43 protein-coding genes and 1 pseudogene (1 of these 44 only partly in view) are annotated in these 57,182 nt (G+C 74.8%); 17 read left to right on the forward strand and 27 right to left on the reverse strand.

The features are described 5' to 3' along the window. Positions 1–137: 137 nt before the first annotated feature. The gene (locus ACIPLC_RS19090) at positions 138–497 is read right to left on the reverse strand and encodes a zinc ribbon domain-containing protein YjdM (RefSeq protein WP_400474165.1); all 360 of its coding nucleotides are present in this window, start codon (positions 495–497) and stop codon (positions 138–140) included. Positions 498–785: 288 nt separating this feature from the next. Here ACIPLC_RS19090 and ACIPLC_RS19095 point away from each other — a divergent pair, with 288 nt between their 5' ends. Further along, positions 786–2,024 carry a styrene monooxygenase/indole monooxygenase family protein gene (locus tag ACIPLC_RS19095; RefSeq protein WP_400474166.1) on the forward strand — a complete coding sequence of 413 codons (1,239 nt, stop codon included), beginning with the start codon at positions 786–788 and terminating at the stop codon, positions 2,022–2,024. Positions 2,025–2,153: 129 nt separating this feature from the next. On the opposite strand, the gene ACIPLC_RS19100 is transcribed toward ACIPLC_RS19095, so the two are convergent. Genes ACIPLC_RS19100 through fxsT form a run of 3 tightly spaced genes read right to left on the reverse strand, consistent with a single transcriptional unit; the run spans position 2,154 to position 11,120 of the window. Further along, positions 2,154–3,182, reverse strand: a complete 1,029-nt coding sequence (locus tag ACIPLC_RS19100) for a hypothetical protein (RefSeq protein WP_400474167.1) — start codon at positions 3,180–3,182, stop codon at positions 2,154–2,156. Further along, positions 3,179–4,435, reverse strand: coding sequence for a CHAT domain-containing protein (locus ACIPLC_RS19105; RefSeq protein WP_400335401.1), 1,257 nt, complete (start codon positions 4,433–4,435; stop codon positions 3,179–3,181). The genes ACIPLC_RS19100 and ACIPLC_RS19105 overlap by 4 nt, the downstream gene beginning before the upstream one ends. A gap of 4 nt (positions 4,436–4,439) precedes the next feature. Next, positions 4,440–11,120 (reverse strand): FxSxx-COOH system tetratricopeptide repeat protein, encoded by a 6,681-nt coding sequence (gene fxsT, locus ACIPLC_RS19110; protein ID WP_400474168.1) that lies wholly within the window; start codon positions 11,118–11,120, stop codon positions 4,440–4,442. A gap of 136 nt (positions 11,121–11,256) precedes the next feature. Here fxsT and ACIPLC_RS19115 point away from each other — a divergent pair, with 136 nt between their 5' ends. Next, positions 11,257–11,817 carry a putative glycolipid-binding domain-containing protein gene (locus ACIPLC_RS19115; RefSeq protein WP_363622887.1) on the forward strand — a complete coding sequence of 187 codons (561 nt, stop codon included), beginning with the start codon at positions 11,257–11,259 and terminating at the stop codon, positions 11,815–11,817. Positions 11,818–11,830: 13 nt separating this feature from the next. Here the strand turns inward: ACIPLC_RS19115 and ACIPLC_RS19120 are convergent, their stop codons facing one another. Both ACIPLC_RS19120 and ACIPLC_RS19125 read right to left on the reverse strand, forming a co-directional pair. Next, positions 11,831–12,574 carry an SOS response-associated peptidase gene (locus tag ACIPLC_RS19120; protein ID WP_400474169.1) on the reverse strand — a complete coding sequence of 248 codons (744 nt, stop codon included), beginning with the start codon at positions 12,572–12,574 and terminating at the stop codon, positions 11,831–11,833. Positions 12,575–12,611: 37 nt separating this feature from the next. Continuing rightward, positions 12,612–13,355: an AraC family transcriptional regulator gene (locus ACIPLC_RS19125; protein ID WP_400474208.1), complete on the reverse strand. Its 744-nt coding sequence runs from the start codon at positions 13,353–13,355 to the stop codon at positions 12,612–12,614. Between the two features lie 54 nt (positions 13,356–13,409). Here ACIPLC_RS19125 and ACIPLC_RS19130 point away from each other — a divergent pair, with 54 nt between their 5' ends. Then, positions 13,410–14,681 (forward strand): MFS transporter, encoded by a 1,272-nt coding sequence (locus ACIPLC_RS19130; protein WP_400474170.1) that lies wholly within the window; start codon positions 13,410–13,412, stop codon positions 14,679–14,681. Between the two features lie 127 nt (positions 14,682–14,808). Here ACIPLC_RS19130 and ACIPLC_RS19135 read toward each other — a convergent pair whose 3' ends face one another. The 3 genes from ACIPLC_RS19135 to ACIPLC_RS19145 form a co-directional block, all read right to left on the reverse strand. Beyond that, entirely contained in the window at positions 14,809–16,884 is a 2,076-nt protein-coding gene (locus ACIPLC_RS19135) for a hypothetical protein (protein ID WP_400474171.1), read from the reverse strand. A 104-nt stretch (positions 16,885–16,988) separates the two neighbouring features. Continuing rightward, on the reverse strand, positions 16,989–19,412 hold the full coding sequence (locus ACIPLC_RS19140) for an RICIN domain-containing protein (RefSeq protein ID WP_400474172.1): 2,424 nt from the start codon (positions 19,410–19,412) through the stop codon (positions 16,989–16,991). Positions 19,413–19,628: 216 nt separating this feature from the next. Beyond that, positions 19,629–20,171, reverse strand: a complete 543-nt coding sequence (locus ACIPLC_RS19145; RefSeq protein ID WP_400474173.1) for a CGNR zinc finger domain-containing protein — start codon at positions 20,169–20,171, stop codon at positions 19,629–19,631. 77 nt (positions 20,172–20,248) lie between these two features. On the opposite strand from ACIPLC_RS19145, the gene ACIPLC_RS19150 reads away from it, so the two are divergent. After that, entirely contained in the window at positions 20,249–21,847 is a 1,599-nt protein-coding gene (locus ACIPLC_RS19150; protein WP_400474174.1) for an FAD-dependent monooxygenase, read from the forward strand. A 96-nt stretch (positions 21,848–21,943) separates the two neighbouring features. Next, positions 21,944–22,111, forward strand: coding sequence for a hypothetical protein (locus ACIPLC_RS19155; RefSeq protein ID WP_400474175.1), 168 nt, complete (start codon positions 21,944–21,946; stop codon positions 22,109–22,111). 25 nt (positions 22,112–22,136) lie between these two features. On the opposite strand, the gene ACIPLC_RS19160 is transcribed toward ACIPLC_RS19155, so the two are convergent. The 5 genes from ACIPLC_RS19160 to ACIPLC_RS19180 form a co-directional block, all read right to left on the reverse strand. Then, the gene (locus tag ACIPLC_RS19160; protein WP_400474176.1) at positions 22,137–22,595 is read right to left on the reverse strand and encodes an SRPBCC family protein; all 459 of its coding nucleotides are present in this window, start codon (positions 22,593–22,595) and stop codon (positions 22,137–22,139) included. A 28-nt stretch (positions 22,596–22,623) separates the two neighbouring features. Beyond that, on the reverse strand, positions 22,624–25,002 hold the full coding sequence (locus ACIPLC_RS19165; protein ID WP_400474177.1) for a condensation domain-containing protein: 2,379 nt from the start codon (positions 25,000–25,002) through the stop codon (positions 22,624–22,626). Positions 25,003–25,064: 62 nt separating this feature from the next. Continuing rightward, entirely contained in the window at positions 25,065–25,853 is a 789-nt protein-coding gene (locus ACIPLC_RS19170) for an SDR family NAD(P)-dependent oxidoreductase (protein ID WP_400474178.1), read from the reverse strand. A gap of 84 nt (positions 25,854–25,937) precedes the next feature. Then, the gene (locus ACIPLC_RS19175) at positions 25,938–26,756 is read right to left on the reverse strand and encodes a BTAD domain-containing putative transcriptional regulator (protein ID WP_400474179.1); all 819 of its coding nucleotides are present in this window, start codon (positions 26,754–26,756) and stop codon (positions 25,938–25,940) included. A gap of 293 nt (positions 26,757–27,049) precedes the next feature. Beyond that, positions 27,050–28,714, reverse strand: a complete 1,665-nt coding sequence (locus ACIPLC_RS19180; protein WP_400474180.1) for a serine/threonine-protein kinase — start codon at positions 28,712–28,714, stop codon at positions 27,050–27,052. Between the two features lie 252 nt (positions 28,715–28,966). On the opposite strand from ACIPLC_RS19180, the gene ACIPLC_RS19185 reads away from it, so the two are divergent. Then, positions 28,967–29,494: an NUDIX hydrolase family protein gene (locus ACIPLC_RS19185; protein ID WP_400474209.1), complete on the forward strand. Its 528-nt coding sequence runs from the start codon at positions 28,967–28,969 to the stop codon at positions 29,492–29,494. A gap of 54 nt (positions 29,495–29,548) precedes the next feature. On the opposite strand, the gene ACIPLC_RS19190 is transcribed toward ACIPLC_RS19185, so the two are convergent. From ACIPLC_RS19190 to ACIPLC_RS19210, 5 genes are all read right to left on the reverse strand, one after another. Further along, positions 29,549–31,246, reverse strand: a complete 1,698-nt coding sequence (locus ACIPLC_RS19190; RefSeq protein ID WP_400474210.1) for a dipeptide ABC transporter ATP-binding protein — start codon at positions 31,244–31,246, stop codon at positions 29,549–29,551. A gap of 95 nt (positions 31,247–31,341) precedes the next feature. Then, positions 31,342–32,331, reverse strand: coding sequence for an ABC transporter permease (locus ACIPLC_RS19195; protein ID WP_400474181.1), 990 nt, complete (start codon positions 32,329–32,331; stop codon positions 31,342–31,344). After that, complete coding sequence (locus tag ACIPLC_RS19200) at positions 32,328–33,425, reverse strand: ABC transporter permease (protein WP_400474182.1); 1,098 nt, start codon at positions 33,423–33,425, stop codon at positions 32,328–32,330. Before ACIPLC_RS19200 ends, ACIPLC_RS19195 begins: the two co-directional genes overlap by 4 nt. 32 nt (positions 33,426–33,457) lie before the next feature. After that, positions 33,458–35,176, reverse strand: coding sequence for an ABC transporter substrate-binding protein (locus ACIPLC_RS19205; RefSeq protein WP_400474183.1), 1,719 nt, complete (start codon positions 35,174–35,176; stop codon positions 33,458–33,460). A gap of 144 nt (positions 35,177–35,320) precedes the next feature. Next, positions 35,321–35,413 carry an Ms4533A family Cys-rich leader peptide gene (locus ACIPLC_RS19210; RefSeq protein WP_317620150.1) on the reverse strand — a complete coding sequence of 31 codons (93 nt, stop codon included), beginning with the start codon at positions 35,411–35,413 and terminating at the stop codon, positions 35,321–35,323. Positions 35,414–35,765: 352 nt separating this feature from the next. On the opposite strand from ACIPLC_RS19210, the gene ACIPLC_RS19215 reads away from it, so the two are divergent. Both ACIPLC_RS19215 and dhaL read left to right on the forward strand, forming a co-directional pair. After that, complete coding sequence (locus tag ACIPLC_RS19215) at positions 35,766–36,803, forward strand: dihydroxyacetone kinase subunit DhaK (protein ID WP_400474184.1); 1,038 nt, start codon at positions 35,766–35,768, stop codon at positions 36,801–36,803. Beyond that, positions 36,800–37,456 (forward strand): annotated as a pseudogene (dhaL, locus tag ACIPLC_RS19220) (dihydroxyacetone kinase subunit DhaL); the annotation flags it as partial. The gene ACIPLC_RS19215 and the pseudogene dhaL, both read left to right, overlap by 4 nt. A 213-nt stretch (positions 37,457–37,669) precedes the next feature. On the opposite strand, the gene ACIPLC_RS19225 reads toward dhaL, so the two are convergent. Together ACIPLC_RS19225 and ACIPLC_RS19230 are read right to left on the reverse strand one after the other, a co-directional pair. Further along, a complete protein-coding gene (locus tag ACIPLC_RS19225; RefSeq protein ID WP_400474185.1) occupies positions 37,670–38,362 on the reverse strand; it encodes an HAD family hydrolase in 693 nt (230 codons plus the stop codon). 249 nt (positions 38,363–38,611) lie between these two features. Continuing rightward, entirely contained in the window at positions 38,612–39,571 is a 960-nt protein-coding gene (locus ACIPLC_RS19230; RefSeq protein ID WP_400474186.1) for a ScbA/BarX family gamma-butyrolactone biosynthesis protein, read from the reverse strand. Between the two features lie 114 nt (positions 39,572–39,685). Here ACIPLC_RS19230 and ACIPLC_RS19235 point away from each other — a divergent pair, with 114 nt between their 5' ends. Continuing rightward, positions 39,686–40,345 (forward strand): ScbR family autoregulator-binding transcription factor, encoded by a 660-nt coding sequence (locus ACIPLC_RS19235; RefSeq protein WP_400474187.1) that lies wholly within the window; start codon positions 39,686–39,688, stop codon positions 40,343–40,345. A 113-nt stretch (positions 40,346–40,458) separates the two neighbouring features. Beyond that, the gene (locus ACIPLC_RS19240; protein ID WP_400474188.1) at positions 40,459–41,196 is read left to right on the forward strand and encodes an MgtC/SapB family protein; all 738 of its coding nucleotides are present in this window, start codon (positions 40,459–40,461) and stop codon (positions 41,194–41,196) included. 25 nt (positions 41,197–41,221) lie between these two features. On the opposite strand, the gene ACIPLC_RS19245 is transcribed toward ACIPLC_RS19240, so the two are convergent. The 5 genes from ACIPLC_RS19245 to gcvPA are packed head-to-tail and all read right to left on the reverse strand — an operon-like array spanning position 41,222 to position 46,830. Further along, on the reverse strand, positions 41,222–41,875 hold the full coding sequence (locus ACIPLC_RS19245) for a GntR family transcriptional regulator (RefSeq protein ID WP_400474189.1): 654 nt from the start codon (positions 41,873–41,875) through the stop codon (positions 41,222–41,224). Positions 41,876–41,924: 49 nt separating this feature from the next. Beyond that, complete coding sequence (locus tag ACIPLC_RS19250) at positions 41,925–42,671, reverse strand: SDR family NAD(P)-dependent oxidoreductase (protein ID WP_400474190.1); 747 nt, start codon at positions 42,669–42,671, stop codon at positions 41,925–41,927. A 33-nt stretch (positions 42,672–42,704) separates the two neighbouring features. After that, entirely contained in the window at positions 42,705–43,880 is a 1,176-nt protein-coding gene (locus ACIPLC_RS19255) for an ATP-NAD kinase family protein (protein WP_400474191.1), read from the reverse strand. Next, positions 43,877–45,475, reverse strand: coding sequence for an aminomethyl-transferring glycine dehydrogenase subunit GcvPB (gcvPB, locus tag ACIPLC_RS19260; protein WP_400474192.1), 1,599 nt, complete (start codon positions 45,473–45,475; stop codon positions 43,877–43,879). Before gcvPB ends, ACIPLC_RS19255 begins: the two co-directional genes overlap by 4 nt. Continuing rightward, positions 45,472–46,830, reverse strand: coding sequence for an aminomethyl-transferring glycine dehydrogenase subunit GcvPA (gene gcvPA, locus ACIPLC_RS19265; RefSeq protein ID WP_400474193.1), 1,359 nt, complete (start codon positions 46,828–46,830; stop codon positions 45,472–45,474). Before gcvPA ends, gcvPB begins: the two co-directional genes overlap by 4 nt. A 96-nt stretch (positions 46,831–46,926) precedes the next feature. Between gcvPA and ACIPLC_RS19270 the strand changes: the two genes are divergently transcribed. The 7 genes from ACIPLC_RS19270 (at position 46,927) to ACIPLC_RS19300 (ending at position 56,976) form a co-directional block, all read left to right on the forward strand. Further along, the gene (locus tag ACIPLC_RS19270; protein WP_400474194.1) at positions 46,927–48,333 is read left to right on the forward strand and encodes an ABC transporter substrate-binding protein; all 1,407 of its coding nucleotides are present in this window, start codon (positions 46,927–46,929) and stop codon (positions 48,331–48,333) included. An 11-nt stretch (positions 48,334–48,344) separates the two neighbouring features. Next, positions 48,345–49,277, forward strand: a complete 933-nt coding sequence (locus ACIPLC_RS19275; RefSeq protein ID WP_400474195.1) for a carbohydrate ABC transporter permease — start codon at positions 48,345–48,347, stop codon at positions 49,275–49,277. After that, positions 49,274–50,164: a carbohydrate ABC transporter permease gene (locus tag ACIPLC_RS19280; RefSeq protein ID WP_400474196.1), complete on the forward strand. Its 891-nt coding sequence runs from the start codon at positions 49,274–49,276 to the stop codon at positions 50,162–50,164. The genes ACIPLC_RS19275 and ACIPLC_RS19280 overlap by 4 nt, the downstream gene beginning before the upstream one ends. A 20-nt stretch (positions 50,165–50,184) precedes the next feature. Further along, positions 50,185–52,299 (forward strand): beta-galactosidase, encoded by a 2,115-nt coding sequence (locus ACIPLC_RS19285; RefSeq protein ID WP_400474197.1) that lies wholly within the window; start codon positions 50,185–50,187, stop codon positions 52,297–52,299. Continuing rightward, positions 52,296–54,512, forward strand: coding sequence for an MGH1-like glycoside hydrolase domain-containing protein (locus ACIPLC_RS19290; protein ID WP_400474198.1), 2,217 nt, complete (start codon positions 52,296–52,298; stop codon positions 54,510–54,512). Before ACIPLC_RS19285 ends, ACIPLC_RS19290 begins: the two co-directional genes overlap by 4 nt. 42 nt (positions 54,513–54,554) lie before the next feature. Beyond that, complete coding sequence (locus ACIPLC_RS19295; RefSeq protein WP_400474199.1) at positions 54,555–55,277, forward strand: ribonuclease H; 723 nt, start codon at positions 54,555–54,557, stop codon at positions 55,275–55,277. Positions 55,278–55,425: 148 nt separating this feature from the next. Next, on the forward strand, positions 55,426–56,976 hold the full coding sequence (locus ACIPLC_RS19300; RefSeq protein ID WP_400474200.1) for an alpha/beta fold hydrolase: 1,551 nt from the start codon (positions 55,426–55,428) through the stop codon (positions 56,974–56,976). A 58-nt stretch (positions 56,977–57,034) separates the two neighbouring features. Here the strand turns inward: ACIPLC_RS19300 and ACIPLC_RS19305 are convergent, their stop codons facing one another. Next, positions 57,035–57,182 carry the final stretch of a Rieske 2Fe-2S domain-containing protein gene (locus tag ACIPLC_RS19305; protein ID WP_400474201.1) on the reverse strand. 962 nt of this gene lie beyond the right edge of the window, so only the last 148 of its 1,110 coding nucleotides appear in the window; its start codon lies off the right edge, out of view; it ends in the stop codon at positions 57,035–57,037.

Consider the following 57,182-nt stretch of genomic DNA (forward strand, 5'->3'; position numbering starts at 1 on the left):
CGCCCCCGCCCCCCGGGCCGCGGGGGGGGGGGGGGGGGGGGGGGGCGGCGGGGGGGGCCCCCCCCCCCGGGGGGGCCCCCCCCCCCCCCCCGGCCCCCCCCCCCCCCCCCGCCGTGGGGTGCCGGGCGCGGGCCCGGTCAGGCCTTCTTGACCACGCTCGACTTGAGCTGCATCGCGCCGAACCCCTCGATCCGGCAGTCGATGTCGTGGCCGTCGACGCCGTCGACCAGGCGGATGTTGCGGACCTTGGTGCCCGCCTTGATGCCGGAGACGCTGCCCTTGACCTTGAGGGCCTTGGCGACGGTCACGGTGTCGCCGTCGCTCAGCACGTTGCCGACCGCGTCCCGGATCACCCGCTCGCCCGGGCCGGCCGGTTCGGCGGCGCCGCCTGCCGCGGGCATCCACTCGTGGCCGCACTCCGGGCAGACCATGAGGGCGTTCATCTCATAGGTGTACTCGCTGGAGCACGACGGGCACGGGGGGAGGTGGTCGCTCATGCGCGCGGGCTGTCCTCTCGGGTCGGGGCGGGGGTCGGCGGCTCGCCAGCATGTATGAAGTTGAAGAATTTTTCAAATCGCTTGTTCGACGGCATCCGACTGCGGACGGTGACGTTCCCGGCCGGGCGTGCGCGGGCCGTGGACGCGGGTGCCCGATGACTGGTATCCAGGCCACTGGCAGCGCGACTGGCGGCCAACCGGTGCCCACCTCCCCCCGCGGGCTCACCAGCCCACGGACGGAAGGGTGTTGAGGCCGGGCCAGGACGTACAACCAGGAAAGCGGAGACGATGCGCAGAGTTCTGATCGTCGGCGCGGGGCAGGCCGGCCTCCAGCTGGCCCTGGGGCTCCAGGCCCACGGCTACGACGTGACGGTGATGACCGACCGCGACGCGGACGCGGTCAGGAGCGGCCGGGTGCTGTCCACCCAGTGCATGTTCGACGCCGCGCTGCGGACCGAACGCGACCTCGGCCTGGACCTCTGGGCGGACGCCGCGCCCCGGATCGAGGGCGTCGGGGTCTCCGTCGCCGGGCCGGAGTCCGCGCGGGTGATCGACTGGGTCGGGCGCTTGGACGCGCCCGCGCAGTCCGTCGACCAGCGCTTGAAGATGCCCGCCTGGCTGGAGGCCTTCGCCGGGCGCGGCGGCCGGGTCGTGGTCCACCCGGCGACCGTCGGCGACCTCGAACACCTCTCCGGCTCCTACGACCTGGTCCTGGTCGCCGCCGGCAAGGGCGACCTGGCCGCGATGTTCGAGCGCGACCACGAGCGCTCCCGGTACGACCGGCCGCAGCGCGCGCTGGCCGCCAGCTACGTGTACGGGCTCGGCCCGCGCCCCGAGCACGACTTCCCCGCCGTCCGCTGCAACGTGGTGCCCGGCGTCGGCGAACTGTTCGTCATGCCGGCGCTGACCGCGGCCGGTCCGTGCGACATCCTGCTCTGGGAGGCCGCCCCGGGTGGTCCGGCGGACGCCTTCGACGGGGTCCGCGACCCGGCCGAACACCTGCGGGTGGCGCTCGACCTGATGAAGACCTTCACCCCTTGGGAGTACGACCGCGCCCGGTCCGGCCTCGAACTCACCGACGCCGGCGCCACCCTCGCCGGGCGCTTCACCCCCACCGTCCGCCACCCGGTCGGCGAACTGCCCGGCGGCGGAGCGGTGCTGGGCGTCGCGGACGTGGTCGTCCTCAACGACCCGATCACCGGACAGGGCTCCAACAACGCCGCCCGGTGCGCGGCCGGCTACCTCGACGCGATCCTCGCCCACGGCGACAAGCCGTTCGACCGCGACTTCATGCGGGCCGCCTTCGACCGCTTCTGGCGGACGGTGCGCCCCGGCACCGTCTGGGCCGACGCGATGCTCGCGCCGCCGCCCGAGCACGTCCTGCACCTGCTCGGCGCCGCTGGTCAACTCCCGCCCGTCGCCGACCGGTTCGCCAACGCCTTCAACGACCCGGCCGACCTGGAGCAGTGGTTCCTCGACCCCGCGAAGGCGACCGCCTACCTGGCCTCACTCACACCGCAGGACTGACCGGAGCGGATCGGCCGGGGCACCCGGACGGACGCCGGACGCCGGACGCTGGGTCCCGGCCGATCCGCCGACCGGCTGACGGCGCCTAGGGTCTGACCTGGACGACCGGGACGACCTGGACGGGCCCGGTCAGCGTGAGTGGGAGGCGAGGCTGAGCAGCAGGTGGGCGGATTCGGGGTGGTGGAAGTCGGAGTGGGCGCCCGCGGGGTTGAGGCGGGTGGCCAGGCCGCCGCGGTAGACCCGGGCGGCGTCGATGTTGACGATCGGGTGGTCCAACTCGGCGTGCGGGTAGGGGGAGGCGGTCGGGCGCAGCCGGGTGGTGAACTGGGGGACGGGGGCGACGCCGGTGCCGGAGTGGCCGATGCCCGGGCGGCCCTCGGCGCGCAGGTGCCAGAAGCCGGTGGCGCGGTCCCACCGGGAGTGGGTGAGCACCAGCGGGCCGCGCAGCGGGGCGCCGGGGCGGCCGGGGCCGAGGAACAGCCGGGGGAAGAGGTGGGTGAAGGCGTCGCGGGGCGCGGCCATCTGGAAGACCAGGGCGCTGTCGACGGTGAACGGCCGGGTGGGGTCGCCCGGCCGGCTCCAGCCCAGCACCGGTGGCCCGGCGGGCCGGTCGGCCGCGTACTGGACGGCCTCGCAGAGGAAGCGGCCGCCGAAGGAGTGGCCGACCAGGTGCAGGTACTGGCCGTTGCGGTTGGCCAGGACGCGGGGCGCGGCCGGGTCGCCGCGGTCGGCGTCCAGGTAGCCGAGCAGATGGCCCAGGACGCGCCCGGCCTGCCCCTGGGCGCTCATGGCGTGCGCCCGGGCCCGGATCCGGCGGTAGCCGGCCGGCGACGGCAGGCTGGAGGACGGCCAGCGCACCACCACGCACCACGGGCGGAACCCCCTGGTCAGCCCGGGGTAGGAGGTCGGCGCGGACCGGTGCAGGGCGGCGGCCTCGGTGAGCAGGGCGGCGGCCGAGCGGTCGGCGGCGGCGGGGCTGGTCTGCCAACCGTGGACGTAGACGTAGACGTCGGTCGCCCGCGGGGGGATGCGCAGGTGCCGGGCGAGGTGTTGGGCGATCCGGGCCTCGGGCACCGGCGTGCGGGTGCCGGGGACGAGCAGCCGGCCCTCCTCGTCCAGGTCGACGGTGGCGGTGGCGATGGGCGTGGGCGCCGTCACGGGGTCAGCTCCAGGATGCTGTCGAGGCCGCAGTGCAGGGAGTAGGTGAGCGCCAGCGGGTTGCGGTACTCGCGGGCGAACCACCGGACCAACTGCTGGGTGATCTCGCCCGCCGTGGACTCCCCGGTCAGGTAGAGGTCGAGGAAGGCGAAGGCGTACTCGGCGGCGAAGACCTGCGGGATCTCGATCTGCGGGCCGAGCACACCGTTGGCGCCGAGGTCGACCAGTGCCCGGCCGAGGTGCTCCAGTTCGGCGGCCGTGGACTGCCCGGTGTGGCAGGCGTTCAGCAGCACGAACGGCCGGAACATGGCGTCCGGCGCCTCGGCGTGCCGGCGGCGGTGGCGGCGCACCAGGTCGGCGTCGATCTGGCGGTCGTCGGAGAGCCGGACGGCGAGCTGCTCGTACGGGGAGTCGCCGGCGACGAACTGGCCGTGGCACCAGAAGTACATGACGTCCTCGTCCAGCACGGCGGAGGACAGCGCCTTGAGCAGCGGTTCGGACTCGGTGCGCACGGTCAGCTGGGAGCGGTCCTCCAGCAGTTTGCGGACCTCGGGGGCCCGGCCGACGTCGGTGAGCTGGTCGTCGGTGTTGAGGCTGGTGACGGGCCTGGTGCGGGCCGGGTACGGCGGCTGGATCGGCGGGTAGCCGGCGCCGGTCTGCTCGACCTGGTGGCGGTGGCCGAGGAAGTCCGCCCACGGGTCGGCGTGGCCGCCGTCGACGGCGAGCATCGGCCAGGGCAGGTGGAGGTCGGAGTCGAAGCTGATCCGCAGCGAGCCGCTCTCGGTGAGCGTCCGGGTGAGGTAGTCGCGGAAGACGGTGAGTTCGCGGTCCGGCCCGTCGAGCATCACCTCCAGGAAGTACCGTCCCTCCTCGGCCAGTTCGGCGACCTGCCGCTCGGCGACGCCGGCCAGCCGGTTGAAGTCGACGGCCTGGGCGAAGGGGTAGCCGCCGATCGGCTCCGGGTCGTACTGGACCAGGCGGTCGCGCCAGATGGTCCGCAGCCGGGAGGCCCGGGCGAGCAGGGCGGGGGCGGACACCTTCAGCTCCGCGCGGTGGGGGCGGGACCAGGGCGTGCGCTCGCCGGGCCGGAAGGCGGAGACGAGCAGGTCGTCGCGGTGGCGGCGCAGCGAGACCACGAGGTCCAGCGGGGCCGGCTCCTTGGCCTGCGGGGCGTCCGGCGCCTGTTGCCGGGGGAGTCGGGTGAAGTCGGCGGAGGGGTTCTGGCGGATCTCGACGAGGAGGTCCCGGGCCACGCGATTACTCCTCGTCCTGGGCGATGTGGGTGACGGTGGGGACTTGGGTGACGGTGGGGACTTGGCCGACTTGGCCGACTTGGGGGACGTGCATGACGTGCGGGACGTCGACGACGGTGGACAGGTCCTGAAGCACGGAGCCGTGCCCCCGGTCGTAGACGGTGATCCGGACGGTGTGCGACCCCGGCACGGACGGGGTCAGCGCGAAGCAGGCGGGCTCCCCGGCCGGGCTGTAGTCGGCGACGGGTGGATCGAGCACGGCGTCCGAGGCGGCGACGGCCACCAGGCGCAGGCCAGGCAGCTCGCCGGGGTCGGCCCGCGGCACCTCGGGTTCCAACCGCAGCTCCAGCCGCATGGTGGCCCCCACCGCCGGCTCGTCGAGCAGGGTGAGCCGGGGCCGCCAGGCCGTCCTCGGTACCGCGGGCGCCGGGGAGCGGCGCCGCGACCCGCGCGAGCACCGGATCAGCGCGGCCGGCTCGGACGGTTCCGGCCCGAGCTCCGCGCGGACGGGTGCGGCCAGCAGCGACTCCGGCCCGCCGCCGTCGAGTGGGGCCGGCGACTGCGCTGCGCCGCCGTCGAGTCGGGCCAGGGCCGTCCGGCTCTCCACCGCCAGCGGATGGCCGGGGCCCATCAGGGTCCGGCGCGCGGTGTGGACGGACACCAGCAGGTCCCGGGCGGCGTCCCGGCGCCCGCTCGCGGCGAGCGCGGCGGCCAGGCCGACGGCCAGGGTGGGGAACACCGGGAGCAGCCCGGGGCGCAGGGTGCCGAGGCTGACGGCGACGTCGTCGGCGTGCCGGTGTCCGGTCACCAGTGCCCCGGTCGGGAGCCGGTCGGCGACGATGCCCTCGTACACCCGCACCGCCCCGACGGCGTCTCCGGCCCGCAGCCGCGCGTGGGCGAGGCTCTGGCGGATGCTCAGGGTGAGGGAGTTGCGCGGGCCGTGGCTCGCGGCGCACTCCTCGGCGAGTTCCTCCAGCCGGACGACGGCGCGCAGCGGCCGCGGGCCGCAGGCCAGCAGCAGCGCGTGGGCCTCGCGGGCGGCGAGGGTGGCGTCGTCGGTGCTGCCGAGGGCGTCGTCCGCGCAGGCGGCGAGGGTGGCGGCCAGGCGCACCGCCGCCTCGTGCTCCCCGTTGAGGTGGCGGGCGACGGCGAGGACGCACCCGGAGCGGACGAGGCCGGGCAGGGCGGGGCCGGCGGGTCGGGTCCAGTCCGCCGTCAGGGGTGACAGTTCGGCGATCGCGCCGGCGTGGTCCCCGGCGAGCAGCAGCGCCTGGGCGAGGCCGTACCGTACGGCGTGGGCGAGCAGGTGCTCCGGGCCGAGGGCCGATTCGGCGGCGGCCAGCGCCTCCCGGTAGCAGTCGGCGCCCTCCGCGTACCGGCCGGCCTCGACGAGGTTGAGCGCGATGCTGTCCCGGTCGTCGAGGGAGTCGAGGGCATCGACGGTGTCGAGGGCGCCGGGGTGTTCGGCACCGGGGATCCGGGTGCGGTCGGCCAGCAGGGCGCGGTAGAGCGCGTCGGCGCGGTCGTGCTCCCAGCGGCGGCGGTGGGCGTGGGCGAGGTCGGTGCACGCGGTGAGGGTGTCGGGGTGGTCCTGGCCGTGTACGCGCTCGTGGTCGGCGAGCAGCATCAGCCGTTCGACGATCTCCTGCCGCTGCCGGCCGGCGCAGGCGTGGACGGAGGCGAGGCCGGAGCGCTCGCCGAGGGTGTCCGGGTGGTCCGCGCCCTGGACCCGGGTCCGGTGGGCGATCAGCTCGGTGAACAGGGCTGTGGCGCGGTCGAGTTCGCCGGTGGCGAGGACGGCCTCGGCGAGTTGGGAGAGTTGGAGGAGGGTGTCCGGGTGGTCGGGGCCGTGGATGCGCGCACGGTCGGCGGCCAGCGCCTCCCGTTCGGCCTCGGCCTGGTGCAGGAGGCCCGCGAGCCGGCGGTCCTGGGCGAGGCTGCCGCGACAGGCGAGGGTGTCGGGGTGGTCCGGGCCCTGGAGCCGGATCCGGTCCCGCAGCAGCGCCTCGTCGAGTTCCGTCGCGGGGCGGTGATCGCCGCCCGACCGGTACGTCCAGGCCAGCAGGAACCGGGCGCCGAGGGCGTCGGGGTGGTCGGGCCCGAGCACCCGCTCGGTGTCGGCGATCAGGGGCACGGCGAGGTCGAGCGCGCGTTGGAGGTCGTAGCCCGCGCGGTACGAGGAGGCCTGCCACCAGCGGGCGTTGAGGGTGTCGGGGTGGTCGGCGCCGAGCACCCGGGCCCGGTCGGCGGCGACGGCGCCGAAGGCCTCGGCCGCGCGGCGCTGGTCGTCCGCGTCGCGGTGGGCGGCGGCCTGCCACCACCGGGTGGTGAGCGTGTCCGGGTGGTCCGGGCCCTGCGCCCGCTCCTGGTCGGCCAGCAGCGCCGTGTACAGCTCGGCGGCGGCGGGGTGGTCGCCCGCCGCCACCACCGACCGCGCGAGGCCGAGCCGCGCGTCGAGGGTGTCGGGGTGGTCCGGTCCGAGCGCCCGCTCGTAGTCGGCGACCAGGGCCCGGAACAGGTCCACCGAGCGGTCGTGCTCGGCCGCCTCGCGGCAGGCCTGGGCCAGGCCGAGCCGGGTGTCCAGGGTGGTGGGGTGGTCGGCGCCCAGGACCCGGGCCAGGTCCGCGACCAGTGCCTCGTACAGCTCCAGGGCGCGGTCGAGTTCGCCGACCTCGTGGTGGCCCGCCGCCTGCGAGCGCCGGGTGCCGAGGGTGTCGGGGTGGTCGGGGCCCTGGATCCGGGTGCGGTCGGCCACCAGCGCGGAGTGCAGCTCTGCGGCGCGGCGGTGGTCGCCCGCCTCGGCGTGCGCCCAGGCCAGGGAGCCGCGGGCGTCCAGGGCCAGCGGGTGGTCGGCGCCGTGGATCCGGGTGCGGTCGGCGGCCAGGGCCTCGTAGCGGGCGATGGCGTGGCGGTGGTCGTTCGCGGTGGAGGTGGCCCAGGCCAGTCCGGCGCGCGTGGCCAGCGTCTCGGGGTGGTCGGCACCGCGGATCCGGGTGTCGTCGGCCACCAGCGCGTCGAACAGCTCCACTGCACGGCGGTGGTGGCCGGCCCGCTGGTGACCGTTCGCCTGCCACCAGCGGGCGGTGAGGGTCTGGGGGTGGTCGGCGCCCAGGATCCGGCCGCGATCGGCCGCCAGTGCGTCGTACAGCTCCACCGCGCGGCGGTGCTCGCCGGCCCGCTGGCAGTCGTGTGCCAGCCACCAGCGGGCATTGAGGGTGTCCGGGTGGTCGGGGCCCTGGATCCGGGCCCGGTCCGCGACGAGCTCCTGGTGGAGCTCCAGCGCCCGGCGGTGCCGGCCGGCGGCGGTGAGCGCCTGCGCCAGCACCAGACGGGTGCCCAGGGTGTCGGGGTGTTCCGGTCCGTGGACGCGGGCTTGGTCGGCCACCAGGGTTTCGGACAGCGTGACGGCCCGCCGGTGGTCGCCCGCCTCCCGGCAGCTGTCGGCGTGCCACCGGCGGGTGTTGAGCGTCTCCGGGTGGTCGGGGCCCTGGAGCCGGGCGCGGTCGGCTGCCAGCGCTTCGTACAGTTCCGCCGCGTGCCGGTGCTCCCCGGCGTCCCCGTGCGCGGAGGCGAGCCACCACCGGGTGCTGAGGGTGCGGGGGTGCTCCTCGCCGTACAGCCGGACGCAGTCGGCGACCAGTTCCGCGTACAGCTCCATGGCGCGCGGGTGGTCGCCGCTCTCGTCGTGGGTCCGCGCCAGCTGGAGGCGGGCGCTGAGGGTGGTGGGATGCCCGGCGCCGAGCACCAGGGTCAGGTCGGCCAGCACCCGTTCGCGCTCGACGAGCGCCTCCCGGATCCGTCCCGCGCTCTGGAGGGCGTAGGCCAGGCCGGTGCGGGCGTTGAGGGTCTGCGGGTGGTCGGGGCCGTGGACCCGGTCGTAGTCGGCCACCAGCCGTTCGCGCAGCTCCACGGCCCGCCGGTGGTGCTCCGCCGCGCCGTGCAGCCAGGCCTGCCAGCCGCGGGTGTGGAGGACGGCGGGGTGGTCGGCGCCGAGCACCCGCAGCCGGTCGGCGACGAGTCGGTCGCACAGCTCCGCCGCGTGTCGGTGGTCGCCGGCGTCGCCGAAGGCCCGGGCCAGGCTCAGCCGAGCCTCGAAGGTCTCGTAGTGGTCGGGGCCGTGGACCCGCTCGCGGTCGGCGAGGAGCCGCTGGCATTCGGCGAGCGCCGTGCGGGGGCGCCCGGCGAGCAGCAGGGTGCGGGTGAGGTTGGACCGTTCGTCCAGGGTGTCCGGGTGGTCCGGGCCCTGGACGCGGGCGCGGTGGGCCACCAGGTCCTCGAACTCGGCCAGTTCACGGCCGGCCCGGCCCGCGACGCGCAGCGCGTAGGCGAGGTCGCTGCGCTCCTCCAGCGTGCCGGGGTGGTCCGGCCCCTGGGCGCGGGCGCGGTCGCGGACCAGCGCCCGGTGTTCGTCCACCGCCGTCCGGAGCTGGCCCGCCTCGCGGTGGGCGTGGGCGAGACCGCTGCGCGCGTCCAGCGTGTGGGGGTGGTCGGGCCCGAGGACGCGGGTGTAGTCGCCGACCAGATCGGTGAACCGGGTGACCGCCGAGGTCGGGTGCCCGGCCTCGCAGTGGGCCGTCGCCAGCCGGCCGCGCGCGAAGAGGGTCTGCGGGTGGTCCGGCCCCTGGACCCGGACGTGGTCGGCGACCAGCGCCTCGTACCCGGCGACCGCGGCCCGGTGGTCTCCCGCGACGACGTGGGCGGCCGCGAGCCAGTCGCGGCTGGTGAGGGTGTCGGGGTGGTCGGCGCCGAGCACCCGGGCCCGGTCGGCCACCGCCTGCTCGTACAGGGTGATGGCCAACCGGTGCTGACCGGCGGTGAGTTGGGCGTACGCGAGCCCGTTGCGGTGGGCCAGGATGTCCGGGTGGTCGGGGTCGTCCAGGACCCGGCCGGCGTCGGCCAGCAGCCGCTCGAACTCCGCCACCGCCGCCTGGTGCTGGCCGGCCACCTGGAGGGCGTAGGCCAGGCCCGCGCGGCTGGTGAGGGTCTCCCGGCTGTCGGCGCCGAGCACCCGGGCCCGGTCGGCCACCACCGCGCGGAACTCCTCGACGGCGCACCGGTGTTCACCCGCCTTGCGGTAGGCGTGGGCGAGGGTGCTGCGGTCGGCGAGGGTGGCCGGGTGGTCGTGGCCCTGGAGGCGGGTGCGGTCGGCCACCACCGCCCGGCAGAGCGCGACGGCCCGGGCCGGATCGCCGGCCCGGGTGTGGAGTTCGGCGAGCCGACCCCGGGTGGCCAGGGTGTCGGGGTGGTCGGCGCCCAGCAGACGGGTCTGGCCGTCGGTCATCGCGGTGACCAGCGGGATGGCGAACACCCGCTGGGCCCGGTCGGTCAGCTCGCCGGCGGCCAGCCGGTACAGCGCGACGGTCTGCGGGGTGGGGTGATCGGACGGGCCGCCGGCGGCCAGCTCGCGGATGTGCGGCAGCAGCGCCCGGCGCAGCCGGGGCCCGGCGGTCGGCCAGAGCCGGGCGGCGGCCTCGGCGAGCTGCTGTTCGGCGCGCCGACGCAGCGGGCGGGCGCCGTCGGAACGGCGCAGCACGCCCTGGAGCAGGCGGTGCACGGTGACGGTCTCGCCGAGGGTGATCAGGTTGTAGTCGGCGAGCAGCCGCAGCGCGGAGTCGACCTCGGCCGGGCGGCGCGCGCCGAAGGGCGTCAGGGTTTCGCGCGGCAGTGCCTCGGGGGCGTACCAGGCGAGCGTGCGCAGCAGCTCGACGGCGAACGGGGCGGTGGCCTGGACGGCGCGCAGGGTGGTGTGCCAGAGCCGGGAGACGGTGGCCACCGCGCCGGAGCCAGTACCGGAGTCGGAGCCGGAGCCGGCGTCAGGGCGGTCCCGGCTGCTGGTGCGCAGCAGCTCGCGGTAGGCGGCGAAGGTCGTGCCGGTCTGCTGCACGTAGGCGCCGGCCTGGGCGAGGGCGAGCGGCAGGTGGCCGAGTTCGTCGGCGAGGGCGAGCACCTCGGCCTGTTCGGCCCGCGCCCCGGGGTGGGCGGCGCCGCAGAGCAGTCGGGTGGCCTCGGGGGCGTCGAGGACGTCGATCCGCACCGGGTGGATGCCGGGGTGCCAGCCGCCGGCGCGGCGGCTGGTGACCAACTGGTGGCCGCAGCCGAGCAGACGGCCGAGGTAGGGGGTGAGGTGGACCGGGTCCTCGGCGTTGTCGTAGACGAGTAGCCAGCGGTCGTGGGCGCGCAGCCAGGCGAGCGCCCACTCGACCTGCTGGCCGGGCGGGGCGGTGAGGGCCCAGGTGGGGTGGAGGTGGACGGCGAGGTCGGCGAAGGCCTCGGCGAGCTGCTCCTCGGACTCGGCGGTGATCCACCAGATCAGCCGGTAGTGCGCGGCCTCGGCGTAGGCGTAGTGCAGTGCGACGGTGGTCTTGCCGACCCCGCCGAGGCCGTGCAGCGTGGTGGCCTGGGTGACCAGCCCGCTGCCGTCGCCGTCCGACAGCGCCTCGGCGATCGCCCGCAACGCGCCGTCGCGGCCCACGAGCCGGTCCGCGGCGCGGGGCGGCAGGTTGGGAGCGGGGGCGCTCGCCTCGACGGTCAGCGCGGCCCGCGCCGCCTCGGGCGGCAGTACGGCCGCCCGCTGCTCGGCGTGCGGGTTCCCGGCGGTGGCGGGCGAGACCGGGCGGCGCCGCTGGTCGAAGGCCTCGTGGTCGGGCAGGCCGCCCTCGGGCCGGACATGCGTCGTCCTGGACATCAACACTTCGGCGCCCTCACCCCCACGTACGGTTCCGCCCGCCCACCGTAGTCGCGGGCGGGCGCCGTGTCACCGGATCCCGCCGGTCGCCCGGAGGGGGCGCGCGCCTGTCGGTACCGGACGGTAGCGTACGCGGATGATCACGCACACCGTTCCCACCTGGCAGGTCGCCGAGACGGGCGGCCTGGAGACGTCCTGGGTCGAGCTCGGTGCCGCCGCCCTGCACGCCCGCGGCCGGGTCGCCGCCGCGCGGCCCGCGCCGTACTGGCTGACGTACGAACTGGAGACCGGCGAGGGGTTCGTCACCCGGCGGATGCGGGTCCGGGCCGAGACCGCCGACGGCGTCCGCGAGCTGGAACTGCGTCAGGACGGCGGCCGCTGGAGCGTCGACGGCGTGGAACGGCCCGACCTGGCCGGCGCGCTGGACTGCGACCTCGGGCTCTCCCCGGTGACCAACACCCCGCCGGTGCTGCGCCACGGCCTCCACCGGGGCCCGGGCGAGCGGCACTTCCTGATGGCGTGGATCCGGGTGCCCGACCTGACGGTGCACCCCTCCCGCCAGACCTACACCCACCTCGGCCTGGACGGCGGGCGGGCCACCGTCCGCTACGCCTCCGGGGACTTCCGCAGCGACCTCGTGCTGGACCGGGACGGCCTGGTCCTCGACTACCCCGGGCTGGCCGGCCGGATCGCCTGACGGCCGGGCGGCGTCAGTCCGCCAGTCCCAGCGGGTCCGGGGCGGGGTCGAGCAGTTCCGGCCCGTTGGCGCGGACGCTGTTGACGGCGGGGGAGACGGCCCGCACCCGCAGGGCGCCGTCGGCGGGGCGGCGCAGCAGGTGGTGGAGTTCGTCGGAGTCCGTGAGGTCGGGGGCGAGCCAGTTGGCCAGGTCGTCGGGGGCGATGGTGAGCGGCATCCGGTCGTGGACGCGCCCGGCGCTGTCGGTGGCGTCGGTGGTGATGACGGTGGCGGTGGCGAGCCAGGCCGCCGGGTCGTCCTCGGGCCGGGTGTGGTCGCGCCAGAACTCGTACAGGCCGGCCATCAGCATGACCGAGCCGGTGCTGAGGAAGTACGGCTGCTTGTACGTCTTCCGGTCGGCGGTGGCGGGGACCTCGCGCCACTCGAAGTAGCCGTCGGCGGGGATGACGCAGCGCCGGGTGGTGAAGGCCTTGCGGAAGGCGGGCTTGAGGTGGACGGTCTCCGAGCGGGCGTTGATCATGCGGGCGCCGCCGGAGGGATCCTTGGACCAGGACGGCACCAGGCCCCAGCGCAGCGGGCGCAGCTGCCGCAGCAGCTCGCCGCTCTCCCGGTCGACGCGTTCCAGGACGGCGGGCACCGGGTCGGTGGGCGCCACGTTCCAGCTCGGCGCGAACGACTCGGCCGGATCCCAGCGCAGTTCCCCGAGCAGGGCGACGAGGTCCTGGGGCGTGGTGGTGGAGACGAAACGACCGCACATGCTCCCCACCCTGCCACCAGCGGCGGACGATTCGGGGTCAGTACGCGGGGTGGCGGCCCGGGGTGTGGCCGAAGGTGCGGCGGAAGACGTCGATGAAGGCGCTCGCGGAGGACCAGCCGCAGCGGTGCGCGACCGTGGTGACGGGCAGGCCCTCGGCGAGCAGCACCAGTGCGTGGTGCAGCCGCAGCTGGGTGCGCCACTGCGGGAAGGTCATGCCGAGGTCGGCCCGGAAGAGCCGGGAGAGCGTGCGGTCGCTGGCGCCGACCGCCCGGCCCAGTTCGGTGAGGGTGCGCTGGTCGGCCGGATCGGCGCGGAGCCGGTCGCAGACCGCGCGCAGCAGCGGTGTGGCGGGGGCGGGCAGGTGCAGCGGCTGCTGCGGGGAGGCGCGCAGCTGGTCGAGCAGGACGGCGCGCAGCCGGGTCCGCTCGGGGCTGTCGTCCTCGGGGGTGCGGGTGTAGGCGACGATCAGCTCGCGCAGCAGCGGCCCGACGGCGAGCACGGTCGGCCGGTCCAGGCCGAGCGGGTTCTCGGTGGCGGGCAGCCCGACCAGGTGGAGGTCCAGTTCGCCGTGGGCCTGGTGGGCGTGCACGGTGCCGGCCGGCACCCAGATGGCGCGGGTGCCGGGGGCGACCCAGGAGCCGGCGTCGGTGGTGATGGCGAGCACGCCGCTGGCCGCGTAGGCGATCTGGTGGTCGTCGTGGCGGTGGGCGTCGATCCCGGCGCCGGACGCCAGCCGCTGAACGCGGGTCGGGGCGACGGGGTCGTGGCGGATGTTCGGCATCACCTGGCAGATTATCGGAAGCCCGACAGGTGCCGCCGCGCCGAGCATGTCGGCATGCCGAAGACAACGCCGGACAACCCGCCGATCACTACGCCCAGTGCGTCCAACACCTCCAGTACGCCGAGTACGCCTGACCATCCGAAGAGCACACCCGGCAAGCGGGACTCCTCGATCACCCTGCTGTCCCTCGGACACGCCTGCGTGGACGTCTACCAGGGCGCGGTGGCCGCCCTGGTCCCGTTCTTCGTGGCCGAGCGCGGCTACGGCTACGCCGCCGTCTCGGGCGTGGTGCTCGCCGCCTCCCTGCTCTCCTCGGTGGCGCAGCCGCTGTTCGGCGCGATCACCGACCGCCGCCCGCTGCCCTGGCTGCTGCCGGTCAGCACCTTGGTGGGCGGCGTGGGCATCGCGCTCAGCGGGGTGAGCGGCTCGTACCCGCTGACCCTGGCGTTCGTGGCGCTGTCCGGGGTCGGGGTGGCCGCGTACCACCCGGAGTCCGCCCGGGTGGCCCGGCTGGCCGCGCGGGACGGCCACCGGGGGATGGCCTGGTTCTCGTTGGGCGGCAACCTGGGCTTCGCGGCGGCCCCGCTGCTGGTGTCCGTGGTGGTCTCGGCCGGCGGCCTGCGGCTGACCCCGCTGCTGGTGCTGCCGGCGCTCGCGGGCGCCGTCCTGTGCCTGCCGGTGCTGCGCGAACTGGAGCGTCGGCGGGCCGCCGGGACGGCTCCGGCGCCGGTGGCCGGGGCCGACGACCGGGCCTCGTTCGTACGCCTGTCGCTGGCCGTGGTGTTCCGCTCGATCGCTTTCACCGGCCTGAGCACCTTCCTCGCGCTGTTCGCCACCCAGCGGGTCGGCGGCGGTACGGCGGCGGGCACCGCGGCGCTGGTGGTGCTGTACGCGGGCGGCGCGGTGGGCTCGGTGCTGGGCGGCGCCCTGGCGGACCGCTGGGGCCGGGTCGCCGTGGCGCGCTGGTCGTACCTGGTCGCGGCGGTGGCCGTGGCGGGCGTGCTGCTGGTGCCGGGCCCGGCGCTGTACGTCTTCGTGGCGCTGACCTCGGCGGGCCTGTACGTGCCCTTCTCGTTGCAGGTCACGCTGGGGCAGGACTACCTGCCCTCGCGGATCGGCACCGCCAGCGGGATCACGTTGGGCCTGACCGTCAGCATCGGTGGCCTGGCGAGCCCGGTCATCGGCGGCCTCGCCGACGCGACCTCGCTGCGCACGGCCCTGCTGCCGCTGGTGCTGATGCCGGTGCTGAGCTGGCTGCTGTTCCGCACCCTGCCGGAGCCCGCCGCGCCGGCTGCGCCCGGCTCCGGGCCGGCGGATGCGCGGTGACGGATGCGCGGTGACGGCCGGGACCACCTCGGCGGAGGCGTCGTGGTGGAGGAACGCCCGGCGGCGTGCGCACGCCCGGGCCCCGGCGGAGACCCGCCGGGGCCAGGGCGTTGTCGGAGCAGGACGGTCAGGACACGACGCCCCAGCCCTGCCCGGGGGCGGCGCCGTCGGACGCGTCCGTGGTCACGGTCGAACCCGCCGTGCCGGTGCGGGCGTTGAGGACCAGGCCGGTGGCGACGTTGGTGATGGTGAGCGGGCCGGTGGTGCCGTTCTGGGTGACCCGCCACTCCTGCCAGCGGTTGCCGGGCGAGTAGGCGAGCAGGTAGGCGCTGTTGCCGGGGTCGGTGCCGGCGGCGAGCACGGTGTGCGCGTGGGTGGCGGTGTCGCAGTTGTCGCTGATCCGCACGGTGCCGTCCGGGTTGCTGGTGAAGGTCCACTGCTCGGAGGTGTGCGTGGGCCACCAGGTGTTGACGTCGGCGACGGCGCCGAGCGGCGAGCTGCAGGTCCCCGCCACTTCGAGCACGAGGCCGCCGCTGCCGCCGGCGCCGATCGCGTGGTAGCGGCCGTCGTCGACCACGGCGGCCGCGCCGGTGGCGGCCTGGGCGCTGAGCCGGTACAGGGCCACGCCGTGCGGGGCCACCGAGGCGCCGAGCGCGCCGGTGACGGTCGAACTCGCGCCCGTCCACAGCTCCTTGGCGGTGTAGCCGGGCCCGGTGAGGCCGAGTTCGCTCAGACTGGTGCTCACCGTGTGGCTCGCGGCCGGGTCCTGGTTGACGAGCAGCACGGCGGTGTCGCCGTTCGCCAGCCGCCGCTGGAGGACGACCGGCGCGGTGGCGTTCGCGGGCTTGGCGCCGACCAGGGTGGCGGGCTTGGCCAGGGTGTCCTGGTCGATGGCTATGACGTCGCGGTTCTTCAGGATCGCCAGGCTCGCGGCGTTGATCCCGGTGGACCAGGTCTGGCCGTCCGCGCTGTGCTGGGACTGCGCGGCGGTGCGCAGGTCGGCGCCGGAGACCAGCGGGGCCGCGAGCATCGAGAGGACGGAGGTCTCGGTGCGGGACTCGTCGTCGGTGAACGGCTTGTGGCAGGTGCAGGTGTCGGTGGTGCCCCAGGCGCCGTAGACGTCCTGCCAGCCGGTGAACATCATGTCGAGGTCGTTCCAGCTGCCCGGGCGCACGTTGCCGGGGTACTGCAGCGCGGTCTGCAACTGCCCGTTCCAGAGCACCCCGTCGAGCTCGCTGTCGCGGTCGCCGCCGATCCGGCAGAGGTTGGCGACCTGTCCGCACCAGACGCCGGTCGGCGCGTAGCCGGGAGCCTGGAACGGCGCGGTGCCGGCGGCCTGCACCACCGGGTCGGTGCGGGCCGGGTCGTCGGCCGCGAGCAGGTACGGGACGCCGGTGTGGGCGGGCTGGGCGGAGACGCTGAGGGTGACCTTGGGCCGGCCCTGCGCGGCGGAGGCGGCGTCGAGGGCGTGCTGGAAGGTCTGGACGCGGGCGTAGACGGAGCGGGTGAGCTCTTTGCCCTCGCCCTGGGTGTAGTAGTCGTGGCCGTCCGGGCCGGTGATCTGCGGGCCGTAGGGGCAGTCGTCGTACTTGACGTAGTCGACGCCCCAGGAGACGAAGTCGCCCGCGTCGGTGCTCTCGTGGCCGAGGCTGCCGGGGTGCATCTGGCAGGTGAGGTAGGTGTCGGTGGCGTAGAGGCCGAACTTCACGCCCTTGCTGTGCGCGTACTGGGCGAGGTACTCGATGCCGTTGACGGTCCGCCCGTTGACGGTCTGTGACGGGAAGTGGTCCGGGCGGGGGGTGAGGTGGCCGGAGGTGGGGTCGGTGCCGATGCCGTCGGTGCCGGCGACGGGGTTTCCGGCGGTGTCGTAGAGCTGCATGGCGCCGTCGGCGTTGCGGACGAGGTCGGTGGTCTGGCCGTCGCGGTGCCAGAGCGACCAGCCGTCGTCGATGGTGACGGTGTTGTAGCCGGCCGCGACCAGGCCGTTGGCGGCCATGAAGTCGATGGTCTGGACGACCTGGTCCTCGGTGACCTCGGTGCCGAGGGAGTTCCAGGAGTTCCACCCCATGGGCGGGGTGAGGGCGTTGCCGTTGCCCAGGGCGGCGGCGGGGGCGGCCGTGCCGAGGGTGAGGGCGCCGAGGCCGGTGGCGGCGAGGGCCAGCGCGAGCACGGGTGCCGCGAGGCGGTGGGGGATGTGGCGCATGCGCACTCCTGCGGGTGGGGGGGGAGGTGATGGTGCGTCGGGTGGTTCGGGGTGCGCGGCCGGCCGGGTGGGGGCCGGCTGGCCGCGGTACTGCGGTGTGGGGGTCAGTCGGTGACGGCGGCGCTCGCGGTGTGCCCGGGGGCGAGGGTGACGGTGGCGTAGGTGTAGGTCACACCGTCGACGGTCTTGCTCCGGGTGGGCCGGGCCTTGCCGTCGACGGTGATCCCGCCGTGCGGGCCGGCGAAGCGGGCCTCCCAGGTGAGCGGCGCGCCGCCGGTGTTGGTGACGGTGCTGCTGCGGTGGCCGTCGTGCCGGACGGTGACCGATCCGGCGCCGACCGGGATGTCGGCGACCTCCAGCCAGCCCATCGAGGCGGGCAGTTGGGAGGCGGTCACGAGGGCGTGCGCGGCGGCGTCGGGCTCGACGCCGAGCAGGCCCTGCACGGTCTGGCCGAGCAGGGTGAACGGGACCTCGGGGTAGTCGCCGTTGAGCATCCGGCCGCTCGCGTGGAGCTGGTCGACGCCCTGGTAGATCTGCCGCATCCACTTCCAGGCGGTGTCGCCGTCGTGGTTGGCGAAGAAGGCGTCCGGCAGGTAGGTGTAGGCCTCCAGGTTGGTCGAGCGCTGCGGGCCGGAGTCGGCGGCGTCGATGGCGGCGAGGAGGGCGTCCCGGCGCGGGCCGGGGTCGAGCAGCCGCTTGACCGGCATCAGCACGCTGGACTCGTAGCCCCAGCCGGTCACCGGCTTGCCGGTGGTGTCGTAGCCGTGCACGACCTCGCCGGGCTGTTGCCGGTCCACGCTCCAGGTGGTGTTGACGTAGGTGCGCAGCGCGGTGGCGGCCTGCTGGTAGCCGGTGGCCGCGGCGGTGTCGCCCTTGGCGGTGGCCAGGGTCGCGGCGGCGAGGTACGCCTGGTGCTGGGCGCCGATCGCGTCGCCGGCCTCGGCGTAGGTGCTGGTGGCGTTCTCCGCGTAGCTGGCGGTGCCGGCGAAGATGCTGCGGCTGGTGGCCTGCGGGATGGGGAGGCCGCCGTTGTCGACCGGGCCGGGGTGCTGGGCGATGAAGGGGCCGAGGGTGTTGCGGACGTAGCCGGTCAGCGCGGGGTCGTCGGCGTAGTCGCGGTCCCCGGTCCACCGGTAGGCCTCGCCGGCCTTCTCGACCAGCTCGAACGGCGCGGGCAGCTCGCGCACGAACCGGTCGGGGCTCCGGTAGTCGATGCTGCCGTACGTCCTGGCGTCGAAGTTGAGCGCCCAGACCGGGTAGAGCTTGTTGGTCTCGGTGGCGGAGGCGGCGAACCCGCGCAGCATGGTCTTGTTCTCGGCGTCCAGGCCGAGCAGGTGGGCGCCGACCAGCTGGTGGGCGAAGTCGCGGCTGTAGAAGTCGGAGCGGAACGGGTAGCCGGCCCAGTAGGTGGTGTCGTAGGTGGTGGTGCCGGTGCCGCCGGGGTTGTTCTCGTCCTGGTTGAGCACGCCGGTGGTGCCGGCCTGCTGCACCCAGCTGTTGGCCTTGGTCTTGGCCCAGTCGAACAGGGCGACGACCTCGGGGTCGGAGGAGCTGACCTTCGGGTCCCTGGGGGCGGACGGGGCGACGGCGGCGTCGTCCACGTTGACCCAGCCGGTGGGGGAGGAGCCGATGCCGAGGGTGAGCCGGTCGCCGGCCGCGACGCGCACCCGGGGCAGGGTGTACTTCGCGTAGGTGGGCTGCTCGGGCAGGGTCAGCGAGCGGACCACGGTGCCGTTGACGCTGACCGAGAAGGTGCCGCCCGCGCCGCCGGCGGCGATCCAGGCGGACAGGTCGTAGCTGCCGGCGGTGACGGCGGTGACCTGCTGGGCGACCCGGTAGCCGGAGCCGGCGTCGAGGTAGGCGAGGCGGGTGCCGCCGTGCGGGTTGTTGGTGGCGACGCCGGTGTGCTCGGTGAACGTCCAGCCGTCGGTGCCCTGTTCGAAGCCGGGGGCGGTGAGGGTGAGCGGTTCGCTGCGGGTGAGGGTCCAGCGGTGGGCGGGCCGGGCGTCGCAGCGCCGGCGGTCGGCTGCGCTGCTCTGCTCGTGGTCGGCTGCGCTGCTCTGCTCGCGGTCGGCTGCCGTGGTGAGGCAGGCGCCGTGCGCGGCCAGGGTGTGTCCTCCGCCCGGCGCGGGGGAGATGGCGAAGGCCTCGGCGGCGGGGTCGGTGCCGCAGTCGGCCGTGCCGGGGTGCCGCCCGGTGCCGTCGAGGGTCAGGCAGCGTCCGCTCGCGGCGTTGACCAACTGGTAGCCGCCGGTGGTGCGGTGCAGTTGCCAGCGCTGGCTGAGCAGCCCTTGGCAGGCCGCGCCGACGACGGGCGTGCCGGCCGCCGGTTGGGCGTACTGCGGGCCGAGGCAGCCGCCGTCCAGGACGGAGCCGAGGACGTAGCCGCCGCCGTCGACCAGCGGGGCCGCGCCGTCGGCTCGGGCCGGGCCCGCGCCGACGGCCTGGACGGCGAGGACGGCCAGGACCGCGAGGCCCGAGGGCAGGGCGCGGACCGGTCGGCGGCGCGGGGCGCGGGTGGGGGGCATGGGGGCTCTCCTGTCGGGCGGGTGGCGGTGCGTCAGGGGGCGGGATGGCGTGCGCGGGCGGGGGTTTGAACGTTCAAATCCTTGGAATGGCGTCGACTCATGTGACGGGTGACATGTGCTATTTCACAGGCTCGTCCGAGTCCCGTCAACGGTTGGCGCACGGTTCGGCGCACGGTCGGCGCGCGGCCGCGACGGACGGCGCGGGCCGGCAGGTCGTCAGCCGGTGGCGCGCTGGGCGCGGTGGGCGGCGACGCGCACCCGGGTGGCGCAGCGCGGGGTGCAGAAGCGCTGCGGGGTGCGGCGGCCGGTGTCGATGAAGAAGCGGTCGCAACCGGGGGCGGCGCATTCGCCCCAGGCGCAGGTGCCGCGTTCGCTGAGCCACAGGCCGAGGGCCAGTGCGGAGGTGGAGAGCAGCCAGTGGGTGAGGCCGGCGGACGCGGGCGCCTGGGTGTGCATCGACCAGGGGCGGCCGGGGAGGCGGACGAGGCGGGGGCGGGCCGGGTAGCGGTCGAGCAGGGCGTTGATCGCCGTGGCGGCCTCGTCCTCGTCGTGGAGGGCGAGGACGTCGATCAGCTGGGAGGCGGCCTCGCGCAGCTCCCGGGCGTCGGCGCCGGTGAGGCGGAAGGGCGGGCCGCCGTGGCGTTCCAGGACGGCTTGCAGGTCGGCGGCGCCCGCCTCGGGGTCGGCGCGGACGGTGTTCGCCAGCTCGGTGACGAAGTGGAGGCCGCGGGGGTTGCCGCCGTCGTGGTCCTGGGTCATGGGTGCGCCCCTTCCGATCGTTTGCGCACCCCCATGGTAACGTCGAAATACAAGATTAGGCGTTACGAAGGAGTGGTATGCGATTCCCGGCAACGACGTCCGTCCTGATCGTCGGCGCAGGCCCGGTCGGCCTCACCATGTCGCTCCTGCTGTCCGGGTACGGCGTGCCGCACCTGCTCGTCGAGGCGCACCAGGGCACCTCCCGCCACCCCAAGGCCCGTGGCGTGTCCGCGCGTTCGATGGAGGTCTTCCGCCGGATCGGCCTGGAAGCCGACGTCCGGCAGGCCGGGCTCCCGGCCTCGCACGTCTTCTTCTACCGCGGCCGCGACCTCGTCGACCCGGACTTCGTGCGCACCGGCGTGGCCGTCGCCCCGGACGACGGCGCCGAGCGCACCCCGTCGCCGGGGCTCATCTGCTCGCAGGACGCCCTGGAGACCGTGCTGCTGCGCCGAGCCCACGAACTCGCGCCGGACGGTGTCCGGTTCGGCGCCCGGCTGCTCTCCTTCGCCGAGTCGACCGAGTCCGCCGAGTCCGTAGGGGGCGGCGAATCCGCAGGGGGCGGAGAGGGCGTGCACGCGGTGCTGGAGGACCGGGCCACCGGCGACCGGCACACCGTGCGCGCCGACTGGCTGATCGGCTGCGACGGCGCGGCGAGCACCGTCCGCACCGGCGCCGGGATCGCCATGGCAGGGCCGACCGGCCTCGGCCACTTCCTCAGCATCCGCTTCGAGGCGCCGCTCGGCGAGGTCGTCGCCGACCGGGCCAGCGCGTCCTACTTCCTCACCGCGCCCGGCCGCGGCGGCTTCCTGGCCGTGGACAACGACCGGCACTGGATCTACCAGCACCCCTACGACCCCCAGCGCGGCGAGCTCGCCGACCTCCTGGGCGACCACCGGCAGCTGGCCCGACTGGTCCGCGACGCGGCCGGACTGCCCGACCTCGACGTCACCGTCCGGGACACCCAGACCTGGCGGCTGGACGCCCAGCTCGCCGAGACCTACCGCCGGTCACGGGCCCTGATCGCGGGCGACGCGGCCCACGTGACGCCCCCCACCGGCGGGCACGGCATGAACACCGGCATCGGCGACGCCGACAACCTGGCCTGGAAGCTCGCCGCGGTCGTGGCCGGGTCGGCCGGCGAAGCGCTGCTGGACACCTACCAGGCCGAACGGCGCCCTGTCGCCCGGCAGGTCATCGACCTGTCCCTCGCCAACTCCCGCGCCCGCACCGGCTACCGGATCGACGACGAACTGCTGCTCACCGCGGCCTACCGCTCCACCGCCGTCCACGCAGACCCCGACGCCCCGGCCCGCCCGTCGCTGGATCCGGCCCGCGAGCACCCCGACGGCGGGCCCGGCGGCCGCCTCCCGCACCTGCGCCTGCCCGGAAACCCCGGGGCCGCGTCCACGCTCGACCTCATCGGCCCCGGCTTCACCCTGCTCACACCCACCGGCGACCCTGCCTGGCGACGCCAAGTCGACACCGCCGCAGCGGCAGGCCTGCCCGTCGCCCTGCGGCCACTGCCGGCCGCCGCCGACTGGACCGGCCTCGCCGGCCTCCCGGCCGCCGGCGCGCTCCTCACCCGCCCCGACGGCCACATCGCCTGGCAGGCACCCCACCCGCCCGCCGACGACAGCGAGTTGCGGGGAGTCCTGCGGCAGATCCTGTCGGCGTAGCGGCCCGGGCGCTGACACCCGCACCCCGGCGCCGGCCGTCCGGGCACCCCGTACTCGCCGGGCCCGTCAGCAAACCCCCGGCTGCACGGCGCCGCCGTGTGCGACCGGGTCGCGCTCCAGGGTGACGACGCCGATCCGCAGGAGGCGACCGGGGCCCTGCTCACCGCCTACCAGCCGGCGGAACACGACCGCGTCACGGCCGACGTCGACCCGCGCGGGTACGTCCGCCAGCAGTACCGGCTCCGGCGCGACGTCAGGCCGTAGCCGCACCCGGGCCCGGCGGCACCGGTCAGGCCTGCCCGAGCAGCCGGTCCAGCACCCGGCCGAAGACCAGGCGCCCGGCGCGGGCCACGAGCGGGTCGAGCAGCCCGGGCAGGTGCCCGACCCGGAGCTCCTCCGTCCAGGTCACCTCGGACCATCCGCTGGTCTCCCCGGCGTCCTGGCCGAGGGCTCGCACGCGCAGTTCGGCCCAGCCGAGCACCGGGCGGCCCCGCTTCTCCAGTCGGCACAGCCCGTCGCGCCCGGCCGCTGGGGCGGTCAGGTCGACGATCTCCATCGGGTCGTCGAACCGGAACGGCCCGATGACCGTCCGGGCCAGGATGGCGTCCCCCGCCCGCCGGCCACTGCCCCGGACCACGGTGACCCGGGTGAACGGCACCCGGTCCCCGTGCCGGGGCCAGGCGGTCAGCCGCTCCCAGCAGACGGCCGGGGGCAGGGGCGAACGGCGGGTCAGGACGAAGCGGGCCATGCCCCACCGTAGGACCGGCAGTGGCCGGTCAGGGCGGGGGCGTGCCGCCGAGCAGGGGAGCAAGGGCGAACAGGTCGGACGGGGCGGCCTCGTCGGGGAGCAGGACGACCAGTGGGGGGCGGGCCGGCGGGCCGAGCCGGGCGACCTCGTAGGCGGTGACGCCGCTGCCGGGCGCGGCGACCAGGGCGACCGGGGCCGGGGACTCCAGCAGCGGGGCGAGCACCGGGCGGTAGGCGCCCGGTGACGGCGGGCCGGCGGCCGGGCGGAGCACGCCGAGGGCCTGCGGGCCGGGCCAGCCGCGCGCGGTGCCGGGGTAGCGGGTGTGCGGGGCGTCGGGCGGGGGCAGCAGCAGCACCCAGCCGGCGCCCGGGCGGGCGGCCCGGCGCAGCACCTCCAGCCGGACGGCCGGGCCGTCCGCCGGGGTGTCCCGGCCCGGCTGGCGGTCGGCGGGCTCGCCGGGGCGGGGCGCCGGGTGTCCGCCGAGGGTGGAGTGCAGCACCTCGGAGGTGCTGAGGCCGCTCGGCAGGTCGGGGAAGGCGCGCAGCAGGTGGGCGCTCTGGCTGAGGAGTTCGACGGCGTCCCGGTCGGCGAGCAGGGCCCGGTCGTGGGTGGTGGTGAGGACGAGTCCGCCGGTGGCGTCGTAGTGGGCGGCGAGGGTGATCGGGTACGAGGTGAAGGTGCCGGCCGGGACGGGGTTCTCCACGTGGATGCCGTGCGCGGCGAGGTCGGTCTCCAGCCGCAGGTGGTGCGGGGCGGTCGGCTGGTGTTCCAGGACGACCAGGCTGTGCGGTCGCTGCCCGCGCGGGGTGGCGCTCCAGCGGTGGGCCTGCCCGGGCGAGACCCACTCGTACGCGGCGAGGTCGAGTACTCCGTCGCGCAGGGCCGCGAGCAGTTGCGGCACCGTCGTGTTCGGGTGGACCCGGACGGAGATCGGCAGCGGGTTGCGCAGCGCGCCGGGCAGCCGGTCGATGCCGTCCAGCGGGATGCCCCGCCCGGAGACCGTCACCGCGAAGCCGACCCGCACCGCCCGGGCCGGTCGGCGCTGCTCGCGGGACTGCGCCGCGCGGTACAGCAGCAGCGCCCAGGCGGCCTGGAGGGCGCTGCTCTCACCCGCCCCCCAGGTGGCCGCCCAGCCGCGCAGCCGGATCGCCTCGTACGGGGTGAGCCGGCGCCGGGCGCGTCCGCTGCCGTGCCGGGTCGGGTCGGGGGCGAGCGGTAGGACAGCGCTGGCGGCGGTCCGGGTGGCCCAGAACTGTCGTGCGGCGTCGCTTTCCCGGGCGTCGAGCCAGCGGGCGTGGTCGCGGACGTCGGGGCGGCGTTCGCCGCCGGGCAGGACGCCGCCGGTCAGGTAGGCGCGGTAGAAGGACTGGAGGAGGAGGCGCACGCTCCAGCCGTCGAGCATCGCGTGGTGGTAGGTGAGCAGGACCCGGGTGGCTGGTCCGTCGTCCTCGTCCTGCGGGCCGGAGTCGAGCAGGGTGGCGCGCAGCAGGGCGGGTCGGCGCAGGTCGAAGCCGCGTTGCCGGTCGGCTTCCAGCAGGTCGTCCCAGCCGATCGCGCCGTGCGGGTGCCGGGTGACGTCGGGGACGGCCCGTTCGTGCAGCACCATCCAGGGGTCGCCGGCGGTGTCGTCCCAGTCGAAGGCGGCGCGCAGCACCGTCTCGTGGTCGAACACGGACTGCCAGGCGGCGGTGAACCGGTCGGTGTCCAGCGGCCCGTGCCAGTTCCAGGACAGCTGTTCGATGTGCCGCCCGCCGTGGTCGGTGCGGCCGATCACCTGGCGCAGCAGGTCCCGTTGCAGCGCGCTGGTCGGCACCGTGACGGGCTCCGGCGGGTGCGCCAGCGCCTCCCGCAGCCGTTCCACGAGTTCGGCGGCGCGCGCGGACGGTCCGGCGGCGATGCCGACGAACAGGCGCCGGAGGCCGTCCCGGCGGTCCTCGACCAGGACGGCGCGCAGCCGCGCTCCGGCGGCGAGGGCGCGTCCGAGTTCGGTCAGGACCCGGTCGAGCCCGTCGGGGCCGTCCACCGTCCGCTCCCAGAGCGCGTCCGTCCGGTCCTCGGGCGTGTGCCCGGTCCCGTCCTGAGGCCGGTGCCAGGCACCGTCGGCCGTCCCGTCCGCCGCTGAGCCCTCCGCCACCGGGTCCTCCGGCGCGACGGCGCGCAGTGCGGCGCGCAGCACGTCGGCCTCGTAGGCCTGCTGGAGCTCGACCAGCAGGAACTGCGGGAGCCGGCCGTTCCCGCGCGGGTGCGGCGGCCGCCACCGGCGGGTGGCGGTGCGGGTCAGCGCGGCGCTGACCGCCCCGGCGTCGAGTCGTCTCGGCGGGCGGCTGGCGGGCAGGCAGGGCTCGGGCGACGGGGCGCCGGCCACCAGCAGGGTGACGGGTGCGCTGGAGAAGTGACGGTTCGTCATCGCTGATCAGCGGGCACCGGAGCCCGGTTCCTTCCCGTGGGCCGGCCAGGGTTGCGCCGGGGTTACTGGGTGGCGAGGCCGCCGCAGACGTTCAGCGCCTGGGCGGTGATGCTGGCGGCGGTCGGGGAGGTGAGGTAGCCGGCCAGCGAGGCGACCTCCTCCGGGGTGGTGTAGCGGCCGAGCGGGATGTGCGTCTGGAAGTGCTGGTGGATGGTCTCGGGGGTGGTGTTGTAGGCGGTGGCGTACTCGTGGTGGATCCGGGTGGTGTGCGGGGTGTGCACGTAGCCCGGGCAGATGGCGTTGACGGTGGTGCCGGTCGGGGCCAGTTCCTTGGCCAGCGCCCGGGTGAAGCCGATCACGGCGTGCTTGCTCGCGGTGTACGGGGCGCCGAGGGTGACGGCCTGCTTCCCGGCGGTGGACGCGATGTTGATGATCCGCGGGTGCGCGGTGCCGGTGATGCGGCCGTGCTTGAGGGTTTCCCGGGTGACCAGGAAGACGGCGTTCAGGTTGGTGTCGATGACGTCGTACCAGAGGTCGTCCGTGGTGGTGGCGATCGGCCCGCCGCCGGTGCGGCCGGCGTTGTTGACCAGCACGGTGATCGGGCCGTGTTCGGCCACCACGTGCCGGATCAACTCGCTGACCTGGGTGGGGTCGCGCACGTCGCAGGTGGTGCCGTCGGCCTGGTGGCCCTCGCCGCGCAGGGTGGCCAGCGCCTCGGTGATGTGCTGGCCGGTGCGGGCGCAGATGAAGAGGCGGTGGCCGCGGCCGCCGAGTTCGCGGGCGATGGCGAGGCCGATCCCGCGGGTGCCGCCGGTGATCAGGGCGAGGGGTTTCTCGGGTGCGGTGGTCATGACGGGTCCTGGGGGTGAGGGCGGGCTGGGAGCTCGGGCCGGTTGCGGGCGGTCGGTGGTCGGTGGGGTGGTCGGGGCGGGAGCTCAGGCCGGGTAGAGGTTGTAGGTGGTCGGGTGGGCCGTGGCCGGGGTGTTGAGGGTGGGGTCGAGGGTGAGGATCGCGTGGTGCAGGTGTTGGAGGTGCGGGGAGGGCTGGATGCCGAGCTCGGTGGTGAGGCGGTGCCGAAGGTGGTGGTAGGTGGCGAGGGCGGTGGTCTGCCGGCCGGCCCGGTAGAGCGCGACCATGGCCTGGGCGTGCAGGCCTTCGTGGTGCGGGTGCTGGTGGGTGAGGTGGGTGAGTTCGGGGATGAGCTCGTTGTGCCGGCCGAGCCGCAGGTCGGTGTCGATGCGGCGTTCGAGGGTGATCAGGCGGCTCTCCTCCAGGCGCATGATCTCGATGGCGAGGATCGGCCCGGGCCGCACGTCGACCAGGGCCGGGCCGTGCCACAGCGCGAGGGCCTGCCGGAAGTGGGTGGCGGCCTGGTGGTCGTGGCCGTGGTTGAAGGCGTGCTGCCCCTGGGTGGTGAGCAGGCTGTAGGTGTGGACGTCGAGGTTGTCCGGGTGCGTGGTGAGCTGGTAGCCGCCGTGCCGGGTGGTCAGGATGTCCTTGGCGGTGATGTGCGGGGTCGGCCCGAGGCCCTGGGTGATCCGACGGCGCAGTTGCAGGATGTACGTCTGCATGGTGGTGAGCGCCTGTCTGGGCGGGTCGTCGCCCCAGATCTCCTCGATCAGGGTGGCGGTGGGCAGGATGCGGTTCGGGTAGAGCGCGAGGAGGGCCAGGATCTGGCGCTGCTTGGCGGCGGTGGGGACGACGGAGATGCCGTTGAGGTCGGCGGTGAGGGGGCCGAGGACCTTGAGGTGCATGGCGGTTCTCCTCTCGGGCGCGGGGCGTCCGCTCGGGTGGGCGTCATTCGTCTGCTTGTTCGGGTCGACGGGATGGTGGGGCGGACGCGTCGCACCCTAGTTGCGCCGAGGGGTGGGGGCCGGATTCCTCAAGTGCCCGTCGAGCGCGGTTCCGGGCGCTCTGGTGGGGGCCTCCGGGCAGGCCGGTGCGGCGGGGCGGTGGCGTGGGCCGCTGGGGGTGTCCGACCATTCGCTCGGATCAGCGTGCGGCGGGAATGGTCGGACACCCCCTGATGCCCCGCCGGGCGGGTGGGCTACTTCTTCACCAGGTCGCCCGAGAAGCCGTTGACGATCAGGTGCAGGCTGCCGTCGGCGTTGCGGGTGTACACCTGCGCGTGCGGGTCGGCGGTGCAGCCGCTGAGGGCGTTCATCGGGGCCGTCTGCAGGACCACGCGGTCGGCGGTGGCCGAGACCAGGTCGGCGACGCCGTCGCAGTAGCGGCTGCCGGGGCCGGTGTTGTTGTGGATCTGGGCGACCGGGTCGTTCGGGCGGCCCTGGGTGATGGTGATCTTGAAATCGGCCTTGAGGGAGAACTGCGGGGTGCCGAGCTGGCCCTGCCAGGTGCCGAGGAAGCCCACCGGGATCGAGCCGGCCGGGGTGGCGGACGGGGTGTCGGCGCCGCCTGCCGGGGCCGCCGTGCTGCCCGGGTTGGTGCCGGGGTTGGTCGCGGGGTTGGTCGCCGGGCCGGTGGCGCTCGCCCCCGCGCCGGCAGAGCCGTCCGGACGCGTCGCCAGGAACACCGCGGTGCCCGCCACCGCGGCCGCCAGCACGGCGGCGACCGCCAGCGAGAGCCGCCCGGCGCCCCGGCGGGCGGGCCGTCGCGGCGGCTGGGGCGCCGGCGGGTAGGGCAGCGCGGGCGTGGCGCCGTAGCCGGGCGGCGGCGGTCCGGGGCGGGCGCTGCCCGGGGCCGGCGCCGGCATCGTCGCCGGGGCGGTCCGCGGGCTCGCCGGTGCCGTCCAGGGCTCCGCCGGCCCGAACGCCCCCGGGGGCGAGGCCGGTCGGGCCGCAGCCTCGCCGTCCAGGTCGAGCAGTTCGACCGCCAGCGCGGCCAGCGCGGCGGAGACCGCGGGCGGCAGCCAGTCCCGTCGCTCCAGCCGTTCGGCCGCCGCGCGGTCGCCCGCCGTCAGGCGCTCGCGCAGCTGCGCCGGGGTTGGCCGGCGGGCCGGGTCCTTCGCCAGGCAGTCCGCCACGATGGCGCGTAAATCTCCGTCCAGCAGCTGGAGTTCGGGCTCCTCGTGCAGTACCCGGTAGAGCATCACCGGCGCGCTCACGCCCGAACCGAACGGCGCGGTGCCGGTGGCCGCGTAGGCGAGCACCGCGCCGAGCGAGAAGACGTCCGAGGCGGGCCCGGCGGTGCGGCCCTCGGCCTGTTCGGGGGAGAGGTAGCCGGGCGAGCCGACGACGAAACCGGACCGGGTGAGCGCGGTCGCCGCGTCCAGCGCCCGGGTGATCCCGAAGTCGATCAGCCGGGGCCCGTCCAGCGCCAGCAGCACGTTCGACGGCTTGACGTCCCGGTGCACCAGCCCGCGTCCGTGCACCGCCGCCAGGGCCTCCGCGAGCCCGGCCCCGAGCGAGCGCACCGCCGCGCCGGGCAGCGGCCCGAACTCCCGCACCGCCGTGCCCAGCGAGGGCCCCGCGACGTAGCCGGTGGCCACCCACGGCTGTGCGCCCTCGGTGTCCGCGTCCAGCACCGGTGCCGTCCAGCGTCCGCCGACCTGCCGGGCCGCCGCCACCTCGTTGCGGAACCGCACCCGGAACTCCGGGTCCGCCGCGTACTGGGCGTGCACCATCTTGACGGCCACCGTGCGCCCGCCCGCGGTCCGCCCCAGGTAGACCCGGCCCATCCCGCCCGCGCCGAGTCTGCGCAGCAGGCGGTACGCGCCCACCTGCCGTGGGTCCCCGTCCTCCAACGCCTCCACGCCGTCACTCCCCTCGCGCTGCCCCGCCCGTGCCGTTCCCGGTCCTCCACGCCAGACGGTACCGCCGGGCGGCCCGGTTCCGGCTCCGCTGGCGGATCCTCGGACGGCCGGCGGCACACCGCGCCGCCGCCGGGCGGTGCCCGACGGTGTGCCGCGTGGTGCCGCGTGGTGCCGCGTGGTGCCCGACGGTGTGACGGGCGGGGCGCCCGGCACGGACGGGGCCCGGGAACGTACGATCGGCGAATGGCTGACATGACGGAAACCACGCCAGGCTGGCTCGCCCCCGAGGAACTAGAGACCACCCGCGCCAAGATGCCGATCCTGTACGTCGAGGCCGTGCCGGTCCGCGTCGACGACGCCGGCGAGGTCACCGAGATCGGCCTCCTGCTGCGGATCGGACCGGACGGGACGGTCAGCCGCACGCTGGTCTCCGGCCGGGTGCTGCACCACGAGCGGATCCGCGACGCCCTGCTGCGGCACCTGGAGAAGGACCTCGGCCCGGTGGCGCTGCCCCGGATCCCCGCCTCGCTGCAACCGTTCACGGTCGCCGAGTACTTCCCGACCCTGGGGATCACCGAGTTCCACGACCCGCGCCAGCACGCGGTGTCCCTGGCGTACGTCGTGCCGGTGGCCGGCGACTGCCGACCGCGTCAGGACGCGCTCGACCTGGTCTGGTTCAGCCCGGAGGAGGCCTCCTCCCCGCTGGTGCAGCAGGACATGCCCGGCGGCCAGGGGGCGCTGCTCAAGCGGGCCCTGGCGCACGTCGGCCGCCTGAGCTGAGCCCACCGGCCGGGGCCCGCACCTCACCGGATGCGGGCCCCGGCCGGGAGCCGGTCAGGCCCCGGCCGACGCCAGTCGGGCGTCGCGCCGGGCGGTCGCCTCGGCCGGGTCCAGCACCGGCACGGCCGCCAGCAGGCCCTTGGTGTACGCGTGCCGGGGGGAGTCGTACACCGCGTCGGCGTCGCCCTGCTCCACGATCCGCCCGGCCCGCATCACCGCGACCCGGTCGCTCACCTGCCGGACCACGGCCAGGTCGTGGGCGATGAAGACCAGCGCGAGGTCGAGGTCGCGCTGCAACTCGCCCAGCAACTCGACCACCTGGGCCTGGGTGGTGACGTCCAGCGCGGAGACCGGTTCGTCGCAGACGATCAGTCGCGGCTGCGGTGCGAGCGCCCGGGCGATGCCGACCCGCTGCCGCTGCCCGCCGGAGAACTCGTGCGGATAGCGGTGGTACCAGTCGGCGTCGAGCCCCACGCGTTCCAGGAGGTCGCCGACCCGGGTGCGGATGCGGCGCTCGTCGCTCTCACCGGCGATGCGCAGCGGATCGGCGATCGACTCCCCGATGCTGCGGCGCGGGTTGAGCGAGGACACCGGGTCCTGGAAGACCATCTGCAGCTCCCGCCGGAGCGGGCGCAGCTGCTTCTCCCCGAGCGCTCCGATGTCCCGGCCACGGTAGTGGAGCCGGCCGCCGGTCGGCTCCAGCAGCCGGACCAGCATCCGCCCGAGCGTGGTCTTGCCGGAGCCGGACTCGCCGACGATGCCCAGCGTCTCGCCCGCACGCACGGTGAGCGAGACGCCGTCCACGGCGGTCACGGGGGCCGCGCGCCGGGTGAGGCCGCCGCGGCTGGCGAACTCCCGGCGCAGCTCGGTGGCTTCGAGCAGAACCTCGCCCCCGCTGCGCCCGGTGGCCCCGTCGCCGTCGGCGCCTCCGGCAGGCCCGCCCGGAGTGCCCGGAGTGCCCGGAGTGCCCGGAGCATCGACCCGGGGCACCGCCGACAGCAGCGCGCGGGTGTACGGCTCGCGCGGCGTGCCCAGCACCTCGGTGACCGGGCCGTGCTCCACCGCCCGGCCGTCCTTCATCACCAGCACCCGGTCGACGCTCCCGGCGACCACCCCCAGGTCGTGGGTGACCAGGACCAGCCCGGCCCCGGTCTCGGCCCGCAACTCGTGCAACAGGTCGAGGATCTGGGCCTGGACGGTGACGTCCAGCGCGGTCGTGGGCTCGTCGGCGACCAGCAGTCGCGGTTCGCAGGCCAGGGCCATCGCGATCAGCACCCGCTGGCGCATGCCGCCGCTGAACTCGTGCGGACGCGCCCGTGAGCGCCGCGCCGGATCGGGGATGCCGACGCGGCCGAGCACCTCGACGGCCCGGGCCCTGGCGGCCCGGCGGGAGACGGCCCGGTGGACCCGCACGACCTCGGCGATCTGGTCGCCCACCGCGTAGTACGGGTCGAGGGCGGAGAGCGGGTCCTGGAACACCATGGCGGCCAGTCCGCCGCGCAGGCGCCGCAGTTCGTCGCCCTCGGCGGTGACGGCGTCGACGCCGGCGACCCGGACGGAGCCGCCGACCCGGGCGCCGGTGTCGCGGTGCAGGCCGAGCAGTGCGTAGGCGACGGTGCTCTTGCCGGAGCCGGACTCGCCGACGATGCCGAGCGCCTGTCCGGCCTCCAGGGTGAAGCCCACGCCGTCGACGGCGCGTACGTGCCCGTCGCCGACCGGGAAGTCGACGACCAGGTCCCGGACGTCGACCAGGTCCCGGACGTCGTTCAGGTCCCGGACGTCGTTCAGGTCCCGGACGTCGTTCAGGTCCCGGACGTCTTCCAGAGCGGGACCCAGGGGTTCGGCGCTCACGTCAGGACCACCCTTCGATCGGTCACCGCGTAGAGCACGTCCGCGATGACGTTGGCGAGGACCACGGCGAACCCGGTGACGAGGGTGAGGCCGACGACGGTCGGCAGGTCGATCAGGCTGACCGAGCTGACCAGCAGCTTGCCGAGCCCCGGGAGCCCGAAGAGCGACTCGGTCAGCACGGCGGACCCGAACATCGTCCCGAGGTCCATGGCGGTGAGCGCGATCACCGGGGTGAGCGCGCCGCGCAGCGCGTGCCTGGTCACCAGGCGCCGTTCGCTGACGCCGTACGCCCGGAAGGTTCGGATGTGGTCGTCGGCGAGGGTCTCCAGCATGGACGAGCGGGTCAGCCGGGCGTACTTGGCGGATTCGATGAGCGCGAGCGAGACCCAGGGCAGCAGCAGGCCCCAGAACCACTGCTGCGGGTCCTCGGTGAGCGGTACGTAGCTCGGGAACGGCAGCCACTGGAGCTGGGCGCACAGGACGATGAGCAGCACCAGGCCGATGACGAAGACCGGGACGGAGTTGCCGGCCAGCGTCAGCGCGGTCAGCAGGCGCTCGCTGAGCCGGCCCCGGCGCAGTGCGGAGAGCAGCCCGGTGCCGACCCCGAGGGCCAGCCAGAGCACCATCGCGCCGAGCGCGAGCGAGGCCGTCACCGGGAGCCGGGCGGCGATCATGTCGGTGACCTGCTCGCCGCTGCGGTACGAGACGCCCAGGCAGGGCGCCGGGCAGTGCAGCAGGCCCGTCCCGGCGCTGAAGTCGCGGCCGGCGACGACGCCCTGGAGGAAGTGGGCGTACTGCAGGTAGACCGGTGCGTCGAGGCCCAGCCGTTCGCGCACCTGGAGGACCTGGGCGGGGCTGCACTTCTCGCCGCAGGCCAGCTGGGCGGGGTCGCCGGGGGCGATGTAGAAGACCGCGTAGACGATCAGGGAGATGGCGAGCAGGACGCCGAGCATGCCGACGGCCCTGCGGAACAGGAAGCGGGTCATGCGGTGGCCTCCTCGGCGGCGGCGGCCGACGGGCCGGGGCGGGCGGGGTTCGGCGAGCCGCTGCCCGGCGGTGCGGTGCCCGGCGATCCGGTGCCCGGGGCGGGCCCGTCCGCCGTCGGACCGGTGGCGCGGCGCGCCGTTCCGACCCGCAGCCGGGAGGCCGCGCGGGGGTCGAGCTCGGTGCGGACGGCGTCGCCGAGCACGGTGAAGGCGAGCACCGTGGCGAACAGCAGCGCGGACGGGAGCAGCACGTACATCGGGTCCGCGCGGAACCAGGTGGTCGCGCCGGAGAGCATCTGGCCCCACGACGAGGTCGGCGGCTTGACGCCCACGCCGAGGAAGGACAGCCCGGCCTCGGCGATCACGTTGGACGGCAGCAGCACCGCGGCGTAGGTGATGACCGGCGCCGCCAGGGACGGCAGCAGCTCCCGGCGGGCGATCCGCCACCGGGTGGCGCCGGCGAGCCGGGCCGCGGCCACGTAGTCGAGCTGCCGGAGGCTGAGCGTCTGCGCCCGGACCAGCCGGGCGGTGCCGGCCCAGCCCAGCAGCCCGATGACCAGGGTCAGCAGGAGCGGGCGGGGGAAGTCGGAGGGCACGACTGCCATCAGCGAGATGGCGAAGACCAGCGAAGGTAGCGCGAGCATCACCTCGGTGGTGTTGCCGATCAGCTGGTCGAGCAGTCGGCTGCCGAGGCCCGCGGTGAGGCCGAGCAGGACGCCGATCGCGACCTGGACGAGGGTGGCGCCGACGGCGACGAGCAGCGAGATCCGGGCGCCGTGGACCAGCCGGGCGAACACGTCGCGCCCGGTGCCCGGTTCGACGCCGAGCCAGTGCTCGGCGCTGACACCGCCGAAGGAGCCGGTGGGCACCCCGCCGGCCGCCGAGTCGAGCAGGTCGTTGTGGTAGCCGGTGGGGTCCTGGCCTTCGATCGCGCTGAGCAGCGGTGCCGCTGCCGCGATCAGGGCGAGCAGGACGATGACGAGGCCGGCGGCGACGACGGCGCGCCGCGCGAGCAGCCGCCGCCACACCGTCCGCCCTCCGGCGGCCGGGGAGGCCGCGGGGGCCTCCCCGACGCTGGGTTCCTGTGGAGCCATGGTTGTTCGACCGATCCGTCCGATCCCGCCCGCTACTTGACCGCGACCTGGGAGATGTCGAGCACGCCGGTCCAGTCGCTGATGACGATGTTGCGGACGTCCTTGCCCGACAGCCGCTTGTAGACGGGGTGGAACAGCGGGACGGTGAGGGCCTGGTCGCCGATCCGCTTGTCCAGGGCACCCCAGCGCTTGGCCGCCTCGGCGTGGTCGGTGATCTTGTTGATCTGGTCGATCTCGTCGTTCACCGACGGGTCGTCCAGCTGCGCGGAGTTGAAGTTGTAGCCGTCGGTGACGATCTGCCGGCCGTCGAAGATCGGCGCGAGGAACGGGCCGCCGGAGGGCCAGTCGGCGCCCCAGCCGGAGAGGAAGAGGCCGGGTTCGGTGCTCACGGTGTGGATCGTCTTGGAGTACCTGGTGGAGTCCAGGGCGTCGAGCTGGACGGTGATCCCGGCCGCCTTCAGGCCGTCCTGGACGGCGGTGGCCAGGTTCGGGCCGTAGCCCTTGCCCGATTCGGTGGAGTGGGTGAGCGTGATGGTCAGGCCGTCCGGGTAGCCGGCCTCCTTCAGCAGCTCCTTGGCCTTCTCCGGGTTGCCGGTGGCGCCGGCCGGGAACGGGTCGTAGGGCGTGTACCCGAAGGTCTCCTGGGCGGGCAGGTAGGTGGTGGCGGCCTCGGCGAGCGAGGAGCCGCCGGCGGCGTTGACGACCGAGGTGCGGTTGAGCGCGTAGGCGACGGCCTGCCGGACCTTGGGGTTGTCGAAGGGCTTGACCTTGGGGTTGAACGCCAGGTAGTTGACGTAGCCGAAGTGGCCGGTGCCGACGCGGGCGGCGAGGGCCTTGTCGTCCTTCACCTGGGCGAGCTCGGAGGGGCCGAGGTTGGTGTCGGTGGTGACGGCGGCCGCGTCGGCGCCGGTGCCGGCGGAGAGCCGCTGGTTGATCACCGCCGGGTCGAGCCCGGACTGCACGTCGACGGTGTCCGGGTACGCCTTGCGCTGGTCGTCCGTCGCCGCCGACCAGTTGGGGTTGCGCTTGAGGACGAGGTGCGCGCCGTCGTTCTCGTTCTTGACGACCTGGTAGGGGCCGGAGGAGACGGGGTGCTCCTGGTACTTCGTCCCGGTGTCCTTGGCCTTCGGGACGGGTGCGAACTGCGTCTGGGTGGCGAGGTAGGGGAAGTCACCCTCGGGCTTGTCGAGCCGGAAGGTGATGGTCTTCTCGTCCGGCGTCTCGATCGCGTCCAGACCGCGGCCGTCCTTGTACGGGCCCTGGTAGTCGGCGGCGCCGACCAGCCAGTCCCTCAGGAATGGCGCCCCGCCGGAGAGTTCGGGGGCGAATGACCTTTCGATGCCGTACTTGATGTCGGCGGTGGTGATCGCCGAGCCGTCCTCGTACTTCAGGCCGTCCTTGAGGTGGTACGTCCACACCGTCGCGCCCTCCGAGGGGGTGCCGGTGTCGGTGGCGAGGTCCGGGACGACCTTGGTGCCGGCCGCGCCGTCGGCCCGGTTGCGGGTGGTGAGGGTGCGGAAGACCAGGGAGGGCACGTTGCCGCCGCCGGAGGTGTAGAGCCGTGCGGGGTCGAACTGGTCCTGCGGGTTCTGGTTGAGGACGGTGAGGGTGCCGCCCTGCTGTGGTGCGGCGTCCTTGCCGGGGCTTCCACCGCCGTCGCCCTTCGGTCCGCACGCCGCCACTCCGACGGCCAGGGCGACGGTGACGGTCGCCGCGGCGAGGCGGCGGGGGGTGAAGGTGGTTCGAGACATCGGAAAGGGGGCCTTTCGCTACCGATGGTGCACGGAGGAAGGCGGGCGACAGTGAGGCTGTGAGGAGAGTGAGCGGCACCGCGCCCGCAGGAAGGGGCGACGTCCCGGGGCGGCGATCACCGCAACGCTTCGGGACAGGCGGATTCAGCGACAGAGATTGTCGGAAACGCAGTGCGCGGCCACGCCGATCAGCGCCAGCTCGATGGCGGCGCACTCGATCGGGTGACGGTCAGACATGCCGAGAAGACTGTATGACTTTAAGCGGAATGTCAAAACTCCGGATACCATCCCGCCCGCCACGGGAACACCGGAACGGATTACGGCCCGGGCGCCGGGAGATCATGAGGAAGCGGGGGGAAACCCCAGAGCCCGCGCCCGCCGCACCGGCGGGCGCGACGTCACCCGAGTGGGTGCCGCGACCCTTCGGGGCGCCGGAGCCCCGAAGGCCCCGAACCGCCCGCCGGGCGGCCGTCCCGGGCCCTCGCGCACTTCCGCCCGCCGGTTGCCGCGCGCGGGCGCCTGCCCAAGCATGGGTGAACGTGATCGGCGATCGCGCGCAGCGCGGCCGCCCTACCGAGCGGAGCCGGACGTGGCCCCTTACCTCGAAACCGATCAGGACGCCCTGGTGGCGAGCGCACTCGCCGGATTCGCCCGGGCCCACCCATCGCTCGTCGTCCACGACCCCGACCTCGGATTCGTCCGTGCCCGTGACCGGGCCCCCGGGCGCCGGGTCGGACTGCTCTCCGGCGGAGGCTCCGGGCACGAGCCGATGCACGTCGGATTCGTCGGCCGGGGCATGCTGGACGCCGCCTGCCCGGGCCGGATCTTCGCCTCGCCGCACAACCGGCAGATCTTCGAGGCCTCGCGCGCGGTCGCCGGCGAGGGCGGCGTCCTGCACATCGTGAAGAACTACACCGGCGACCGGATCAACTTCGGCATCGCGGCTGAACGGCTGCACCGCCAGGGCATACCGTGCGCCAGGGTCCTGGTGGACGACGACCTCGCCTCCGAGTCCGAGTCCGTCGCCGTCGGGCGGCGCGGGACGGCGGCCACCGTCCTGGTGCAGAAGATCCTCGGAGCGGCCGCCGACCGCGGCCTCGGCCTGGCGGAACTCGCGGTGCTGGGAGCAGAGTTGGCAGGGCGCTGCCGCAGCATCGCGGTGGCCGGCGCCGCGCACACCTCGCCCGCCACCGGCCGGCCGGCCTTCGAGGTGTCGGACCGGATGGTCGAGTTCGGGGTCGGCATCCACGGCGAACGGGCCGAACTCTCCCTGGAACGCGAACCGCTGGCCGTGCTGGTGGGCCGGATGGCGCTGCGCCTGCTGGAGTCGCTGCGCCCGGCCCGCGCCCCCCTCGTCGCGCTGGTCAACGGGCTGGGCGCGACCACCGGCCTGGAACTGTACGCGGTCCTGTACGAACTGGCCGCCGTCCTGGACGCGGGCGGGCGACGCCTGGTGCGCAGCCTGGTCGGCGACTACGCCACCGCCCTCGACATGCGGGGGTTCTCGATCACCCTGTTCGCCGCCGACGAGCAGACGCTCGCGCTGCTCGACGCCCCCGCGTACACGGCGGCCTGGCCGGCCGCGGAATCGGCGCCGGCCCCCGGTCACCAGGAGGTCAGGAGATGACGGACACGAAGGCCTTCGACGGCCTCTTCACGGCAGGCTGGATGCGGCGGTTCGCCGAGACCGTCGCGGCCACCGAGGAGGAGCTCACCCGCCTGGACCAGGCCGCCGGGGACGGCGACTTCGGTGTCAACCTGCTCACCGGCGTCCGGTGCGCCCTGGCCGCGCTGGACCGGCTGCCGCCGGGGCGCCAGGCCGCGGCCGTACCGCTGGGCGCGGCGGCGGGCGCGTTCCTGGACGAGGTCGGCGGGACGAGCGGGCCGCTGTTCGGCCTGGTGCTCCAGGAACTGGCGGTGGCCGTCGGCGCCGGCCCGCTGACCGGCCCGTCCCTCGCCCGGGGGGCGACGGCGGCGCTGGAGGCCGTCCAGCGGGTGGGGGAGGCGCGACCGGGTGACAAGACGCTCGTCGACGCCCTGTACCCGGCCGCACTGGCGCTGCGCGGTTGCGCTCCCGGGGCCCGCCCGGACGACTGCCTCGCGGCGGCCGCCGCCGCGGCGGCGGTGGGCGTCCGCCGGACCAGGGCCCTGCGGGCCCGCCGCGGCCGGGCCAGCTACCTCGGCGAACGGGCCTCGGGAGTGCCCGACCCGGGCGCCGTGGGCATCGCGCTGCTGTTCGCCTCGGCGCACGCGGTGCCGCGGACGCTGGACGCCGTACTGCTCGACGGCGGCGCGTCCGCAGGCACCGCGTCCGCAGGCACCGCGCCCACCGGCACGACGTCCACCGGCACGACGTCCACCGGCGCCGCGGTCGGCGGCGCCGATCCGCTGTGCGGCCCCGAGCCGGCCCCCGCCGGCCCGTGACCGCCCGGCCCCGGCTGAGTGGCGCCCAGCTGGCGGGTGCGCAGCCGGGTGCTGTTCAGCCGGAGCAGCTCAGCTGGTGAGGGCGAGAGCGCTCCGGCGCCGGACCCAGTCGAGCAGCCCCGGCTCGCTCAGGGTGGCGACCCACAGGTCGACCGCCTCCCGCGCCTCGGCCGACGGGTGCGGCCCGACACCGATCACCCGCAGCCCCGCCAGGACGGCCGAGCGGATGCCGCAGAAGGTGTCCTCCACGGCGAGGCAGTCGGTGGGCTCGGCGCCGCAGAGCCGGGCGGCGGTCAGGTAGACGTCCGGCGCGGGCTTGGGCCCGATCCCCTCGGCCGGGACCACGATGTGCTCGAAGTGTTCGAGCAGTCCGGCGCCGCCGAGTCCGGTCTCGATCACGTCGCGCGGGCAGTTGCTGGCGACCGCCAGCGGGACGAACCCGCTGAGCCGGCCGACCAGTTCGGCCGCGCCCGGCATCGGGACGGGGTCGGCGTCGACGAGCGCCCGGAAGCTGGCCAGCAGCCGGTCGGTCAGCTCCGGCGCCAGCGAGGGGTCACCGGCGGTCTCGGCCATCAGCAGGCCGCAGTCCGAGTAGTGCAACCCGGCCGCGCGCGCCGTGAACTCCGCTCCGGCCGTGATTCCGTAGCCCCGCAGCACCTCCGCACGGGCCTGGTGCCAGTGCGACTCGGTGTCCATGAGCGTGCCGTCGCAGTCGAAGACGACGGCTGCAGGGGTCCAGTCGTTGATTCTCTCCACGGTCATGCCTACGCCCTTCAGGTGGGATTGGCTTGTGGGATTCGCCGGAGTGCGCGTCGGGACGAGGGGGGACCGGCCACGACCCGGGTCGTGGCCGCCGGCCGACCTGTCCGGGGCCGGAATCTGGAGTGCGGCAGAACGACGTGCCTCGGCGTCCGGATCGGAGAAAACGACCCGGAACATAACGATCGCAACGTTACGATTGATATGTTTCGCGGTCAAACTTGGTGGCCATGGATTTGCCGGGTTTTTACTTCAATAGCCGAGCGACCCCACGGCGGTGATATGGCCGTTCTGACGAATATGAAAAACGCACAAATGCTCGTACTCGGTGACGTCGACTTCCGGGAGGGGGGCGAACTCGGTGAACCGCACGGCCTTCATCCGGTAGTCGACGGGGTGTGACAGCCGCCCCGCGCTCCGCAGCGCCGCGGCCTGCCGGGCCGCCTCCAGCAGCACCATGCCGGGCATGTGGTCGGACGGGTGGTCGAAGAAGAACGGGTGCGCCGGGTCGGCCGGGCAGATCAGGAGCGCGTCGTCCGCGCGGGTCACGTCGCCGGCCCGCGAGACGCCGCCCGCGCGCGTCACCAGCACGTCGGAGGGCAGCGCGACCCCGACCTCCGCCGGTGACGGGGGGTCGGGGGGCGGGCCGGAGTCGGTGGGACGCCCGGCGAGGCCGGAGCCGCGCAGGGCCGGGTAGGCGGGCCGGTCGACGAAGCGCGTCCCGCCCTCGATCCGGGCGAACACCGCCCCCTTGGCGGAGCAGTCGACCCGGAGCCGCAGGCCGGTGGGCCGGTGGTTCTCGGCCGAGGTCCGCAGGTCGTGCACCTGGGCCCGGCAGAGGACCGCCGCCGGGCCGTCGCCGCGCGGCTCGGCGGCGGGATCGACCCGGCAGGACACGTCGGTGATCAGCAGGTGCGTGTCGGCCGGCACGCCGTAGTGGCGCAGCGGCAGGTAGATGCCCAGCTGGCGCGCGGTCTCCACGGCGATCAGCGGGTCGTGCCGCTCCCCGCGTCCGCGCGGGAAGGTGGGGTGGGAGCGGGGCCACTGGGCCGCCGCCTCGAAGCGGTCGCCGCCCCGGGCCCGGACGTCGGTCAGCAGCACCTCCGCCACGGCGGCGCGGTGGACCAGCTCGCGGGGGACCGTGCGGGACCAGCTGAGCGGTCGGGCAGGATGCCGGGCCGCCGAGGAAGGGAGGAAATCCAGCATCTTCATATTTACAGAAAATATCAATCGCCCTGGTTTCGCATGTCGTCAGTTGGCGATCCGGCCCGCGGATCACTACAGTGCGTGCGAAAAGCCGGGGTGATCTTGAAAAGGCAGAGGCGCGTGCAGAATCGGGCGGAGACGACACGGAGGTCTGTCCTCGAATCAGCTGCTCGGATGTTCGACGAACGCGGGTACGCGGGCACCAGCATCAGCGACATCAGTGCGGCTTCCGGCAGGACGAGCGGGGCCATCTACTTCCACTACACCAGCAAGGAGAACCTGGCCCGCGCCGTGATCGAGGCGCACTTCGCCACCTGGCCGGAGGTCGTCGCGCGCCACACCCGCACCCCGGCGCCGGCGCTGGAGCAACTCGTCCGGCTGAGCTTCGCGGTGGCGCGGGCCTTCCGCGACGACGTCGTGGTCAGGGCCGGCGCCCGGCTCTGGTCCGAGCGCGCGGCCATCGACGCCGACCTCCCGGTGCCCTTCGTGGGATGGATCGACACCGTCCGCGCCCTGCTCGAACGGGCGGGCGGCGAGGGCGAGCTCGCCGCCCGGGTCGACCCGGCGACCACGGCCCACGGCGTGATCTGCGCCTTCTTCGGGCTGCACACCGTCTCCGACGCGATCGACGGACGGCTCACCATCGAGGAGCGCCTGGCCGACCTGTGGGAGCTGCTGCTGCCGGGGCTCCAGAAGCATCCCGACCCGGCCGCCCTGCTCGCTGCGGCCCGGCCCCGGCCCGCCGCGCGCGCCGACGGGCCGGGGAGCGGCGGGAATTGACGCGGAATCGACCCCCGGCCTGCCGGGAGGAGGCCACGCCGCCGGGCACCGGGCCCTAGCATGAATCACCACGTCCGGGGCCGGCGGTGCGGCGGAGAAGAGGCGTCAGGGCTATGGCAGCGGTTCAATGGGCGGCCGGGCCGTCCGGTCAGGGGTCGGTCCAGGTACTGGAGTTCCTGTTCGCCTTCCTGCTCTCCGGCCTGATCGGGGTCGAGCGGCAGATCCGCCAGAAGTCCGCGGGCCTGCGGACGTACACGACGGTGGGCAGCGGCGCGGCGCTGTTCACCCTGGTGAGCAAGTACGGTTTCGCCGACGTGGTGCGCGCGGGCACCGTCGAGCTGGACCCGTCGCGGATGGCCGCGCAGATCGTGTCGGGGCTGGGCTTCATCGGCGCCGGGGTGATCTTCGTGCACCGGGGCTGGGTGCAGGGCCTGACGACGGCGGCCACGATCTGGCTCACCGCGGCGGTGGGCTCCGCCGCGGCCGCGGGCCTGCCGCTGCTCGCGGCGCTGACCGTCGCGGCGTACTTCCTCGCGTCCTACGCGATCAGGCCGTTGCTCAACCGCCTGCCCGCGCTGCACCGGCCGCCGGTCTCGTACCGCATCACCTACCGTCCCGGCCGGGGGGTGCTGCGGGACGTGCTGGACCAGTGCACCCGGGCCGGGTTCGCCGTCTTCGAGCTGCGCACGCTGTCCGGCACGGACGGGGAACTCCCCGGCGAGGCCTCCGAGAAGCCCGTCGAGATCGCCCTGTCGGTGCAGGGGCAGGGCGACGCCGGTGGGCTCACCGCGCAGATCGCGGCCGTGGCCGGAGTGCTGACCTGCGTCCGCGGCCGGTCCGACGAGGAGTGACGTCCCGGCCGCGGGGGAGGGCGCGTCAGCGGACGCCGAGGGCCGGCAGGCGCTCCATGATCCGCTCCATGCCGCTGGTCCAGTTCGCCTCCAGGGCGGCGACGGCCTGCTCCACGTCGTCGTCGAGGAGGCACTGGGCGATCCGCTCGTGCTCCTCGGCGGCGCGTTCGAGGATCTCGTGGTCGCCGACGACCACCCGCTCGTAGCGGTGGAGGGTGAGCTTGAGCGAGTCGATCAGTTCGCGCAGCCGGGCGTTGGAGCAGCCGGAGAGCAACAGCGCGTGCCAGGCGTCGTCGTAGCGCTCTATGGTGCCGTGCGGGGCCTGGGGCGCGGAGAAGGCGCGGGCCTCCGCCAGCAGCCGGGGCGCGATGGCCGAGAGGTGCGCGCGGTCGGAGGTCCGCAGGGCCAGCGACTCCAGGGCGATCAGGATGGCCGTGAGGTCGAGGAACTCCTGCCGGCCGGTGGGTGCGAAGCGAAAGCCCTTGCCGCGCTCGCTGGTGATGATGCCTTCGCGCTCCAGGCTGATCAGCGCCTCGCGCAACGGGGTGCGGCTGACGCCCAGTTCCTCCGCGAGGTGGACCTCGTTGATCGACTCGCCGGGGGTGAACCGGCCGTGGCCCAGCCGCTCCAGGAGTTCGTCCTTCACCTGTTCGCGCAGCGGACGCCGCTCGATCGCCATCGGGCTTTCCCTTCTTCCTCGGTCCGTAGCGTACCGGCCGGGCGACTGGTCAGGCGGTCCCGGCGCCGTCCACGGCGATGATCGCGCCGCTGACGAACGTGGAGGCGTCACTGGCGAGGAAGGCGACGGTCTGGGCGATGTCCCGAGGCTGGCCGATGCGGCCGAGCGGTCGGTCGGCGGCGTCGGCGTAGAAGGCGTCCGGGCTCTCGCCGAGCTGGCGGGCCTCCTCGGCGAGCATACCGGTGTTGGTGTCGCCGGGGCACACGCAGTTGACGCGGATGTTGTCGGGGCCGTGGTCGATGGCCATGGCCCGGGTCATGTTGACGACGGCGCCCTTGGAGGCGCAGTAGGAGACGGCCCGGCCGCCGCCCCGGATGCCCCAGCCGGAGCCGGTGTTGATGATGCTGCCGCCGCCGTTCGCGGCCATCAGCGGCACGACCAGTCCGCTGAGCAGCATGATGGAGCGGACGTTGACGGCCATCACCTGGTCCCAGTCGTCGTCGGCGATGTCGCAGACGGTGGACCGGCGGATGATCCCCGCGTTGTTGAACAGCACGTCGACGCCGCCGTGCAGGTCGACGGCGGTGCGTACGGCCCGTTCGCAGTCGGCGCGTCGGGAGACGTCGCAGCGGACGAAGGTGCCGCCGGTCTCCTTGGCGGCCTGTTCGCCGCGGTCGGTGTCGAGGTCGGCGAGGACGACGGCCGCGCCGAGTTCGGCCAGCAGGGCGGCGGTGGCCCGGCCGATGCCGGAGGCGGCGCCGGTGACGATGGCGCGCTTGCCGTGGAGGTCGATCACTGGGGGGCTCCTCTACAGGGGGATCTCAGGCGGTCAGGTGGTGAGGTGGTAGACGGCGCTGGAGTGGCGGCCGGTGATCACCCGGACGTGCCCGGACAGGGCGTCGTCCAGCTCCGGATCGCCGGTGTCCAGCAGCAGCGGGCGGCCCGCGAGGGCGGCGAGCTTCGCCTCGGTGGCGAGGACGAGCAGCCGCTCGCGGCCGGTGGCGCGCAGCAGTTCGGGGGTGAACTGCTGGTTTCCGCGACCGAGCAGGAAGCCCTGGCCACCGATCGGCGAGAGCGCGATCCACGGGGCGGCGGGCAGGGCCAGCAGTTGGTCGGCCCGGGCGTCGCGGATCACGACGCGGGCGGTGCCGCCGGGTCGGAGGCGGAGCACGTCGACGCCGCTCAGGCAGGCGTCCGCCGCGCCGAGCGCCGTGGCGACGGCGTGCGTGGTGCCGCCGGGGCCGAGGGCGAGCAGCCCGCCGGGGCCGACGCGTTCGGCGACCTCGGCGGCGATGCCGCCCAGCGCCTCGGGGTCGGTGGCGGAGCCGCCGGTCTTGCGCTGCTGGACCCGGGCGGGCAGGACCGGGACGGTCAGCCACCCGTGCAGGCGGGCGGACACCCGGCCCGCCCGCAGCGCCGCCTCGTCGCGGTCCACGACCTCGGCGGACGCCAGCCGGACGCCGCCGCCCGCCCAGGCGGCGGCCACTTCGGCGGCGGCCCGGGGGTGGACGGCGAAGACGGCGGAGTGCATCTTGACCCCGGCCGGGATGCCGAGGACGGGCGGGCCGGGCTCCGGACCGAGCGGGTCGAGTGCGTGGAGCGCGTGGAGCGCGTCGAGGACGTCGCGGGCGGTGCCGTCGCCGCCGCAGAACAGCAGCAGGCCGGCGCCGGCCGCGACGAGGGCGCGGACGGCCGCGCGGGTGTCCGCCGCCGTGGTGTCCGGGCCGGCGGGCCGGTGGACCACCGTCGCGTCGAGGCCGGCCGCCCGCGCGGCGTCCGCACCCATCGGACCGGCCGCCGTGAGCAGGGTCGATCGCGGTGCCAGCGCGCCGAGATGACGGAGCATCAGTTCGGCGCGGGCGGTCGCGACCGGCCGGGCGCCGAGGGTGCGGGCCCGCTGCTGGACCTCGGCGCCGTCGCTGCCCTTGAGGCCGACCCGGCCGCCGAGTCCGGCGACCGGGTTGACCACCAGCCCGATCCTGGGGCCGGTCGTCCCGTCCGTCACGGCCGCTCGCCGAGGACCTTGCGGCGGTAGGCGCGCCAGCTGACGGCCCAGACCGCCGGGTCGTCCAGCGGTTCGTGCCGGATGCGGTGGACGGTGGAGTTGTGCGGGGCCGTGCGGACGGTCTCCGGGTCCTCGTAGGCCTCGCGGGCGACCTCGGCGAGGATCGCGGCGTACTCGTCCAGGTCGGCGCGCGCGTAGGACTCGGTCGGCTCCAGCGTCATCGGCTCGGGGACGACGTACGGGTGGTGGCTGGTCCAGTAGTGGGTGCCGAAGTCGGCGGCGCGGTACCCGAGGTCCTCGCTGTGCAGGCCGGTGTCCTCGTTGAGCTGCTGCCAGCTGTAGCGGACCTGCTCGACGCGCGGGCGCCCCTTGGCGTAGGGGACGGAGACGCCCCGGATCCGCTGGACCTGGTGCATCAGGTAGTTGTTGTTGAGCACGGCGGTCTCGGCGGTCTCGCGCAGCCCCGCGGCGCCCATCGACATGATCCAGGCGTAGGCGCGGACCAGGTTCGGGACGACGCCCAGGTAGGGGCGGATCTTGCCGATGGACTCCGGCCGGTCGTGGTCCAGGACGTACCGCTCGCCGTCGAACTCGACGGTGGGGCTCGGCAGGTGGGGCGCGAGCTCGGCGGTGACGCCGCAGGCGCCGGCGGCGGGGCCGCCGCAGGCGTGCGGGGTGGAGAAGGTCTTGTGCAGGTTGAAGTGGCACAGGTCGAAGCCGGCCTCGCGGGCCCGGGTGATGCCGAGGACGCCGTTGGCGTTGGCCTGGTCGTAGGCGCACAGGCCGCCGGCCGCGTGCACGATGCGGACGAACTCGGCGATCCGGGGGTTGTAGATCCCGGTGTCCTCGGGGTTGGTGATGAGCAGCGCGGCGGTGCGCGGGCCGACGGCGGCGCGCAGCGCCTCGATGTCGGGGTAGCCGTCCGCGTCCGGGTGCAGGGTGATGACCTTGAAGCCGGCGGTCTTGGCGCAGGCGGCGTTGGAGGGGTGCGAGAAGGCGGTGGTGATGACCTCGTCGCGCTGCTCCGCCTCGCCGCGGGCGGCGAAGTGGGCGCGGATGACGGAGACGTTGGTCCAGATCGCGGCGGAGCCGGCGCCGGGTTGCAGCGAGACCCGGTCCATGCCGGAGACCTCCTTGAGCAACTGCTCAAGCCGGTGGACGAGTTCGAGCACCCCTTGGACGGTCGAGGGGTCCTGGGCCGGGTGCAGGGCGGCGATGCGCGGGTCGCGGACGAAGGCGTCGTTGACCTTGGGGCTGTACTTCATGGTGCAGGTGCCCTGGCCGACGTCGACGTTGAGGTCGGCGCCGAGGTTCTCCTGGGAGAGCCGCAGGTAGTGGCGGAGCACCTGCTGCTGGCCGAGTTCGGGCAGCGCGGCCGGGGTGGTGCGGCGCAGCGCGGCGGGCAGTCGGTCGGCGGGGCTGCCGACGGCGGCGGTGACGCCGGGTCCGGGGGTCGGCGGCAGGACGCCGCGCTCGCCGGGCGCGCCCAGTTCGAAGATCAGCTTCTCGTCCCAGCGGGCCTGGTGGAAGCGGCGCAGAGCGGGCTTGGGGGCGATCCGCGGGTCGGTCCCGCCGCTGTTCTGACGATCCGTCACTTGACGATCTCCTCAAGGGCGGTGGCGAGGCGGTCGATGTCGGCCTGGGTGTGGAGCTCGGTCACGCAGTAGCGGCCCTCGTGCTCCCCGGCCGGGGTGCCGGCGTGCAGGCCGCGGGCGAGCAGCGCGGCGGCGACCTCGGCGGCGGTGTGCCCGCCGGTGTAGCGGAGGGTGAAGTCGGCGAAGTGGACGGCCTCGGGGTCGGCGAGTTCCACGCCGGGGGCCTGGGCGAGGCGCCGACGGGCGTAGGCGGTGTTGGCGAGGATGGTCTCGCCGATCTCGCGCATGCCGTGCGGCCCCATCAGCGAGAGGTAGACCCCGGCGGCGATGCCGTGCAGGGCGGCGGCGGTGCCGACCCACTCCTTGCCCTCCTCGCGCAGGGCGAAGGAGGTGCGCTCGTAGGCGACGTCGCCGAAGCCGTACTCGCCCGGGACGTCGGTGGGGGTGAGGCCGAAGAGGCGGCTGGGGTACTCGGCCACCAGGCGCTCGTCGTCGGCGCTGGCGATGAAGCCCGCGTTGCCGCCGCCGAAGCTGGGGTGGATGCCGAGCGGCTGGAGGTCGCCGCAGGTGAGGTCGGCGCCGAAGGAGGCGGGCGGGGCGAGCACGCCGAGGCTCAGCGGGTTGGCGCCGACGACGGCCAGTGCACCCGCCTGGTGGGCGAGTTCGACGTACTGCGGCAGTTCGGGGTCGACCCGGCCGCAGTGGTCGGTCAGCTCGGCGAAGACGGCGGCGGCGTCGCCGGCGGCGAGGGCGGCGCGGACGGCCCCGGGCTCGGCCGCGACGAGCGCGAGGTCGTGGACGCCGTGCACGTAGTCGCGGATCCGGGAGAGCTTGTCCGGGTCGAGGTCGCCGACCAGGAGGAGCCGGCGCCGCCCGGTCGCCCGGCCGGCCATCCGCAGCGCGGTCGCGGCGGCCTGGAAACCGTCGTAGGTGGGCACGTTGACGACGTCGACGGCCAGCAGTTCGGCCATCAGCGACTGGTACTCCCACAGGGCCTGGAACCGGCCGTGGTCCTCGTACGGCTCACCGGCGTAGGCGGTGAGGAACTCGCTGCGGTTGACGACCTCGTCGACCACGGCGGGCACGTGGTGGCGGTAGCAGCCGGCGCCGAGGAAGCTGCGGCCGGGCGGGACGGCGGCGTTGCGGGCGAGCAACTCCTCCATGTGAGCGACCAGTTGCGCCTCGGAGCCGAGCGGCTCGGGCAGCCGCAGCGGGCGGTCCAGGCGGAGCTCGGCGGGGATATCGGCGTAGAACTCCTCGACGCTGTGCGCGCCGATCGCCGCCAGCATGGCTTTCTTCACGTCGGGGGCGGAGTTGGGGATGTACGGGTGGGTCCGGGGGGCGCGTGCGGTCATCCTGGCACCTTCCGCGATTTCGGTCACAGGCCTTGACGGCACTGTGTGTGCTGAGTTCTGTATACAGCATTCGGCATTCACTCTTCAGGAGGCAAGATGTCGGGAGGAAAGAACTCAACGGGCACCCGGCACAGACGCCTTGATGGTCGGACCGGCATCCGGGCCGGAGCCGGGCCGGGGCCCTCACGCCGCCGCGTCCTCGGCGCCGGGCTCGCGGGCGGCGCGCTGCTGCTGACCGGGGCGACGGGCTGCGCCACCGGCGGCGCCGGCGGCCCGGACGCCAAACGGCTGGACGCGAGACCGAGCGGCGAGCTCGCCGGGAAGATCACCATCTGGTCCTGGGACGTGGCCGCCAAGGCCATGCAACGGCTCGGCAAGGCCTTCGAGCAGGCCCACCCCGGCACCACCGTCGACATCGTCGACATCGGCTACGACAACGCCTACGACAAGATCACCGTCGGGCTCGGCGCCGGCAGCGGACTGCCGGACGTGCTGACCGTCGAAGGCCACCGACTCCCCACCTACATCGGCAACTTCCCCCACGCGCTGGTGGACCTGACCAGCCGGGCTGCCGGCCTCGCCGCGCACTTCGCACCGGCGGTCTGGCGCACCGTCACCAACGCCACCGGCCGCGTCTTCGCACTGCCCTGGGACAGCGGCCCGTGCGCCCTCTTCTACCGCCGCGACCACTTCCAGCAGGCCGGCCTCGACCCCGCCGCCCTCACCACCTGGGACGACTACCTCGCCGCCGGAACCACCCTCAAGGACCGCACCGGCAAGAAGCTGCTCGTCCTGGACACCAAACAGGACAGCATGTTCTCCCTGCTGCTCCAACAACAGGGCCAGCGCTGGTTCGTCGACGGCAAGGTCGCCGTCGCCTCACCCGCCGCCGAACGGGCGCTCACCCTGATGAAGCAGCTGGTCGACCGGGGCCTGGTCGACTTCGAGAACGGCTGGGACGGCCTGGTCTCCGGCACCCACGACGGCAAGGCCGCCACCACCCCCACCGCCGCCTGGTGGGACGGCACCCTCGGCGGCGACATGGCCGACCTGAACGGCAAGTTCGGCGTCGTCCCGCTGCCCGCGTTCGACCCCGGCGGCTGCCGCACCTCCAACAGCGGCGGCTCCACCCTCTGCGTCACCGCCCAGAGCAAGAACCCCGAACTGGCCTGGGCGTTCCTCGCCTTCCTGCTCGCGGACAAGACCAACCAGGCCTCGATGATGGAACACGAAGGACTCTTCCCCGCCTACCTCCCGGCCCTGGACGACCCGTACTTCCAGCAGCCGGACCCGTACTACGCGAACCAGCCCGCCATGCGGCTCTTCGCCGACCTCGCCCGCGCCATCCCCACCGTCGAGCTCACCGCCGACGACGCCAAGGCCGGCGACATCGTCAACACCGCCGTCAACCAGGTGCTGCACAACGGAGCCGACCCCGGCGCCGTGCTGCGCTCCGCCGCCCGCCAGATTGCCACCGCGACCAGTCGCCAGCCGGCCCCGTAGGGACACGCGCCATGACCAGTCTCCAGGCCCCCGCCCCCACGGTGGCCACCCTGCCCGCGCGTACCGCGCCCACCCGGCGACGACGGCTGCCACGCTCCGCGGCCTGGCTCTTCGCCGGGCCCACGGCCGTGCTCTTCGTCCTCTTCTTCGCCTATCCGCTCGGCGCCAGCCTCTACCAGAGCTTCACCGCCCGCCGGGACGGCGCCACCGTCTGGGTCGGCCTGGACCAGTACCGGCGGATGCTGGACGATCCGGCCTTCCTGCACTCCCTGGTCAACACCGGGATGATCCTGGCCGTCCAGGTGCCCGTGATGATCGGGCTGGCGCTGGTGCTGGCCGTCCTGCTGAACCAGTCCTGGCTGCGCTTCCGGGCCGGCTGGCGGGCCGTCTTCTTCCTGCCCGCCGTCACCACGCTGGTCGCCTACGCCGTCGTCTTCCAGGTGCTGCTGCGCACCGACGGCGGCCTGGCCAACCAGCTCCTGCACGCGCTGGGCGCCGGCCCCGTCGACTGGCTCAACTCGCCCAGCTGGGCCAGGATCTCCCTGATCGGCTCGGTCACCTGGCGCTGGACCGGCTACAACGCCGTCATCCTGCTCGCCGGCCTGCACGCCATCGGCCGGGACCAGTACGAGGCCGCCGCCCTCGACGGCGCGGGCACGCTGCGCACCTACACCAGCGTGATCCTGCCGCAGTTGCGGCCGGTGGTGCTGTTCTGCGTCATCACCTCCACCATCGGCACGCTCCAACTCTTCGACGAGAACTACGTGCTGACGCGCGGCGGCCCCGGCGACGCGACCCTCACCCCGGTGGTCTACCTGTACAAGGTCGGCTTCCAGCAGCTCGACTTCGGCTACGCGGCCGCGATCGCCTGGGTCGTCGTGCTGGTCATCGCCGCCGTCTCCCTCCTCCAGTTCCGGCTCTACGGAAGGGAACGCCGCCGATGAGCGCCACCTCCGCCCGCCCCCGGCCCGCCCGTCCGTCGGCCGTCCGCCCGCTGCCCGCCCGGCCCCTGCCCGCCCGGTTGGGCCGCGGCGCCGCTCTCCTCGTGCTCGCCCTCGGCGCCGTCGTCAGCCTGGTGCCGTTCGCCTGGATGCTGATCGCCAGCACCCACAGCAGCTCCGAACTCTTCCACTCCCCGCCGCCGTTCCTGCCCGGCGGGGAGCTGCTGCGCAACCTGGCGCACCTCCAGCAGAGCATCGGCTTCGGCCGGGTGCTGCTCAACAGCCTCGGCGTCGCCGTCGTCTACACCGCGCTGAGCTCCCTGCTGTCGGCCATGTGCGGCTACGGGCTGGCCAAGTACCGGTTCCGGGGCCGCGGGCTGCTGCTCGGGCTGGTGCTGGCGACCATGATGATCCCGCTCCAGGTGCTGCTCGTCCCGCTGTTCCAGATGATGGCCAGCGTGGGCTGGATCGACAGCTACCAGGCGGTGATCCTGCCCTTCCTGGCCAACTCCTTCGGCATCCTGCTGATGCGCCAGGGCTTCCTGGACTTCCCCGACGAACTCCTGGAGTCGGCGCGCATCGACGGCGCCGGCGAGCTGCGCACCTTCTACCGGGTGGTCCTGCCGTGCGTGCGGCCGCAGTTGGGCGCGCTCGTGATCTTCACCTTCATGGGCCAGTGGAACAGCTTCATCTGGCCGCTGCTGATGCTCAACACCGAGGACAAGTACACCGTGCCGGTGGCGCTCAACACGCTGACCGGGCTGACCCACGTCGACTACTCCGGCCTGATGCTCGGCTCCCTGCTGGCCACCCTCCCGCTGGTGCTGCTCTTCCTGGTCTTCCAGCGGCAGTTCGTGGCCGGCCTGCTCGGCGGAGCGCTGAAAGGATGAGCCCCCGCATGACCCCCCGCATGACCCCCCGTGTGTCCTCTGCCGCGTCCACCCGCGCGACCACACTCACCCGTGTCCCCGGCCTCCTCTACGGCGGGGACTGGAACCCCGAGCAGTGGTCCGAGGAGGTGTGGGCCGAGGACGTGAAGCTGATGGCCGAGGCCGGCGTCAACCTCGTCACCGTCGGGGTCTTCTCCTGGGCCCGGCTCCAACCCGACGCCGAGAGCTGGGACTTCGGCTGGCTGGACCGCCTGCTCGACCTCGTCCACGGCTACGGCATCGCCGTCGACCTGGCCACCGCCACCGCCTCCCCGCCCGCCTGGCTGGTCCGGGCCCACCCCGAGCTGCTGCCCGTCACCGCCGACGGCGTCCGGCTGGAGTTCGGCTCGCGCCAGCACTACTGCCCGTCCTCCGCCGTCTACCGGGCCGCCGCCGCCCGGCTCACCCGGGCACTCGCCGAGCGCTACCACGACCACCCGGCGCTGGCGCTGTGGCACATCCACAACGAGTACGGCGACCACGTCCAGGAGTGCTTCTGCCCGGCGTCCGCCGCCGACTTCCGGCGCTGGCTGCGCGAGCGGCACGGCGACGTCGACGAACTCAACCGGTCCTGGGGGACGGCCTTCTGGTCGCAGCGCTACGGGTCGTTCGACGAGATCGAGCCGCCGCGCGCCGCGCCTGGGCCGGTCAACCCGACCCAACTGCTGGACTGGCGCCGGTTCTGCTCCGACGCGCTGCTGGCCCTCCACCGCACCGAGAAGGCCGTCCTCGACGAGGTCTCACCGGGCGTGCCGGTCACCACCAACTTCATGTCGATGCTCAAGTCGCTGGACTACTGGGAGTGGAGCCGCCACGAGGACCTCGTCTCCGACGACGCCTACCCCGACCCGGCCGACCCCCGCGCGCACGTCAACGCGGCCATGAACTACGACCTGATGCGCTCCCTCAAGGGCGGCAAACCGTGGCTGCTGATGGAACAGGCCCCCTCCGCCGTCAGCTGGCGGCCCGTCAACCTGCCCAAACGGCCCGGCCTGTACCGGCTCTGGTCGCTCCAGGCACTGGCCCGCGGCGCGGACGGCGTACTGCACTTCCAGTGGCGCGCCTCGGTCGCCGGGGCCGAGAAGTTCCACAGCGCGATGCTCCCGCACCGCGGCACCACCTCGCGCGGCTGGCGGGAGACCGTCCGGTTCGGGGCCGAGCTGCGCCGGCTCGGGGAGATCGCGGGCAGCCGGATGCGCGGGCGGGCGGCCGTCCTGCTCGACTGGGACAGCTGGTGGGCGCTGGAGCTGGACGACCACCCCTCCGCGCGGATGCGCTGGCTCGACCTGCTCCGGCCCTGGTACGCGGCCCTCCACGACCGCGGCGTGACCGTCGACTTCGTCCCGCCCACCGGCGACCTCGACGGCTACCGGCTGCTGCTCGCCCCCAACCTGTACCTACTCGACACCGCCACCGCCGACCGGCTCACCGCCTTCGTCCAGGCGGGCGGCCACCTGGTCTGCGGCCCGTTCAGCGGCATCAGCGACCGGCACGACCACCTCCACCCCGGCGGCCACCCCGGACCGCTGCGGCCGCTGTTCGGCCTCGTCGTGGACGAGCACTGGCCGATCCCCGACGGGGCCGCCACCATCGTCCGGCTCGATGACGGCGGGCCGGAGCTGCGGGCCGAGCACTGGAGCGAGTGGATCGACACCGAGGGCGCCGAGACCGTCGCCCGCTACGCCTCCGGCGAGCTGGCGGGCCTGCCCGCCGTCACCCGGCACCGCCACGGCACGGGCAGCGCCTGGTACCTCGGCTGCCACCTCGGCGCGGACGTCGGCCGGGTGCTCGACCTGCCGCTCGCCGAGGCCGGGGTCGGCGCCGAACTGCCCGGCCTGCCGCCCGGCGTCGAGGCCACCCGCCGCCGGGCCGCCGACGGCACCGACTACCTGTTCCTGCTCAACCACGGCCCCGCCGCGTGCCGGGTGGCACTGGAGCAGCCCGGCACCGACCTGCTCACCGGCGCCGACACCGGCCGGGGCGTCACCCTCGCACCGCTCGGCGCCGCCATCGTCCGGGTTCCCGCAGCCGGCCCCGATCCGGCCTCCCCGTCCACGTCTCCGTCTCCGTCCACGCCCGCCGAGGAGCGCACATGACGCCGCTGACCCGCCGCCGACTCCTGGCCGCCACCGCCGCCACCGGCACCGCCCTCGCCGTGGCGGGCGGCGTCGCACCGGCCGCCCACGCCGACGACCGGGAGGCCGCCCCGTCCGACCTGGCTGACCCGTCTGCCCTGTCCGACCTGTCCGACCGCTACGCCGACGTCCTCGACCTGCACGGCACCCCCGTGCAGGCCTACCCCGGCGACACCACCGGCAACAACCCGATCAACGTCTTCGCCGACCTCGGCGCCTGGCACGCCTACGCCCTGCCGCGCCCGCAGGACCCGCTCGGCGGATTCACCGGCCCGCTCCACCTCGCCCAGGAATACCCGTGGTGGCTCAGCGACGGCCTCAACCGCCTCCAACTGACCGAGCAGGGGCGGGTGCTGGACCTCGCCGCCGGCGGCGCCCCCCGGCTCACCTCGCTGCCCGGGCTGCTGCGCCAGTCCTACGACCTCGGCGGCCGACTGGCGCTCACCCTGGAACTGCGCTTCGCCGGCAACCGCACCGCCCTGGTCCGGGCGCGGCTGGCCAACGGCGGCCCGGCCGTGCGGACCCTCCAGGTCGCCTGGACCGGGACGCTGCTGCGCCCGGCCACCGGCCCCCAGCACGACGCCCCCGCCCTGGTCGCCGCCGAGCGCGGCGTCGCCGTCCGGTTCGCCCGCGTCCGGCAGACCTGGGACTACCTCACCGACGGCACCGAACGCTTCGAAGTCCGCCACGCGGCGCCCGTCCGCACCACGGTCAGCGGGGACGGCCACCGCACCGAACTGGCCGCGGCCGTCCGGCTGGCCCCGGGCGCGGCCCGCACCCTGGACTGGGCCGAGAGCTACACCTTCACCGACGCCGAGCACTCCCGCGCGGCCGCCGAGGCGGACGCCGCGCTGCGCGCCCCGGACCGGGTCGCCGCGGCCGGTGCCGCCCGCTGGGCCGGGTACGTCACCCGGGCGACCGAGGGCGTCCCGGCCGCGCGCCGCCGGACGGCCGTCAAGTGCGTGCAGACCCTGGTCACCAACTGGCGCAGCCCGGCCGGGCGGATCCGGCACGACGCGGTCACGCCGACCATCTCGTACAAGTGGTTCAGCGGGGTCTGGGCCTGGGACACCTGGAAGCAGGCCGCCGGCACCGCCGTCTTCGCCCCCGACCTGGCCGCCGACCAGATCCGGGCGATGTTCGACCACCAGATCCGGCCCGACTCCGCCGACCGCCCGCAGGACGCCGGGATGATCCCGGACTGCGTCTTCTACAACGACCCGAGCACCGGCGGCGGCAACTGGAACGAGCGCAACTCCAAACCCCCGCTCGCCTCCTGGGCGGTCTGGGAGGTCTACCGGCACGGCGGCGACCGCGCGTTCCTGCGCGAACTGCTGCCCAAGCTGACCGCCTACCAGGACTGGTGGTACCGCACCCGGGACCACGACGGCGAAGGCCTGTGCGAGTACGGCGCCACCGTCGACCCGGGCAACGCCGCCCCGGCGGACTGCCTGCTGGCGGCGGCCTGGGAGTCCGGCATGGACAACGCGCCGCGCTTCGACGCCGCCTTCGGCACCACCGTCGTCGCCAACCGCAGCGCGCAGGGCGCCCTGCTGGGCTGGTCGCTCACCCAGCGCTCCGTCGACCTGAACGCCTACCTGGCCGCCGACCACCGCGCCCTGGCCGCCATCGCCGCCGAACTGGGCGACCGAACCGCCGCCCAGCGGCTGCGCGGACGGGCCGAGGCGATCGACCGGGCCGTCCGCGACACCATGTTCGACCCGGCCACGGGCTGGTTCCACGACACCGACCTGGCCACCGGCACCCGCCTCACCGCGCGCGGGCGCGGCATCGAGGGCGCGATCCCGCTCTGGTCCGGCACCGCCTCACCCGCCCAGGCCCGCGCCGTCCGCGGGCTCCTGCTCGACCCGGCCGAGTTCGGCACCGCGCTGCCGTTCCCGACCGTCGCCCGCAGCTCGGCCTCCTTCGACCCCGCCGGGTACTGGCGGGGGCTGGCCTGGATCGACCAGACCTACTTCGCCATCGAAGGCCTGCGCCGGTACGGCTGGAACCAGGACGCCCGCCGGGCGACGGACCGGCTGCTGGCGACGGCGGCCGGGCTCGGCGGGGACGGTCCGCTGCGGGAGAACTACGACCCGCTGACGGGGGAGGGGCGGAACTCGACCAACTTCAGCTGGTCCGCCGCCCTGCTCCTGCTGCTGCTCCGCGTCTGACCGATTTGGCCCGGGCCTGCCACGTCCTGGCATGATCGGGGCATGGTCGAACGAGTCATTGCAGCGTGTGACGGAGCAGCCAAGGGCAACCCCGGTCCGGCGGCCTGGGCCTACGTGGTGGCGGACGCCGCCGGGGTGCCCCAGCGCTGGCAGGCCGGTCCGCTCGGGCACAGCACCAACAACATCGGCGAGCTGACGGCGCTGGAGCAGCTGCTGGCGTCGACGGACCCGGCCGTCCCGCTGGAGGTCCGGCTCGACAGCACGTACACCCGCGACGCGGTGACCAAGTGGCTGGTCGGCTGGAAGCGCAACGGCTGGAAGACCGCCGCCGGCAAGCCGGTCGCCAACCGCGAGCTGATCCAGCACATCGACGAGCTGCTGACCGGGCGGGACGTCACCTTCGTGTACGTCCCCGCCCACCAGGTCGGCGGCGACCCGCTGAACGCCATCGCCGACAAGGCCGCCAGCGACGCCGCCCGCCACCAGCAAGCCGCGGGCGGGACCGCCGCCGACCTCCCCGAGCCGGACCCGGCCCGGACCACCCCGGCGCGGGCCGCCCGCCCGGCCTCCTCGTCGGCGGGCTCGTCGGCCGGTTCGTTGGCCGGCTCGTCCGCGGCGAAGAAGCGCTCCTCGGGCGGTTCGCGGACCCTGGCCGCCCGCTTCGCCGGCACCTGCCCGTGCACCCGCCCCTATGCCAAGGGCGACACCATCACCAAGGTGGGCAGCAGCTGGGGACACCCGGAGTGCGCGGGCGCCCACGCCTGAGCCCCGAGGCCGTGGGGCGCGGGCCGACGCGGGCCCGCGCTCCACGCGCACTCACCCCCGGGGTGGAGCAGGGTGGAGAAGCGTCCCGGCGAATTCTCCACCCCTGCGCCGAGGCTGACGACGCCTCAGCAGTCCTAGCGTCGGACACATGACCCGACCTCCCGGCCGTACCACGGCCCGCGCCGCCGGCGGCGCGCTGCTCACCGCCGCCCTCCTACTCGCCGCGCCCCTCGCGCCGACCGCCGTCGCGGCCCCGGCGGCGCAGCTCTCCTGGGGGCCCTGCCCCGCGCCGACCCCGAACGCCAACGGCGTGCCGTTCCCCCGCGACCCGCGCCAGCAGTGCGCGACCCTGCGGGTGCCGCGGGACTACCAGGACCCGGCCGAGGGCACGATCACCCTCACCGTCTCCCGGCTGCGCACCGCCGACCCCGCCCACCGGCGCGGCACCCTGGCCGTGGTACCGGGCGGGCCGGGCGGCTCCGGGCTGGACTACCCGGGCGAGATGACGACGGTGCTGCCGCCGGACGTCCTGCGCTCGTACGACCTGATCGGCTTCGACGAGCGGGGGGTGGGCAACAGCACCCCGGTCCACTGCGACCTGTCCGCCGCCGACCGGGACGCCCAGCTCAACTACCCCTTCCCCGGCCCCGACGGCTCGATCACCGCCAACCTCGACCATGCCGCACGGGTCGCCGACAGCTGCGCGGCCGCGAGCGGCGGCTACCTGGCCGACGTCACCACGGCCAACTCCGCCCGCGACCTGGACCGGATCCGGGCCGCCCTCGGCCTGCCCCGGATCTCCTACCTGGGCACCTCGTACGGCACCTACCTCGGCCAGGTCTACGCCACCCTCTTCCCCTCCCACACCGACCGCGTGGTGCTGGACAGCACGGTGGCGCCGGGCGGCGAGCAGCAGGGGATCGGCCTGTTCAGCGAAGGCGCCGCCGAGTCCTTCCCGGCCCTGGCCGGCTTCGTCGCCGGCCAGGACGCCACCCTGCACCTCGGCGCCACCCCCGAGGCGGTGCGGGCGACCTACCTCCGGCTGGCCGGCGAGGTCGACCGCGACCCGCTGCGCCTGGCCGACGGCCGGGTGATCACCGGCAACGGCCTGCGCACCGCGACCTATGCCGCGCTGACCAATCCGCGCTACTACCCGATCGCCGCGCGGGTCTGGCAGCTGGCCGCGAACCGTGACACGGCCCCGGCCCCGGGCGGTGCAGGACCGGCGGGCGCGAACGAGGGCGCGAGGGCGAGCGCGGGCGCGGGCGGTTCGGGCGGGACCTCGCTGCCCCAGGTCATCCCCGACAACTTCGTCGCGGCCCAGTTCGCGGTGATCTGCGGCGACTCGGCCTGGCCCCGCGACCCGGCCGGCTACGCCGCCCGCACCGCCGCCGACCGGGCCCGCTACCCGCTCACCAACGGCATGAGCGGCAGCGTCTGGCCGTGCGCCTTCTGGCACTACGGCCCGAAGACGCCCCAGGTCCGGGCCAACCCGGCGGGCCCGCGCAACATCCTGATGCTGCAGAACCGGTACGACCCCGACACCCCGTGGTCCGGCGCCCGGCAGACCCAGCGCGCCTTCGGGCACCGGGCCGCGATGGTCACCGTCGACACGACCGGGCACGGCGTGGACTTCACCGACCCGCGGGTGCTCGCGCCGTTCACCGCCTTCCTGCTCGGCGGCCGGCTCCCGAGCTGAGCAGACGGCCGGTCGGCGCCCCAGCCCGGGGCGCCGACCGGCCGTCCGGCGCGGCGGCTCAGGGCTGGGCGAGCCCGCTGCGGGCACCGTTCTCGGTCCGGACCGTGAGGGCGGCCGGCGCGGGCAGGTGTTCCTGGTGATCCGGCGGGTAGAACTGCCGGGCCCAGTGCCGCAGGGCGCCGATCGGCCCGTCGCCGGGGGCGAGC

Source organism: Kitasatospora sp. NPDC086801 (assembly GCF_044745805.1).
Lineage (GTDB): Bacteria > Actinomycetota > Actinomycetes > Streptomycetales > Streptomycetaceae > Kitasatospora.

Coding starts and splice junctions, on each gene's coding strand:
- ACIPLC_RS19090 (WP_400474165.1), bottom strand. CDS start 497: ATGAGCGACCACCTCCCCCCGTGCCCGTCGTGCTCCAGCGAGTACACC.
- ACIPLC_RS19095 (WP_400474166.1), top strand. CDS start 786: ATGCGCAGAGTTCTGATCGTCGGCGCGGGGCAGGCCGGCCTCCAGCTG.
- fxsT (WP_400474168.1), bottom strand. CDS start 11,120: ATGTCCAGGACGACGCATGTCCGGCCCGAGGGCGGCCTGCCCGACCAC.
- ACIPLC_RS19115 (WP_363622887.1), top strand. CDS start 11,257: ATGATCACGCACACCGTTCCCACCTGGCAGGTCGCCGAGACGGGCGGC.
- ACIPLC_RS19120 (WP_400474169.1), bottom strand. CDS start 12,574: ATGTGCGGTCGTTTCGTCTCCACCACCACGCCCCAGGACCTCGTCGCC.
- ACIPLC_RS19125 (WP_400474208.1), bottom strand. CDS start 13,355: ATGCCGAACATCCGCCACGACCCCGTCGCCCCGACCCGCGTTCAGCGG.
- ACIPLC_RS19130 (WP_400474170.1), top strand. CDS start 13,410: ATGCCGAAGACAACGCCGGACAACCCGCCGATCACTACGCCCAGTGCG.
- ACIPLC_RS19135 (WP_400474171.1), bottom strand. CDS start 16,884: ATGCGCCACATCCCCCACCGCCTCGCGGCACCCGTGCTCGCGCTGGCC.
- ACIPLC_RS19140 (WP_400474172.1), bottom strand. CDS start 19,412: ATGCCCCCCACCCGCGCCCCGCGCCGCCGACCGGTCCGCGCCCTGCCC.
- ACIPLC_RS19145 (WP_400474173.1), bottom strand. CDS start 20,171: ATGACCCAGGACCACGACGGCGGCAACCCCCGCGGCCTCCACTTCGTC.
- ACIPLC_RS19150 (WP_400474174.1), top strand. CDS start 20,249: ATGCGATTCCCGGCAACGACGTCCGTCCTGATCGTCGGCGCAGGCCCG.
- ACIPLC_RS19160 (WP_400474176.1), bottom strand. CDS start 22,595: ATGGCCCGCTTCGTCCTGACCCGCCGTTCGCCCCTGCCCCCGGCCGTC.
- ACIPLC_RS19165 (WP_400474177.1), bottom strand. CDS start 25,002: ATGACGAACCGTCACTTCTCCAGCGCACCCGTCACCCTGCTGGTGGCC.
- ACIPLC_RS19170 (WP_400474178.1), bottom strand. CDS start 25,853: ATGACCACCGCACCCGAGAAACCCCTCGCCCTGATCACCGGCGGCACC.
- ACIPLC_RS19175 (WP_400474179.1), bottom strand. CDS start 26,756: ATGCACCTCAAGGTCCTCGGCCCCCTCACCGCCGACCTCAACGGCATC.
- ACIPLC_RS19185 (WP_400474209.1), top strand. CDS start 28,967: ATGACGGAAACCACGCCAGGCTGGCTCGCCCCCGAGGAACTAGAGACC.
- ACIPLC_RS19195 (WP_400474181.1), bottom strand. CDS start 32,331: ATGACCCGCTTCCTGTTCCGCAGGGCCGTCGGCATGCTCGGCGTCCTG.
- ACIPLC_RS19200 (WP_400474182.1), bottom strand. CDS start 33,425: ATGGCTCCACAGGAACCCAGCGTCGGGGAGGCCCCCGCGGCCTCCCCG.
- ACIPLC_RS19205 (WP_400474183.1), bottom strand. CDS start 35,176: ATGTCTCGAACCACCTTCACCCCCCGCCGCCTCGCCGCGGCGACCGTC.
- ACIPLC_RS19210 (WP_317620150.1), bottom strand. CDS start 35,413: ATGTCTGACCGTCACCCGATCGAGTGCGCCGCCATCGAGCTGGCGCTG.
- ACIPLC_RS19225 (WP_400474185.1), bottom strand. CDS start 38,362: ATGACCGTGGAGAGAATCAACGACTGGACCCCTGCAGCCGTCGTCTTC.
- ACIPLC_RS19230 (WP_400474186.1), bottom strand. CDS start 39,571: ATGAAGATGCTGGATTTCCTCCCTTCCTCGGCGGCCCGGCATCCTGCC.
- ACIPLC_RS19240 (WP_400474188.1), top strand. CDS start 40,459: ATGGCAGCGGTTCAATGGGCGGCCGGGCCGTCCGGTCAGGGGTCGGTC.
- ACIPLC_RS19245 (WP_400474189.1), bottom strand. CDS start 41,875: ATGGCGATCGAGCGGCGTCCGCTGCGCGAACAGGTGAAGGACGAACTC.
- gcvPA (WP_400474193.1), bottom strand. CDS start 46,830: ATGACCGCACGCGCCCCCCGGACCCACCCGTACATCCCCAACTCCGCC.
- ACIPLC_RS19270 (WP_400474194.1), top strand. CDS start 46,927: ATGTCGGGAGGAAAGAACTCAACGGGCACCCGGCACAGACGCCTTGAT.
- ACIPLC_RS19275 (WP_400474195.1), top strand. CDS start 48,345: ATGACCAGTCTCCAGGCCCCCGCCCCCACGGTGGCCACCCTGCCCGCG.
- ACIPLC_RS19280 (WP_400474196.1), top strand. CDS start 49,274: ATGAGCGCCACCTCCGCCCGCCCCCGGCCCGCCCGTCCGTCGGCCGTC.
- ACIPLC_RS19285 (WP_400474197.1), top strand. CDS start 50,185: ATGACCCCCCGTGTGTCCTCTGCCGCGTCCACCCGCGCGACCACACTC.
- ACIPLC_RS19290 (WP_400474198.1), top strand. CDS start 52,296: ATGACGCCGCTGACCCGCCGCCGACTCCTGGCCGCCACCGCCGCCACC.
- ACIPLC_RS19295 (WP_400474199.1), top strand. CDS start 54,555: ATGGTCGAACGAGTCATTGCAGCGTGTGACGGAGCAGCCAAGGGCAAC.
- ACIPLC_RS19300 (WP_400474200.1), top strand. CDS start 55,426: ATGACCCGACCTCCCGGCCGTACCACGGCCCGCGCCGCCGGCGGCGCG.